59 protein-coding genes and 3 pseudogenes (1 of these 62 running past the window's edge) are annotated in these 57,671 nt (G+C 42.5%); 32 read left to right on the forward strand and 30 right to left on the reverse strand.

The window, feature by feature from the left end; all coding sequences use genetic code 11:
- The first annotated feature begins 1,023 nt into the window (after positions 1-1,023).
- The 7 genes and pseudogenes from PR675_RS12520 (at position 1,024) to PR675_RS12550 (ending at position 4,761) form a co-directional block, all read left to right on the forward strand.
- A pseudogene (locus PR675_RS12520) lies at positions 1,024-1,897 on the forward strand (GTPase family protein).
- Positions 1,898-1,988: 91 nt separating this feature from the next.
- Positions 1,989-2,412 (forward strand): annotated as a pseudogene (locus tag PR675_RS12525) (antirestriction protein).
- Between the two features lie 13 nt (positions 2,413-2,425).
- Positions 2,426-3,262: pseudogene (locus PR675_RS12530) on the forward strand (DUF932 domain-containing protein).
- A gap of 212 nt (positions 3,263-3,474) precedes the next feature.
- Positions 3,475-3,951 carry a hypothetical protein gene (locus PR675_RS12535; protein ID WP_014657556.1) on the forward strand — a complete coding sequence of 159 codons (477 nt, stop codon included), beginning with the start codon at positions 3,475-3,477 and terminating at the stop codon, positions 3,949-3,951.
- Positions 3,936-4,172 carry a WYL domain-containing protein gene (locus PR675_RS12540; protein ID WP_223854669.1) on the forward strand — a complete coding sequence of 79 codons (237 nt, stop codon included), beginning with the start codon at positions 3,936-3,938 and terminating at the stop codon, positions 4,170-4,172. Before PR675_RS12535 ends, PR675_RS12540 begins: the two co-directional genes overlap by 16 nt.
- Before the next feature lie 4 nt (positions 4,173-4,176).
- Positions 4,177-4,347, forward strand: a complete 171-nt coding sequence (locus tag PR675_RS12545; RefSeq protein ID WP_004925596.1) for a hypothetical protein — start codon at positions 4,177-4,179, stop codon at positions 4,345-4,347.
- Between the two features lie 18 nt (positions 4,348-4,365).
- On the forward strand, positions 4,366-4,761 hold the full coding sequence (locus PR675_RS12550) for a hypothetical protein (protein WP_004925592.1): 396 nt from the start codon (positions 4,366-4,368) through the stop codon (positions 4,759-4,761).
- A gap of 569 nt (positions 4,762-5,330) precedes the next feature.
- On the opposite strand, the gene fis is transcribed toward PR675_RS12550, so the two are convergent.
- The 11 genes from fis to acuI form a co-directional block, all read right to left on the reverse strand.
- Entirely contained in the window at positions 5,331-5,627 is a 297-nt protein-coding gene (gene fis, locus PR675_RS12555) for a DNA-binding transcriptional regulator Fis (RefSeq protein WP_004258438.1), read from the reverse strand.
- 24 nt (positions 5,628-5,651) lie between these two features.
- A complete protein-coding gene (gene dusB, locus PR675_RS12560; protein ID WP_014657558.1) occupies positions 5,652-6,617 on the reverse strand; it encodes a tRNA dihydrouridine synthase DusB in 966 nt (321 codons plus the stop codon).
- A gap of 317 nt (positions 6,618-6,934) precedes the next feature.
- Positions 6,935-7,819, reverse strand: a complete 885-nt coding sequence (gene prmA / locus PR675_RS12565) for a 50S ribosomal protein L11 methyltransferase (protein WP_060561381.1) — start codon at positions 7,817-7,819, stop codon at positions 6,935-6,937.
- A 17-nt stretch (positions 7,820-7,836) separates the two neighbouring features.
- On the reverse strand, positions 7,837-9,300 hold the full coding sequence (gene panF, locus PR675_RS12570) for a sodium/pantothenate symporter (protein ID WP_053109792.1): 1,464 nt from the start codon (positions 9,298-9,300) through the stop codon (positions 7,837-7,839).
- Entirely contained in the window at positions 9,290-9,532 is a 243-nt protein-coding gene (locus tag PR675_RS12575) for a YhdT family protein (protein WP_004925572.1), read from the reverse strand. Before PR675_RS12575 ends, panF begins: the two co-directional genes overlap by 11 nt.
- Positions 9,533-9,673: 141 nt before the next feature.
- Entirely contained in the window at positions 9,674-9,976 is a 303-nt protein-coding gene (locus tag PR675_RS12580; RefSeq protein WP_004925569.1) for a DUF202 domain-containing protein, read from the reverse strand.
- Between the two features lie 8 nt (positions 9,977-9,984).
- Positions 9,985-10,341: a YidH family protein gene (locus PR675_RS12585; RefSeq protein ID WP_004925566.1), complete on the reverse strand. Its 357-nt coding sequence runs from the start codon at positions 10,339-10,341 to the stop codon at positions 9,985-9,987.
- Between the two features lie 139 nt (positions 10,342-10,480).
- Positions 10,481-11,827, reverse strand: a complete 1,347-nt coding sequence (accC, locus tag PR675_RS12590; protein ID WP_004925561.1) for an acetyl-CoA carboxylase biotin carboxylase subunit — start codon at positions 11,825-11,827, stop codon at positions 10,481-10,483.
- Between the two features lie 12 nt (positions 11,828-11,839).
- A complete protein-coding gene (gene accB / locus PR675_RS12595) occupies positions 11,840-12,316 on the reverse strand; it encodes an acetyl-CoA carboxylase biotin carboxyl carrier protein (protein WP_004925558.1) in 477 nt (158 codons plus the stop codon).
- A 39-nt stretch (positions 12,317-12,355) separates the two neighbouring features.
- The gene (gene aroQ, locus PR675_RS12600; protein ID WP_004925554.1) at positions 12,356-12,799 is read right to left on the reverse strand and encodes a type II 3-dehydroquinate dehydratase; all 444 of its coding nucleotides are present in this window, start codon (positions 12,797-12,799) and stop codon (positions 12,356-12,358) included.
- A 231-nt stretch (positions 12,800-13,030) separates the two neighbouring features.
- A complete protein-coding gene (gene acuI, locus PR675_RS12605) occupies positions 13,031-14,014 on the reverse strand; it encodes an acrylyl-CoA reductase (NADPH) (RefSeq protein WP_036943050.1) in 984 nt (327 codons plus the stop codon).
- A 632-nt stretch (positions 14,015-14,646) separates the two neighbouring features.
- Between acuI and PR675_RS12610 the strand changes: the two genes are divergently transcribed.
- From PR675_RS12610 to PR675_RS12660, 11 genes are all read left to right on the forward strand, one after another.
- Positions 14,647-15,690 carry a rod shape-determining protein gene (locus PR675_RS12610; RefSeq protein ID WP_014657562.1) on the forward strand — a complete coding sequence of 348 codons (1,044 nt, stop codon included), beginning with the start codon at positions 14,647-14,649 and terminating at the stop codon, positions 15,688-15,690.
- A gap of 87 nt (positions 15,691-15,777) precedes the next feature.
- Entirely contained in the window at positions 15,778-16,746 is a 969-nt protein-coding gene (gene mreC, locus PR675_RS12615; RefSeq protein WP_004925539.1) for a rod shape-determining protein MreC, read from the forward strand.
- A 39-nt stretch (positions 16,747-16,785) separates the two neighbouring features.
- Entirely contained in the window at positions 16,786-17,274 is a 489-nt protein-coding gene (gene mreD, locus PR675_RS12620) for a rod shape-determining protein MreD (RefSeq protein ID WP_004925536.1), read from the forward strand.
- Between the two features lie 40 nt (positions 17,275-17,314).
- Entirely contained in the window at positions 17,315-17,902 is a 588-nt protein-coding gene (locus PR675_RS12625; RefSeq protein ID WP_060561382.1) for a Maf family protein, read from the forward strand.
- Entirely contained in the window at positions 17,899-19,368 is a 1,470-nt protein-coding gene (rng, locus tag PR675_RS12630; protein ID WP_004925530.1) for a ribonuclease G, read from the forward strand. Before PR675_RS12625 ends, rng begins: the two co-directional genes overlap by 4 nt.
- 22 nt (positions 19,369-19,390) lie before the next feature.
- Positions 19,391-23,185, forward strand: a complete 3,795-nt coding sequence (gene yhdP, locus PR675_RS12635) for an AsmA2 domain-containing protein YhdP (protein ID WP_072197230.1) — start codon at positions 19,391-19,393, stop codon at positions 23,183-23,185.
- Entirely contained in the window at positions 23,185-24,039 is an 855-nt protein-coding gene (nit1, locus tag PR675_RS12640) for a deaminated glutathione amidase (RefSeq protein WP_272582757.1), read from the forward strand. The genes yhdP and nit1 overlap by 1 nt, the downstream gene beginning before the upstream one ends.
- A gap of 5 nt (positions 24,040-24,044) precedes the next feature.
- On the forward strand, positions 24,045-25,490 hold the full coding sequence (tldD, locus tag PR675_RS12645; RefSeq protein WP_040132455.1) for a metalloprotease TldD: 1,446 nt from the start codon (positions 24,045-24,047) through the stop codon (positions 25,488-25,490).
- A 14-nt stretch (positions 25,491-25,504) separates the two neighbouring features.
- Positions 25,505-25,990: a ribonuclease domain-containing protein gene (locus PR675_RS12650; protein WP_060561384.1), complete on the forward strand. Its 486-nt coding sequence runs from the start codon at positions 25,505-25,507 to the stop codon at positions 25,988-25,990.
- 12 nt (positions 25,991-26,002) lie between these two features.
- Positions 26,003-26,290 (forward strand): barstar family protein, encoded by a 288-nt coding sequence (locus PR675_RS12655; RefSeq protein WP_060561385.1) that lies wholly within the window; start codon positions 26,003-26,005, stop codon positions 26,288-26,290.
- A gap of 59 nt (positions 26,291-26,349) precedes the next feature.
- Entirely contained in the window at positions 26,350-26,952 is a 603-nt protein-coding gene (locus PR675_RS12660; protein ID WP_088498696.1) for an RBBP9/YdeN family alpha/beta hydrolase, read from the forward strand.
- Positions 26,953-26,987: 35 nt separating this feature from the next.
- Here PR675_RS12660 and PR675_RS12665 read toward each other — a convergent pair whose 3' ends face one another.
- Together PR675_RS12665 and PR675_RS12670 are read right to left on the reverse strand one after the other, a co-directional pair.
- Positions 26,988-28,571, reverse strand: coding sequence for a hypothetical protein (locus PR675_RS12665; RefSeq protein WP_239686477.1), 1,584 nt, complete (start codon positions 28,569-28,571; stop codon positions 26,988-26,990).
- Between the two features lie 173 nt (positions 28,572-28,744).
- Positions 28,745-29,077 (reverse strand): low molecular weight protein tyrosine phosphatase family protein, encoded by a 333-nt coding sequence (locus PR675_RS12670; RefSeq protein WP_004925512.1) that lies wholly within the window; start codon positions 29,075-29,077, stop codon positions 28,745-28,747.
- Positions 29,078-29,567: 490 nt separating this feature from the next.
- Between PR675_RS12670 and PR675_RS12675 the strand changes: the two genes are divergently transcribed.
- Positions 29,568-31,124, forward strand: coding sequence for a leucine-rich repeat domain-containing protein (locus tag PR675_RS12675; protein ID WP_192840899.1), 1,557 nt, complete (start codon positions 29,568-29,570; stop codon positions 31,122-31,124).
- 56 nt (positions 31,125-31,180) lie between these two features.
- On the opposite strand, the gene yjgA is transcribed toward PR675_RS12675, so the two are convergent.
- Positions 31,181-31,726 (reverse strand): ribosome biogenesis factor YjgA, encoded by a 546-nt coding sequence (yjgA, locus tag PR675_RS12680; RefSeq protein ID WP_004925504.1) that lies wholly within the window; start codon positions 31,724-31,726, stop codon positions 31,181-31,183.
- 173 nt (positions 31,727-31,899) lie between these two features.
- On the opposite strand from yjgA, the gene pmbA reads away from it, so the two are divergent.
- A complete protein-coding gene (gene pmbA / locus PR675_RS12685) occupies positions 31,900-33,240 on the forward strand; it encodes a metalloprotease PmbA (protein ID WP_060561387.1) in 1,341 nt (446 codons plus the stop codon).
- A 196-nt stretch (positions 33,241-33,436) separates the two neighbouring features.
- Here pmbA and rnk read toward each other — a convergent pair whose 3' ends face one another.
- The 11 genes from rnk to kdsD form a co-directional block, all read right to left on the reverse strand.
- Entirely contained in the window at positions 33,437-33,847 is a 411-nt protein-coding gene (gene rnk / locus PR675_RS12690; RefSeq protein ID WP_004925498.1) for a nucleoside diphosphate kinase regulator, read from the reverse strand.
- A gap of 188 nt (positions 33,848-34,035) precedes the next feature.
- Positions 34,036-34,308 carry a PTS phosphocarrier protein NPr gene (gene npr / locus PR675_RS12695; protein WP_004925495.1) on the reverse strand — a complete coding sequence of 91 codons (273 nt, stop codon included), beginning with the start codon at positions 34,306-34,308 and terminating at the stop codon, positions 34,036-34,038.
- A complete protein-coding gene (gene rapZ, locus PR675_RS12700; protein WP_004925493.1) occupies positions 34,308-35,159 on the reverse strand; it encodes an RNase adapter RapZ in 852 nt (283 codons plus the stop codon). The genes npr and rapZ overlap by 1 nt, the downstream gene beginning before the upstream one ends.
- A 168-nt stretch (positions 35,160-35,327) precedes the next feature.
- Positions 35,328-35,795: a PTS IIA-like nitrogen regulatory protein PtsN gene (gene ptsN / locus PR675_RS12705; RefSeq protein WP_004925489.1), complete on the reverse strand. Its 468-nt coding sequence runs from the start codon at positions 35,793-35,795 to the stop codon at positions 35,328-35,330.
- 260 nt (positions 35,796-36,055) lie between these two features.
- Entirely contained in the window at positions 36,056-36,343 is a 288-nt protein-coding gene (gene hpf / locus PR675_RS12710) for a ribosome hibernation promoting factor (RefSeq protein ID WP_004925485.1), read from the reverse strand.
- Between the two features lie 22 nt (positions 36,344-36,365).
- The gene (rpoN, locus tag PR675_RS12715; protein WP_004925484.1) at positions 36,366-37,811 is read right to left on the reverse strand and encodes an RNA polymerase factor sigma-54; all 1,446 of its coding nucleotides are present in this window, start codon (positions 37,809-37,811) and stop codon (positions 36,366-36,368) included.
- 45 nt (positions 37,812-37,856) lie between these two features.
- Positions 37,857-38,582: an LPS export ABC transporter ATP-binding protein gene (gene lptB / locus PR675_RS12720; protein WP_004925481.1), complete on the reverse strand. Its 726-nt coding sequence runs from the start codon at positions 38,580-38,582 to the stop codon at positions 37,857-37,859.
- 5 nt (positions 38,583-38,587) lie between these two features.
- Positions 38,588-39,136, reverse strand: a complete 549-nt coding sequence (lptA, locus tag PR675_RS12725; protein ID WP_004925478.1) for a lipopolysaccharide ABC transporter substrate-binding protein LptA — start codon at positions 39,134-39,136, stop codon at positions 38,588-38,590.
- Positions 39,120-39,713, reverse strand: coding sequence for an LPS export ABC transporter periplasmic protein LptC (gene lptC / locus PR675_RS12730; RefSeq protein WP_004925475.1), 594 nt, complete (start codon positions 39,711-39,713; stop codon positions 39,120-39,122). Before lptC ends, lptA begins: the two co-directional genes overlap by 17 nt.
- A gap of 15 nt (positions 39,714-39,728) precedes the next feature.
- A complete protein-coding gene (gene kdsC / locus PR675_RS12735; protein ID WP_014657574.1) occupies positions 39,729-40,289 on the reverse strand; it encodes a 3-deoxy-manno-octulosonate-8-phosphatase KdsC in 561 nt (186 codons plus the stop codon).
- 12 nt (positions 40,290-40,301) lie between these two features.
- Entirely contained in the window at positions 40,302-41,270 is a 969-nt protein-coding gene (gene kdsD / locus PR675_RS12740; protein ID WP_014657575.1) for an arabinose-5-phosphate isomerase KdsD, read from the reverse strand.
- 483 nt (positions 41,271-41,753) lie between these two features.
- Between kdsD and mlaF the strand changes: the two genes are divergently transcribed.
- The 7 genes from mlaF to murA all read left to right on the forward strand — a co-directional run bounded on the left by mlaF (position 41,754) and on the right by murA (position 46,630).
- Positions 41,754-42,557: a phospholipid ABC transporter ATP-binding protein MlaF gene (gene mlaF, locus PR675_RS12745; protein WP_004925466.1), complete on the forward strand. Its 804-nt coding sequence runs from the start codon at positions 41,754-41,756 to the stop codon at positions 42,555-42,557.
- Positions 42,558-42,563: 6 nt separating this feature from the next.
- Complete coding sequence (mlaE, locus tag PR675_RS12750) at positions 42,564-43,346, forward strand: lipid asymmetry maintenance ABC transporter permease subunit MlaE (protein ID WP_004925463.1); 783 nt, start codon at positions 42,564-42,566, stop codon at positions 43,344-43,346.
- A 3-nt stretch (positions 43,347-43,349) separates the two neighbouring features.
- Positions 43,350-43,859, forward strand: coding sequence for an outer membrane lipid asymmetry maintenance protein MlaD (gene mlaD / locus PR675_RS12755; RefSeq protein WP_004925461.1), 510 nt, complete (start codon positions 43,350-43,352; stop codon positions 43,857-43,859).
- A 34-nt stretch (positions 43,860-43,893) separates the two neighbouring features.
- Positions 43,894-44,520: a phospholipid-binding protein MlaC gene (mlaC, locus tag PR675_RS12760; protein WP_060561388.1), complete on the forward strand. Its 627-nt coding sequence runs from the start codon at positions 43,894-43,896 to the stop codon at positions 44,518-44,520.
- Positions 44,521-44,524: 4 nt separating this feature from the next.
- Positions 44,525-44,815: a lipid asymmetry maintenance protein MlaB gene (gene mlaB, locus PR675_RS12765; protein ID WP_004925456.1), complete on the forward strand. Its 291-nt coding sequence runs from the start codon at positions 44,525-44,527 to the stop codon at positions 44,813-44,815.
- A gap of 140 nt (positions 44,816-44,955) precedes the next feature.
- The gene (gene ibaG / locus PR675_RS12770) at positions 44,956-45,210 is read left to right on the forward strand and encodes a BolA family iron metabolism protein IbaG (RefSeq protein WP_004925453.1); all 255 of its coding nucleotides are present in this window, start codon (positions 44,956-44,958) and stop codon (positions 45,208-45,210) included.
- Positions 45,211-45,367: 157 nt separating this feature from the next.
- A complete protein-coding gene (gene murA, locus PR675_RS12775; protein WP_004925449.1) occupies positions 45,368-46,630 on the forward strand; it encodes a UDP-N-acetylglucosamine 1-carboxyvinyltransferase in 1,263 nt (420 codons plus the stop codon).
- A gap of 94 nt (positions 46,631-46,724) precedes the next feature.
- Here murA and degS read toward each other — a convergent pair whose 3' ends face one another.
- The 3 genes from degS to zapG all read right to left on the reverse strand — a co-directional run bounded on the left by degS (position 46,725) and on the right by zapG (position 50,212).
- Positions 46,725-47,789 (reverse strand): outer membrane-stress sensor serine endopeptidase DegS, encoded by a 1,065-nt coding sequence (gene degS, locus PR675_RS12780; protein WP_004925447.1) that lies wholly within the window; start codon positions 47,787-47,789, stop codon positions 46,725-46,727.
- 187 nt (positions 47,790-47,976) lie between these two features.
- Positions 47,977-49,371, reverse strand: a complete 1,395-nt coding sequence (locus tag PR675_RS12785; protein ID WP_164457004.1) for a Do family serine endopeptidase — start codon at positions 49,369-49,371, stop codon at positions 47,977-47,979.
- Positions 49,372-49,807: 436 nt separating this feature from the next.
- Complete coding sequence (gene zapG / locus PR675_RS12790) at positions 49,808-50,212, reverse strand: Z-ring associated protein ZapG (protein ID WP_004925439.1); 405 nt, start codon at positions 50,210-50,212, stop codon at positions 49,808-49,810.
- A 221-nt stretch (positions 50,213-50,433) separates the two neighbouring features.
- On the opposite strand from zapG, the gene zapE reads away from it, so the two are divergent.
- From zapE to sspB, 5 genes are all read left to right on the forward strand, one after another.
- Complete coding sequence (gene zapE / locus PR675_RS12795; RefSeq protein WP_060561389.1) at positions 50,434-51,567, forward strand: cell division protein ZapE; 1,134 nt, start codon at positions 50,434-50,436, stop codon at positions 51,565-51,567.
- A gap of 276 nt (positions 51,568-51,843) precedes the next feature.
- Entirely contained in the window at positions 51,844-52,272 is a 429-nt protein-coding gene (rplM, locus tag PR675_RS12800; RefSeq protein ID WP_004925433.1) for a 50S ribosomal protein L13, read from the forward strand.
- Between the two features lie 15 nt (positions 52,273-52,287).
- Complete coding sequence (gene rpsI / locus PR675_RS12805; RefSeq protein ID WP_004258235.1) at positions 52,288-52,680, forward strand: 30S ribosomal protein S9; 393 nt, start codon at positions 52,288-52,290, stop codon at positions 52,678-52,680.
- 634 nt (positions 52,681-53,314) lie between these two features.
- Positions 53,315-53,956, forward strand: coding sequence for a stringent starvation protein SspA (gene sspA / locus PR675_RS12810; protein WP_004925425.1), 642 nt, complete (start codon positions 53,315-53,317; stop codon positions 53,954-53,956).
- Positions 53,957-53,964: 8 nt separating this feature from the next.
- Positions 53,965-54,456, forward strand: coding sequence for a ClpXP protease specificity-enhancing factor (sspB, locus tag PR675_RS12815; protein WP_014657579.1), 492 nt, complete (start codon positions 53,965-53,967; stop codon positions 54,454-54,456).
- Positions 54,457-55,622: 1,166 nt separating this feature from the next.
- On the opposite strand, the gene PR675_RS12820 is transcribed toward sspB, so the two are convergent.
- Positions 55,623-57,038 carry an FAD-dependent oxidoreductase gene (locus PR675_RS12820; protein ID WP_036943071.1) on the reverse strand — a complete coding sequence of 472 codons (1,416 nt, stop codon included), beginning with the start codon at positions 57,036-57,038 and terminating at the stop codon, positions 55,623-55,625.
- A 10-nt stretch (positions 57,039-57,048) separates the two neighbouring features.
- Positions 57,049-57,671 carry the end of a glutamate synthase large subunit gene (gltB, locus tag PR675_RS12825; protein WP_036943074.1) on the reverse strand. Its footprint extends 3,841 nt past the window's final position, so only the last 623 of its 4,464 coding nucleotides appear in the window; the start codon falls outside the window, past its right edge — the gene reads right to left on this strand; its stop codon occupies positions 57,049-57,051.

Consider the following 57,671-nt stretch of genomic DNA (forward strand, 5'->3'; position numbering starts at 1 on the left):
CCTTCGATAGAGATATAACATGGAGTTGGCATAGCGATATCCTTTATCCAAAATGACAAGTTGAGTTAGGTAAATGTAATTATCTATTAATTTCCGTCATCTCAGCCAGTGCGCACGGTAAGATTTACATTAAGGATAATAAAATCTTATGAATGGACTGTAAACCTGTCGACCTTTTTGTATCTCTCTAGGATAAGTGACTTAGCGTAAACTGGTTGAAATTTCGCTATATAATGCTAATAAAGATGTCAAATTAAAGCAGTATCAGAATAAACCTCGAACAAAAAACACACTAATTCACGACAAGCCCAGTAAGTTCTAATGTACATAGAAATAAACTATGTTACTAAATATTTCATACAGAAAAAATTAGATAACTCATTGATTAATAAAAATAAAAAAACACTCTTAGATTAACATTTAATTCCACAGGGATTAACCGTCTTAACAACATAGTGTAATGCTCTTAAAATCCACGCTTAAAATGTATTTTATTCCAACACTTAGTGATTTATCGAATTAACATATAAAAAAACATTTTTTTATGTCCATTTTCCATTTTTTCAGAATATTTGTCACGATATTACATCGTACACTCTCTATCCTTTCCTATTGAGAAAAAGACGTCAGCTTCAATTAATCTAACTTATTGAATATAGATATTCATCGTAAGCCAATCGTTTACAAATCATCACCCTTGTAATTTGTTATAATTTATTTCTGGATTAAATAACTTTTGTTGATATCATTCGTCTACCCATTTGAAATTTGGGTATTCATAGAACAAATAATCAATATTCCAAGTATTTGCCTCGGCTTACAGAGGCGCTTTTTTACTTTACTAAAGCCCTGTCATTCATCAACTCATTTTATGTTTATTCACCTTATATGCACAATTGGTTGTCGTTAAAGCTCGGTGAGTGTTCTTTGAAAACCGTGCCACCATTCGTATCATTACAAATAATCTCAGATATATATTATCTCTTTGAATAATTGTTATTTTCTTTTATTTCAAGGAGCAATATGTCCCAAAGGAATCCATTTAAAACAGCACTATCCACCTTACCGCATTCATTTCAAACGCTCTTTTCCACCCAACTCAACCACTTAATCAACTACTCACCCACCATTGGAATCATGGGTAAGACAGGTGCAGGAAAATCCAGCCTTATCAACGCGCTATTTCAGTCCTCTCTATCCCATGTCAGTAATGTCTCTGGCTGCACACGACAGGTTCAGCGCTTCAGTATGACGATGAACAACCACACACTCACCTTTGTGGATTTACCCGGCGTAGGAGAAAGCCTTGAGCGAGATAAAGAGTACCACTCGCTATACCGTAACTTATTGCCAGAACTGGATTTTATCATCTGGGTACTCAAAGCCGATGACAGAGCATGGTCATCGGATGAACAGTGCTACCACTTTCTGACTGAACAATGTGGTTATCATCCAAACCGTTTTCTATTTGTGCTGAACCAAGCTGACAAAATAGAGCCCTGTCGCCAATGGAATGAGCTGTACCACCAGCCATCCCCTGAGCAATCGGCTAACTTAGAATTAAAGCAAAAAGCCGTAGTAACCGCCTTTAAGCCACATAACCCTGTGATGATTGTATCTGCAATCGAAAACTATCAACTGACTGAATTAGCAGAGCAATTAATACAGACGTTACCAGCACAAGCCAGCAGCGGGGTAGCTAGGCAACTGCACCGCCCTTATCGGACGCAATCTGTGGAAAATTCTGCACGTAACGATTTTGGGTAATGTGTCAGTGATGTCGTCGATACGCTGATAGACATCCTTTCCTCTACCTGTCTTGATAAAAAGCACGATTAGTATAGCCAAAAACAGCATCGTCTCCGTCGCTAAATCCCTGTGGAGCCTGTTCTTTTAGCTTCTTAACTTAACTCATTACTTATCACTCTCAGCGCCAGTCCTTAACGGGATTGGCGCTTTTTTATTTCTTTTTCCTGGAGTATCAACTGATGAATAATAAAATTGAATCTGCTATTGCAATGACACTCGTTCCCGATGAACAACGCCTTGATTTTTGGTTCAACCATTTTGGTGCAGTAAAAGGTTGGGCCACATTTGAAGTGGTGATCTTCACCACAATGGGACAATTCTGCGATGAATACCGTGGCGGTTATTGGGAGTACGGCACGCTCAGTAATGGTGGTGTTTTTCTACCCCGATATCAACGCGGACACCTTAACCCTATTCAACATGCACAACGGCAATGAAGCCACCGTGCGCCAAGAGGCGGCAGGCATTGCGGTATGCCTTATCCTGTATAGCATCTGGTCATTCCAAACAGAAAGCGAAGTGATGTGCGACCGCTTTTATCAGTTGCGTGACTACGCTTCACAACATTCCGAATCAGCTGCCATTTTCCACTTAATTGATTGATCAGGAGTCTATCATGAGTTTATTAGCTCCGCGTTTTGGTTCTGCTAACAGTATTCGTCGTGACCGTCCACTCACCATTGAAGAATTATTCCGTACTGTACCGAGCGTTTTCTCCGAAGATAAGCATGGGTCACGTAGTGAACGCTATACTTACATTCCCACCATCACCTTGTTAGACAGTCTACAAAAAGAAGGTTTTTACCCGTTCTTTGCCTGTCAAACTCGCGTGCGTGATGTCAGCCGCCGAGAATACACCAAGCATATGCTTCGATTACGTCGCCATGACCAAATTACGGGGAGCCAAGTCCCTGAAATTATCTTGCTCAATAGCCATGATGGCACCAGCAGCTACCAAATGTTGCCGGGATTATTTCGCCAAGTCTGTGCGAATGGGCTGATTTACGGCGATGTATTGGGGGAAGTGCGTGTGCCTCATAAAGGGGATGTGGTGGGCAAAGTAATTGAAGGCGCTTATGAGGTACTCGATACGTTCGAACAGGTCACTGAAAAATGCGAAAGTATGCAGTCGCTATTGTTACCGCCACCCGCCCAGCAAGCCTTTGCTGAAGCGGCTTTGACCTACCGCTTTGGTGAAGAGTTCCAGCCTGTCACACGAGAATAAGTTCTACAGCCTCGCCGTTTTGAAGATAAAAAAGAAGACTTATGGACAGTGTACCAACGCCTACAAGAAAATCTGATTAAAGGGGGATTATCAGGTCGTACCGCAAAAGGTAAGCGCGCTCGCACTCGTTCAGTGAATGGGATTGATGGCGATATCAAACTTAATAAAGCCCTGTGGGTGATGGCGGATACCTTATTTAACCAACTCGCTTCTCGCCAACCCAACTAATTTTCCCTCCCTGACAGGTTTTGTCGTCATCCCTCATTTTTCTCATTGTCTAAATAAACAACATAACCTTATTTATCAATTCATTAGAATTCACTTTTTATCACTAAATAGCTCAATGAGAATTTTTCCCAACAGACATAACCTGTCCTCTCCCTCCGTTACACTTTTCCTTTTTATAACAACATGATGTTTGTACACAAGAGCACGCGTTTATGCTTCCAACAAATCGAAAATATGACCGTATGGCTATGCGTTTATCGGCACTGATTACCCGATTAATGGCAGGAGAAAGCCTTGTGCTCTCATGTTTAGCCCAAGAGTTCAATGTTTCTGAACGCACGTTACAACGGGATTTACGTGAACGCTTGGCTTATCTGGGGGTAGAAGGTCGGCAAGGTTGTTATCGCTTACCCATCAATACGCTAAAAGCTTATCGAGACAAAGATGTTCTTACCTTTGTGAAACAGATTGGAATGACTCGATTGTTTCCGGGGCTAGACAGTCGCTTACTGGGATTACTGTTAACTCAGCAGCCCCATGCACCTTATTTGATTTGGCATCACGCCCACCAAACTTCAGCGGAGCATGCCGAGCATTTTTATCAATTAGTCTATGCCATCATAGGCTATCAGCACATTACCTTACTGACCGCTGAACGCCGTTTTCACCCGTTATGCCTTATCAATTAATTTACCGAGAAGGGCAATGGTATTTATTGGCGGAATACCACCAGAAAGTCCATGTGTTTCTTTTGGAAGATATTCAGTCCGTTAAACCACTATCCAGTACATTTATTCCCCAAAAAAATATCAACCAACTTTCGCAACAAAACAGTTTTATCGCTGCGTTACCGCATTTTCGATTGATATCGCAATTGCTGATGCCCCTCATTTCAACAACAGAAGGATAATCCCATGCTACATCATTCAATTTTGTCTACTCCTCCGTCACTCCCGACCGATTGCCCACATTGCCATTCTGATAAAGACATTATTCTGTGGGGAACTGGCTGGATGTGCCGTGATTGCGGTCATGATTGGCACATTCCGTCACAAGAGCAAACTCAAGCATTTCAGCAAGCTTAAATTAATAGGAGATATCTAATGAATACCCTTGCACACATTCGCCTAGGTCTTGAACGCATCGCATTCATTATCACCCTCATTCTGTGTTTCATACTCACCATAATACTCGTCACACATTTCAGCCTCGAGGGGCTAGTCCTAAGCCCCTTTGCCATTCCGCTGTTCTACCTCATACTTTATGTACTTGCACTGATTATCCCTCAATGTCTCGCCCAATTGCTGCTGTGGGTGATATGTGCATTTCGCAGTATCCACTACACCTTTCGCCTTAGCCCTAACCTAGTCAGCACAACACTCTCAGTTATTATCGGCCTAATTATCGTCTGTGCGCTATTAATTGCGATTGGCTGTGGATTTTTTAGCCACAAAAAAATTCACCATTACTTTTTAACGACTCAAGGTGAGCAGCCATGAGAAACGTTGCCATTCGTCAAAAAATATTGGCTAAACATATTGAGATCATTGTCTAATGTTTCCACGCAATATCGATAAAATGCTGCCGATTGGGCTCTCACTGTTAGGGATCATCAGCATTGACCTTAAGATTTCTTCTGTATTCAGTGATCGTGAATGTGTTTCTTTTCTCAACGAGCCTAAAAACCCGATCATCGTTTATGAGTATCCAAATAGCCCTTCCTTTACTTCTTTACTTCCTACCCAAAGCCTGGAACACTGAAGTATTTTTGGGTCGCTAAACGTACTGCCGATAACACATGGGTGCAGCTTTATCAGGCTGCCACTCCGTATGGCAATTTAGTAGAGTCGGATAAAATAGGCTGGATAAAAGCAGAACAGATTGAATGGCAAGAACAATTTCACTGTTTTCCTAAAGGTATAGGCTAGGTATGTCATTTTGAATAAAATGAAAATAACATTATAGACTATGTTTTCTCTGTGCAGTCAATTGTGTAGTCGTTTTAAGGGGTAGGCGCAATAGTTGTTCACTATTGCGCCTTTAAAAACAAAGCATTAACCGACTAGGATTAGTTCATGCCGTATTTTTTCAGCTTCTTACGCAGAGTACCGCGGTTGATACCCATCATCAGGGCTGCACGGGTCTGGTTTCCACGGGTATATTGCATAACCATGTCCAACAAAGGCTGCTCTACCTCAGCCAATACCAGCTCATATAAATCATTAACATCTTGATTGTTTAATTGAGCAAAATAGTTCTTCAGTGCTTGCTTAACTGAATCACGCAATGGTTTTTGAGTTACTTGATCTTGTGAATTTACAGTAGCAACGGTTAGTACGTCAGAATTTACGCGTTGTTCGAACATAGTTCTGTCAGCTCTTATCTTTATTTACGCAAAATATTCAAAAAATGCTTCCAACACCTCCAGCTGTTCGCTGGCGTCCTCAATGGCGTTGAATGAGCGCCGGAACTGGTCATCAGGTGCATGCTCTTTTAAATACCAAGAGACATGTTTGCGCGCTATACGGGCTCCTTTGCCTTGACCATAAAAGTCGTGCAACTCCTGTACGTGCGCAATCATAATGCGCTTCACCTCTGCCATAGGCATGGGGGGCAACATTTCACCTGTGTCCAGATAATGCTGGATTTCCCGAAAGATCCAGGGTCTTCCCTGAGCTGCTCGTCCTACCATTAGGGCATCAGCCCCCGTGTAATCTAAGACAGCTCTGGCTTTAAGCGGGTCAGTAATGTCACCATTGGCGATAACCGGTATGGCAACAGTCTGCTTAACTGCCCGTATGTTGTCGTACTCAGCTTCACCATTAAACAAACAGGCACGGGTCCTGCCGTGAATGGTCAGCGCTTGAATACCACAATCTTCGGCCAATTTGGCAATTTCTATGCAGTTTCGTTCTTCAGGTGACCAACCTGTGCGGATCTTCAGTGTAACAGGCACATCTACTGCTTTTACGACTGCCGACAGGATAGACTTCACCAAATCGGGATAGCGCAAGAGTGCAGAGCCTGCCAACTTACGATTCACTTTCTTAGCTGGACAGCCCATATTGATATCAATGATCTGGGCACCACTCTCAACATTAATCTGAGCCGCGGCAGCCATTTCATCGGGATCATTGCCAGCTATTTGAACGGAACGCACCCCCGGTTCATCGCGATGGATCATTCTTAGTCTCGATTTGTCAGTCTTCCAAACCTGTGGGTTAGAAGAAAGCATTTCTGATACCGTCATCCCCGCACCCATGTCATAACAGAGTGACCTAAATGGTCTATCCGTAATGCCTGCCATGGGGGCAGCAATAAGACAGTTTCTCAACTGATATTGTCCGATTCGCATAACTAAAGGGGGCCATACTGTGACTGCAAGGGCGCGTATATTACGCATTTTTTTCGAGATATGAAAGGACAAACTTTGAGCAAACCGTTATTTATCACTAACTTTTTTATCTTGATTTTTTCAAAATACAACTATTAGTCTTTTATAACAATGGGTTAGGTATGTTTGTAAAAAAGCACACGAAAACCGCTGTTAGTCCGTTCAAATCTCAAGCAGGATAGAATATCACCAGCAGTTGAACAATATTTGAGCTATAAGATAATCTATTCCTGCCCTAATTTCAAAGAAATTATTCACTGATTTTTATTATAAATTTGTCAAAAACGCTTGACACCAGTGATACGACACCATTCATCTTTTTCAGCGATAGGGTCTATCCCAAACAGTTGACGATAAGCATCGGCCACCCCTTCTGCTTGGGTAGCAAGGACACCTGAAAGCCCTAATAAACCTCCTGTACGAGGCAATACGCTTATCATAGGCGCTAACTCACGTAATGGGCCAGCTAAGATATTGGCGACCACGACATCGGCTTGTAGCTCTTTTGGCTGGTCTTTAGGCAAGTAGAGCGATAGGCGTTCTGAGACACCGTTGCGCTCTGCATTATCACGACTTGCGATAATCGCCTGTGGATCAATGTCGATCCCGATAGCTTGTGCTGCACCTAATTTTAATGCGGCGATCGCAAGAATACCGGATCCACAACCAAAATCGATGACGGTTTTACCTTCAAGATCAAGTCCATCCAGCCACTCTAGACATAACGACGTTGTTGGATGAGTACCTGTACCAAAGGCAAGGCCAGGGTCTAACATGACATTGACTGCGTTAGGATCTGGAACATCACGCCAGCTTGGGCAGATCCACAGGCGTTGCCCAAAGCGCATAGGATGAAAATTGTCCATCCACTCTCTTTCCCAGTCTTTATCTTCCAGTTGCTCGATTTTGTGAACAAAACCTTTTTCGAGCAGAGGGCTGTTTTCAAGTTGTGCCACAACCATGTTCATGTCAGTTTCAGCATCATAAAGGCCGATAACATCCGTATCGCCCCATAGTCGTGTTTCTCCCGGTAACGGTTCGAAAACAGGGGTATCATGACTATCTTGAAAGGTGACTGACACTGCGCCACTTTCAATAAGTTCATCGCCGAGAGCTTCGGCTTGTTGGCCTGTTGAGTTGAGTCTGAGTTGTATCCAAGGCATAGTTATTCTCTTTTAACTTAATTTTTTGCGGGCGTAGCCTGCTCATTGGGCGCCGATTGTACTGGATTTTTACCGAAAAGATTACCAATTATAAAAGCAATCAAGCTAAATAGTAGTGAAGGCACGATGGCGTGGAACCCCATGATTTCGATTTTAAATGATGCCAGTAGAGCATAAGAGACGCCGCCTACAATCATACCGCTAATCGCTCCTTTGCTGTTGGCTTTTTGCCAATATAGGCCTAAAACCAGTGGCCATAAAAACACTGCCTCCAGTCCACCAAAGGCCAGCAAGTTGAGCCAAATGATCATTTTGGGGGGATCCCATGCTGCGAACAGCAGCAAGATACCGAGTATTAAGGTTGAAAAACTCGAAATGCGGGAGAGCTTTTTCTCATTCTTAATTTGTTCGGGGGCGGCGCTTAAATAGATATCTTTTACAATCGTAGCTGATGACTGCAATAGCTGTGCGTTGATGGTTGACATGATTGCTGCCATTGGTGCGGCTAAGAAAATACCCGCCGCAAAAGGTGGTAGCACTTGCACCATCAATGTTGGAATAACCTGATCTGGAATAGTGAGATCAGGTAAGACGGCGCGGCCTAAGGCTCCGGCAAAGTGCATACCAAACATGAGTATTGCCATCACGATTGTGCCTATTACGATACCACGGTGAACGGCTTTACTGTCTTTGTAGGAAATACAGCGTACAGCCGTGTGTGGCAAACCAATCACCCCAAAACAGACTAAAATCCAAAAAGAGGCAAGGAAAGGGCCACTAAGAATATTATCGGCACCTTCTACGGAAACCAGTTTAGGGTCAATGGCCTGAATTTTTTCGACTGCCGCGCCAAGCCCACCTGCATGGTAAATGATCGCAACAAGCAAAATAACCGTACCTAACAACATAACGAGGCCTTGTAAGGCATCATTGAGCACACTAGCTCGAAAGCCACCGATAGCGGTATAGAGTGCGATAGAGATACCAAAAATCATTAAGCCATAGGTATAAGGGATACCCGCAGCGGTTTCGAGTAGTCGTGCACCGCCAATAAATTGCACGGTCATTGCGCCGAAAAAGGCGACGAGCAAACTGATACTTGCAAACCCAACTAAAAAGCGGCTTTGGTAACGTGCATAAAGCATATCATTGAGTGTTACTGCATTGTATCGGCGAGCTAAGATGGCAAATTTTTTCCCTAGTACACCCAGTGATAGCCAGATAGCAGGAAGCTGGATCATGGCAAGTAGTACCCAACCTAGCCCATATTTATAGGCTGCTCCTGGTCCACCGATAAATGAACTGGCGCTGACATAGGTTGCTGTGATCGTCATGGCGAGTACAAAACCCCCCATAGAGCGATTCCCTAAAAAATACTCATTGAGGAATTCTCCCTTTGTGCGTTTGCGATAAGCGTACACAGATAGCAAGAATACGAGTGCAAGATAACCAATTAGAGGTAGTAGAACTTCAGTCTGCATCCCTATCCTCCAGCGGAATATCTTTAAAAATAATTTTGACCATCATAATACACAGTAAAATGAAAATGACCGGTAGGATGAGACATGACCATTCAAACCATAAAGGTAAACCTGTCAAGCCAATCGCATTACTCGGAAGATAGGCACAAATAACCCAACCAACTAAATAGGCGAGCGTCAGATAGAGTGACCAGCGAGCTTCCCTGTTTGATTGAAGAAAACGTTTATCCATACGTATTTCCCCCTCATAGAAATAAAAATAATCAGGGATTGTACGATAAACCTAGGAATGTGTGTAAAAAAACAGACCAAGGAAAGCCAAGGTGCTTAGTTTACAACCAAAGATAATTTTGAGTATGTAGGATAGTAAGTATTATTTATCTACCAGCAGGTGCACAATCAATAGGATGGACATAGTAAAAATAGCAAAAGCCGTAATATAAAGAAAAAGTGAGCTATCTATCTTAAGTCCACTATTTTGATACGCTGTTGAAATACTCCTTTTGAAGCTAATTAAGCACAGTAGGGCGATCGCAATGACAGCTCCTAATAACGCTAGCCATGACGACTGTATTAGCCCTAGTCGTAAGAACAATAACCCATTGATTGCTAACAGGAGCAAAGTACGGCTCCAGGCTTGTTGTGTTCTTTCCGGCTGTAAACCAGGATCACGCATGATAGTGCCTATAGCAGAACGTAGAAGAGTGAAATGACGGCAATGACGGTAATGAATAGCGTCATCATAGTAAGAAAGGAGGTGTATTGTAACGGCTCCTCTTTGCGCATAGCGATTTCGTTTTGTCGCCAGCGATAAAGAGCCATAATGGCGGTAATCCCCCCCGCAGATGCAAGAAAAACCGCTAATAAGGTTCTTAGCCAAGGGGCGGCAGCCTCATGTAGGAGCTGTTCAATGGCAATAGCACCCGCTAATAGTGCTAACGCGGTTCTGATCCATGCTAGAAATGTTCTTTCATTCGCCAATGAGAATCGATAGTCTGGCGTTTTTCCAATGTTTTTCCACTTATTACGTTTAAAAGACATGGTTTTTTCACTATGTTGATTGTCGTGGTGGTGTTTGGGGTATGTGACTCATGATAGCTTGATTATGAGATAAAAAAATACCGGAAAGGTGACTTTCCGGTATTTGATGAATGAGAGGTGAATCTCAGTGTTTCAGTCATTACTCCTGAATACCGAGTTTTTTCTCCAGATAGTGGATGTTAGTGCCACCTTTTTGGAAGTTTTCATCATTCATGATCATTTGGTGCAGTTCAATATTGGTTTTGATGCCATCGATGATCAGCTCATTAAGCGCATTCTTCATACGCATAATGGCGATTTCACGTGTTTCACCGTAGGTGATCAATTTACCAATCATTGAGTCATAGTATGGCGGTACGCTATAGCCTGCATAAATGTGAGATTCCCAACGAACACCAAAGCCGCCTGGCGAATGGAAACGGGTGATCTTACCTGGGCTAGGCATAAAGGTATTCGGATCTTCAGCATTGATACGACATTCAATCGCATGACCACGAACGATAACATCTTCCTGTTTTACTGATAATGGTAAACCAGATGCGATGCGTAACTGTTCTTTGATCAAGTCAACGCCAGTGACCATCTCTGTTACTGGATGCTCAACCTGAATACGGGTGTTCATCTCAATAAAGTAGAATTCACCATTCTCATAGAGGAATTCGAAAGTACCTGCACCACGATAGCCAATTTCGATACAAGCATTAGCACAACGCTCACCGATATTGCGGCGAACTTCAGGAGTAATACCTGGTGCTGGGGCTTCTTCAACGACTTTTTGGTGGCGACGTTGCATTGAGCAGTCACGCTCTGCCAAGTAAATGGCATTGCCTTGACCATCAGCCATAACTTGAATTTCAACATGACGAGGGTTTTCAAGGTATTTTTCCATGTAAACCATATCATTATTGAAGGCCGCTTTAGCTTCTGCACGCGTCAGATTGATGGAAGATTCCAAATCTTTTTCGTTACGCACAACACGCATACCACGACCGCCGCCGCCGCCAGAGGCTTTGATGATAACAGGATAGCCGATACGTTGTGCGATAGCTTTGTTTTTATCAGTATCGCTGCCTAGTGGACCATCAGAACCAGGTACACAAGGAACACCGGCAATTTTCATCGCTTCGATAGCGGAAACTTTATCGCCCATTAGGCGGATGGTTTCAGCTTTTGGTCCGATAAAAATAAAGCCTGAACGTTCAACTTGTTCAGCAAAATCAGCATTTTCAGACAGGAAACCATATCCTGGGTGAATAGCTTGAGCCCCTGAAATCTCTGCCGCTGAAATGATAGCGGGAATGTTCAAGTAGCTTTTTGCGGAGGCTGCTGGGCCGATACAAATAGTCTCGTCTGCCAACAGCACATGTTTTAAATCACTATCTGCCGCGGAGTGCACAGCTACGGTCTTAATGCCTAACTCTTTACAGGCACGAAGAATACGCAGTGCGATTTCGCCACGGTTAGCAATGACAATTTTTTCCAGCATGGAAACGCCTCGTTATTCGATAACCACCAACGGCTGGTCATATTCAATTGGCTCGCCGTTCTCTGCCAGGATTGCTTTCACAACACCTGCTTTTTCTGCTTCGATTTGGTTCATCATTTTCATTGCTTCGATGATGAAAAGTGGATCACCGACGTTGACAGTTTGGCCAACTTCAATAAATGGTTTTGCTTCAGGGCTTGGTGAACGGTAGAAAGTTCCCACCATAGGTGAGCGAACTTGGTGGCCCGCAACAGCAGCCGCTGCTGGAGCTGGGGCTGCTGCTGCCGCTTCTTGAGCAGGTGCAACAGCGGTAGCTAATGCTGGCTGAGCTGCTGGCGCTGAATAAAATTGTTGAGGAGCCGTCATGACCTGAGAAGTAGCTGAAACGCGACTGATGCGTACTGATTCTTCACCTTCAGAAATTTCCAGTTCAGAAATACCAGACTCTTCGACCAGTTCGATCAGCTTTTTAATTTTACGAATATCCATGGATATGATTCCGTACTCTTATATTTGGATTTAATTGATTTATGACAGACGGTTAACCGCTGCCTGTAACGCGAAACTGTAACCGTCAGCACCAAGACCACAAATCACACCGACAGCTTTATCGGAAAGATAGGAGTGATGGCGAAACGGTTCTCTGGCATGCACATTAGACAGATGGATCTCGATAAACGGGAGTGCAACTGCTAATAATGCATCACGTAGGGCAACACTTGTATGTGTGAATGCCGCCGGGTTAATCAGAATAAAATCTACGTTATCTTTTGCAGCATGAATTTTTTCAATCAACTCATGTTCTGCATTAGACTGAAAATGACTCAATTTTACACCTAGCTGTTCCGCTTCTGCGGTTAACTTGGAGACAATATCTACCAGAGTTTGATTACCATATTTCTCTGGCTCCCTTGTACCAAGTAGGTTTAGATTCGGTCCATTGAGGAGTAAAATGTGAATATCTTCTGTCATTGTGGTGCTAACTCCGACGATATGTCAATAACCTGACAACATAACCTGATGTTGGCGGTTTGTCATCTTTTATCATAAAAATAAATGAAATCTTTATCGATAAAAAACGCTATTATAATTATTTCGTGGCATATGACAGCAAAATACTGGTCTTATCAGAGAAATTACCCGAATTTATTTTTTGAATTGTGCGGTAATCCAAATTTCTGAATATCTCCGCACAAATTCAAATTATGAACGCGAAATGTTCACCAGTGTACGCCCTGTTATCTGATTTTTTAAGATCTTTTGTGCGTACTCAATGGACTGCGTTAAGGTAATTTCTGAGGTAACCTGTGTATAAAATGACTCAGGAAGTAATTGTGTGAGGCGTTGCCAAACGGCGGAGCGCTTCGCGGCAGGGTAGTAAACAGAATCGACGCCTTGCAGGCGAATATTGCGCAAAATAAATGGCATGACAGTCGTCGGTAATGAAAATCCTCCGGCTAGGCCACAAGCCGCGACAGCACCATTATATTGTGTTTGGGCTAATATATTCGCGAGTACCTCTGCGCCTACCGTATCAACTGCACCAGCCCAATGTTGCTTATCAAGTGGTTTGGCCGGGGAGGTAAATTGGCTTCGTGGTAGCACTCTTTTTGCCCCTATTTGCTGCAAATAGTCACTGTTTTCGGCGCGTCCTGAGATGGCAACGACATCATAGCCTAACGATGATAAAAGCTGTATTGCGGTAGAGCCGACACCGCCGCTAGCGCCACTGACAATAATTTCCCCTCTCTCTGGCGTGATCCCAGCATCTTCTAATGCGTTGACACAGAGCATAGCGGTGAAGCCTGCCGTACCGATAATCATCGCTTGGCGTAGTGATAGATCTTCAGGAAGCGGTGTGAGGTAATCTGCGGGAACACGAGCTTGTGTCGCCAGTCCACCCCAGTGCGTTTCGCCTACACCCCAGCCTGTGAGTAAAACATGTTGGCCGACACTAAAGCGAGGATCTTCGCTGTGGTGTACGACACCCGAGAAATCAATGCCGGGTACCATGGGGTATTGACGTACAATCCCTGCCTTACCACTGATAGCGAGGGCATCTTTATAATTTAATGTGGACCAATAAATATCCACGATAACATCGCCAGCAGGAAGTTGTTCAGTGGGAATGGATTGGATATCGGATGTGAGTTGGTCATCGTGTTTCTGTAGGACGAGGGCTTTCATACTTCGCTCCTAATTTTGAGGGGATTTTTTAGTCAATTTAAGAATAATGAATGATATCTATCATGGCAACTTTATCGCAACCGAGTGAGTTGTGACGCTCGTATCATTACTATTGTAATTAATTTGTAAAAATGTAATTTTTTCTGGCATAAACACTGTTTTATCGTGCAAAATATCACGTTACGAAGATTTCTGTTTGTGAATAAGTACCATTACCTAGTTTCTTTAGTGAGTAATGGAACTAACATACAGAAAATGCACGTGTTTAGCTGTGAAGCTAGTCGATGTGCAACAATAAAAAAAATAACAAAATATTATTTGAACTTGTAGCTATAAAAACTTGTCAACACAGGGTGGAAGAGAAGACGGCGTATATAACAACCAAAGTGCTATTGTCTGTTGATAAATTTATGCATAAATAAGTTAAATTTACTCACCAATAAATGGCTCTTTTTAAAGGTTGTTATCTGCTTCGTTTTCTAAAGAGGCATGTACAGTCATTTGTGCTGTAACAACAGATGGATTAACCATATTTTTCGAAGCGGCTCATTAACGCCTTGAGACAGCTTCAAGTGGTTGGTAGAGTAGACGGGTTTTTATTCGTCCCCAGCTTGCAGGATAACCCTTTCGTTATGTTTAAAAAATTTCGTGGCATGTTTTCTAATGACTTGTCAATTGACTTGGGTACGGCCAATACCCTTATTTATGTCAAAGGACAAGGCGTAAAATTAAATGAACCTTCTGTTGTCGCTATTCGCCAAGACCGCTCAGGTACGCCAAAAAGCGTCGCGGCTGTTGGTGGTGAAGCTAAGCAAATGCTGGGGCGTACACCAGGTAACATTTCAGCGATAAGACCAATGAAAGATGGTGTTATTGCAGACTTTTTCTTAACTGAAAAAATGCTTCAGCATTTTATCAAACAGGTTCATAGCAATAGTTTCCTTCGCCCAAGCCCTCGCGTGCTGGTCTGCGTTCCTGTTGGCGCAACTCAAGTTGAACGTAAAGCAATTCGTGAATCTGCGTTAAGTGCGGGTGCACGTGAAGTCTTTTTAATTGAAGAACCTATGGCTGCGGCAATTGGTGCTGGGTTGCCGGTTTCTGAAGCGACAGGTTCAATGGTTGTTGATATCGGTGGTGGTACTACCGAGGTAGCGGTTATTTCGTTGAATGGTGTTGTCTATTCTTCTTCTGTTCGCATTGGGGGTGACCGTTTTGATGAGGCGATCATTAACTATGTTCGTCGCAACTATGGCTCTTTAATTGGTGAAGCAACCGCTGAGCGTATTAAGCATGGTATCGGTTCTGCTTACCCAACTGATGAAGTTTATGAAATAGAAGTTCGTGGTCGTAACCTCGCTGAAGGTGTGCCGCGCGGCTTCAAAATGAATTCAAATGAAATTTTAGAGGCATTGCAAGAGCCACTAACCGGTATTGTTAGTGCTGTCATGTTAGCATTAGAACAGTGCCCTCCTGAATTAGCTTCTGATATTTCAGAACGCGGTATGGTATTAACTGGCGGCGGTGCTCTGCTACGTAACCTCGATCGCTTACTAATGGAAGAGACAGGTATACCTGTTATCGTTGCTGAAGATCCTTTGACCTGTGTTGCTCGTGGTGGCGGTAAAGCACTAGAGATGATTGATATGCACGGTGGCGATCTGTTTAGCGATGACTAAATAACGCTATAGGCAAGCTGGGGCTTTGGCTCCGGCTGCTGATTTGCCTATTTTTGTTCCTCCGAACTTAGTGAAACACAGCCATACATGAAGCCGATTTTTAGGCGAGGTCCATCGCTCCAGCTGCGTATTTTTATTGCTGTTATTGCCGCAATCGCACTGGTCGTGATCGATCATCGCTTTGAGCCTTTCAATAAAATCCGTAACTATCTAGACACGGCGGTTAGCCCATTTTACTTTTTGGCTAATGGCCCACGTCAATTTCTTGATAATATTTCGGAAAATTTCTCCTCGCGTGAACAACTCCAGTTTGAAAATAAGGCATTGCGTCAGGAATTGTTGTTGAAAAAAGCAGATAGTCTTTTGCTCGAACAATTAAAGCAAGAGAACGCTCGCCTGAGAGAATTACTTGGCTCACCGCTCCGTCAAGATGAACACATGATGGTCACACAAGTGATCTCGGGAGCGAACACGCCTTATCGAGACCAAGTCGTTATCGATAAAGGTGAAAATGATAATGTGTACGAAGGGCAGCCCGTCATTAGTGATAAAGGGGTTGTAGGGCAAGTCGTTGGTGTTAGCCAATTTAATAGTCGCGTCTTGCTGATTTGTGACACGACCCATGCGCTACCGGTACAGGTATTACGTAATGATATCCGAGTGATCGCCGCGGGGTCGGGGTGTGCCGATGACTTACAGTTAGAGCCACTGCCTGAAAATACGGATATTCGCGTTGGGGATGTTTTGGTCACATCCGGTTTAGGTGGTCGTTTCCCTGAAGGCTACCCTGTGGCCGTTGTCTCTAATGTTAAGCACGATACTCAGCGGGCTTATACGATTATTAGCGCAAGGCCAAGTGCTGAGTTGCAGCGCTTACGCTATTTGTTACTATTATGGGGTAATGATAACGATGCCGTTACACCATTACAGCCTTCAGAGGTCTATCGCGCTGCCAATGAGCGTCTGATGAAGGTGCTCCCACAAGTATTACCAAACCCGAGTGAAATTCAGGGTCCACCGTTACCTCCATCAATGTCTCAAGAAGCCCAACCATAAAGGAAGGTATAATGGCTATGGGTAAAGAGGGTTAGTTAAATGGATGAATATCGCGGTAATGGTCGCAGTATTATTTGGATTTCTTTTTTCATTGCATTGATTTTGCAATTGGTCCCATGGCCGGAACAATTTACGTTTTATCGGCCATCATGGTTACTTTTGATCCTTATCTACTGGGTTATGGCGTTACCGCACCGTGTAAGTGTGGGAACGAGCTTTATTCTTGGCATTATTGTTGACTCTATTCAAGGTTCGGCATTGGGGGTTCACGCCCTTTCATACAGTATTATTTGTTATCTTGTCTCCTATAAATACCAATTACTGAGAAATATGGCGCTGTGGCAGCAAGCCTTAATCATTGTGTTGCTGACAATCATACTGGATATGACTGTTTTTTGGGCTGAATTTGTCTCTTCTCAGGTATTATTCCACCCTCAAGTATTCTGGAATAGTCTCGTAAATGGTATTCTGTGGCCATGGCTGTTTTTGCTATTACGGAAAATTCGTCGTCAGTTTTCAGTGTGTTAAGATTTTTACCGGCTGGCAATTATCTCTGGAATATCGTTTTATGAGTTATATTTATTTGGCTTCTGGTTCGCCGAGAAGAAGAGAGCTTGTGCAACTATTAGGATATCATTTTGATATCTTGCTTCCCAACGTTGAGGAACAATGGCAACCGGGTGAAACTCCTGAAGCGTATGTTCAACGTTTGGCGCGGGAGAAATCACAGGCGGGGGTTAAAATAGCGCCTAAAAAATGCCCGGTAATTGGGGCAGACACCATTGTTGTTCTTAATAATCAAATCCTAGAGAAACCTCGCCATGAACAGCATGCTCAAGAAATGCTGTCAGCCCTTTCGGGAAATACGCACCAAGTGATGACGGCTGTCGCAATCTCGGATATGGATCGCACACTCAGCGCATTGATTGTGACAGATGTGACGTTCCGCGAGTTATCTTTAACTGAAATACAGGATTATATAAAGTCAGGGGAGCCTATGGATAAAGCTGGAGCCTATGGGATCCAAGGTAAGGGTGGCTGTTATGTAAGGCGTATAAATGGCAGCTATCATGCAGTTGTTGGTTTACCGTTAGTAGAAACAGATGAATTAATACAACGATTTTTAGCGTTAAGTGATGGTAAGGGGATGTCATGACGGCTGAGTTACTAGTAAATGTTACACCATCTGAAACGCGCGTTGCTTATATTGATGGTGGGATTTTGCAAGAAATCCACGTAGAGCGAGAAGCAAAAAGAGGAATTGTAGGGAATATCTACAAAGGTCGTGTGAGCCGTGTGTTGCCCGGTATGCAGGCGGCCTTTGTTGATATTGGTCTGGATAAAGCTGCCTTCTTACATGCCTCCGATATTATGCCTCATACCGAGTGCATTGCTGGGGATGAGCAAAAGAATTTCCATGTTAGAGATATCGCTGAACTTGTTAAACAAGGGCAAGACTTGATTGTTCAAGTTGTGAAGGATCCCTTAGGCACGAAAGGTGCAAGGCTCACGACAGATATTACATTGCCTTCCCGCTATCTGGTATTTATGCCGGGAGCTTCACATGTTGGTGTGTCACAGCGCATTGAAAGTGAAAGTGAACGCGAGCGTTTAAAAGAGTGCGTGTCTCAATATTGCGATGAAAATGGTGGCTTTATCATACGCACCGCTGCTGAAGGGGTGGGTGAAGATGAAGTGAAGCAAGATGCGGCATTTCTCAAACGTTTGTGGGCTAAAGTCATTGAACGGAAGAAACGTAATGTCACTCGCACCAAAATTTATGGCGAATTATCACTCGCTTACCGGATAATTCGTGATTTTGCGGGGGCTTCATTAGATAGAATTCGTGTGGATTCTCGTCTAACCTATAAGGAGTTACAGGAGTTTATTGAAGAATATGTTCCTGAAATGACAGCTAAGCTTGAATTGTATCAAGGTAACCAGCCGATTTTTGATTTGTTTGACGTAGAGAACGAGATCCAACGCGCGATGGATCGGAAAGTCGAATTGAAATCAGGTGGTTATTTGATTATCGATCAAACTGAAGCGATGACGACAATCGATATCAATACAGGGGCGTTTGTAGGGCATCGCAATCTTGAGGAGACCATCTTTAACACCAATATAGAGGCGACCCAAGCGATTGCTCGTCAGTTACGGCTGAGAAATTTGGGCGGTATTATTATTATCGATTTTATTGATATGAGTGATATCGAGCACCGTCGCCGTGTTTTAGCCTCTTTGGAGCAGGCGCTTAGTAAAGATAAAGTAAAAACCACGATCAATGGCTTTTCTCAGCTAGGGCTAGTGGAAATGACGCGTAAGCGTACCCGGGAGAGCCTTGAACATGTTTTGTGTGATGTGTGCCCAACTTGCCAAGGGCGTGGCACAGTAAAATCGGTTGAAACCGTGTGTTATGAAATTTTACGAGAAATTGTTCGTGTTCATCGCACAATCGATGCAGATAGGTTCTTAGTTTATGCTTCCCAATCAGTGGTTGATGCACTGACTGGTGACGAGTCTCATGCCCTTGCGGAAGTGGAAATTTTTGTCGGTAAGCAGGTTAAAGTTCAGACTGAATCGTTATACAGTCAGGAACAGTTTGATGTCATCATGATGTAGTTTTTACGTGAAGGAGAAACGGGTGAAACGACTGCCACGGGTAGTATGGATGACGACGGCTATCGTGCTGCTGCTTGGTGCATTGCTGCTCACTGGGCTACGTTTCTTCTTACCGAATATCAACTATTACCGGCAAGATATCATTGGCTATATTGAAAAAAACACGGATATCACCTTACAAATAGGTGAAATTGAGGGGGCATGGCAATCGTTTGGGCCGATTCTGACCTTAACCGATGTGGTTGTTCGCAATGAAGAAGTCGATGCAAAAGCCAGCAAAATCGCCGTTGAACTCGATATTTGGAGCTCGTTACTTTCCTTAACATGGCGTTTTCGTGACATCACTTTCTACCAGCTCAATGTCGATTATAAAGTGCCTTTTAGTTTTGAAGGCCGCGCACAACCCATTGATAGTGATAGTATTGAAGGGCTATTTCTAAAGCAATTTAACCATTTTACTCTCAAAAATAGCCAACTGACCTTTCTGACGCCATCAGAGCAAAAAACAACCCTGATTTTACCTGAATTAACTTGGTTGAATGAGCAACGCCGCCACCGTGCCCAAGGGTTTGTTAGCTTAGAAACGATCAACAAGCAGCATGGTTTTTTGCAAGTCAAAATTGATATTAAAGATAAAAACGGCATCTTGAGCGACGGCACCATTTATCTACAAGCTGACAATATAGATATGCAGCCATGGTTAAGTCGCTGGTTACGTGAAAATACTGGGCTGCGCGATGCCAATTTTAGCTTATCCTCTTGGGTTACCATCAAAAATAATCGTATTGATAGCGGCCTCTTGCAGTTACGACAAGGCGAAGCGAATTGGGGGGAAGCCCCTTTAGCGCAAAACCTACAAGTTAATGACTTACTCATCCGCATGAGAAGGCAAGGGGAAGGCTGGTTATTTAATATTCCTGAGTTAGATACATTAAAAACCAATGAATATATTTGGCCGAATGGGAGTGTTTCGGTACTTTATCTGCCTTCATCGATGAAATACCACCAAAAAGATCACTGGCGGATCCGAGCTAAAAATATTGAGTTAGAGCGCCTTAGTGAAATCTTACCTACTTTTTCATTTGTGACGCCAGAAACGGTGCAAGAATGGCAGCATCGCCAACCTAAAGGTTTATTATCCGTTTTTGCTCTAGATATTACTCCCGATCAACTTGAGCACACGCAAATTGATATGGACTGGCAGGATGTCAGTTGGAAAAAATGGAAACAACTCCCTTCGGTTGATCACTTCACGGGTGTCTTGGTCGGGAATGCGCAGCGAGGGGTTCTCTCTGCGACATTAGATAAGAGTTATGTTGACTATGAGCCTCAATTTAAAGCCCCTTTTCAAATTGATAAAGCACGCGGACAACTGTATTGGCAAAATGATGACAATCAATTCAAGTTGTGGAGCGACCAACTGGATATACAGGCCTCTTCATTATGGGCGAATGGGCAGTTTAGTTTTTATCAGTCGAAAAAAAGTGATGATACTGACCTGAGCATCTTAGCGGGCGTCAATATTGATAATGCGGGAGAAGCGTGGCGCTATTTCCCGCAACAGTTGATGGGGGAAAGCCTCGCGGACTACCTATCAAACGCTATCATCGCAGGGCAAGCGAAAGATGCGACAGTCGTCTTCAAGGGTGACCCTAAACATTTCCCATTTAATCAGAACGATGGCCAGTTCCAAGTCTTTGTGCCCTTACGCAAAGCGACCTTTGAGTATGATAAAGGTTGGCCTGCTTTATCTAATTTAGACATTAACCTTGATTTTAAACGTTCAGGTCTGGCAATGCGTGCAGACAGTGTCAAATTAGGTGAAGCAACAGCCACACAGCTAACCGCTGATATCCCGAATTATCAAAATGAAATGCTATTTATTAAGGCTGATTTAGCGGGTACAGGCTCACAAATACAGCAGTATTTTAGTATGACACCACTGAAAAGCTCGATTGGCAATACGTTAGATGAGTTGCAAATTGGAGGCATGGTAACAGGTGATCTCGCTTTATCTATTCCGTTAGCACACGGCAAGGAAGTTAACGCGAAAGGGAATATCAATCTGAATAAAAATGATTTATTGATTAAGCCTATCGACAGTAAGCTCACGGAGTTGACGGGGCAGTTTAAATTTAACAACGGCGATTTGGTCGGTGATAAATTAAAAGCACAATGGCTGGGGCAACCTGTCGACGTCAATTTTTCAACGGTTGATAACCCTAAAGATTACCAAGTGAAGGTGGATCTAGGGGGAAATTGGGATATAGCAAAAATTGCTCAATTGCCTGATTCATTAAAGCAAAAAGTGGCGGGAACCAGCGATTGGAACAGTCATATTGAAATTACACTTCCACATTCGCCGTCCGATGATATGGCTCTTGCCGTGGAATTCTCTGCTGGTTTAAAAAAACTGAAAAGCCGCCTCCCTGCATTGGACGATCGCTTACTTAAAGAGTTAGGGACGGTCAATGCAACAGCTAAAGGCTCATCGACGCATTTAAATATAGGCGGTGATATTGGTCGGCGTATTGGTTTCAACACGCGTTGGGATCTGAGAGCACCACAATTACGTTTAGAAAAAGGCACTCTGGCAAAATGGAATGGCAAGCCACCAGAGTTACCGCAGTCATCAATGCTACTTGCTGATTTGCCAGTGATTACTAACCCACAATGGTTAAAAACAGTCGATACATTTTTTTCAGCAGATCAAGGGGGTAAATCGATAAATATTGGCTTACCTGAAACAGTGAGAGTGAAGACACCATCCCTGTCTTTAGGTGGACAAGCATGGCAAAATTTAGACCTCTCATTTAATTTGTTGGCTAAAGAGCAGCAAATTAAGGTATCAAGCGAAAATCTTAAAGGGGAATTACAGATTTTTGCTCAACAGCCTTGGGTGCTGAATATCGATTACCTGTATTACAACCCAATGGCATTCCCTGGGGAACAAACAACCAGTAGCAATGACTCTTCCTCATTCAATTTTAGCCATTGGCCTGAAATGACGGTTAATTGCCAAGATTGCTGGGCAGGTGGACAAAAGTTAGGAAAATTGAGTGCCCACTTGAAGCCGCAAGGAAATACATTGCAACTAAGTGGTGGAACATTAAGTAATAGCGCCACTCAATTAAAATTAGATGCTTTATGGCAAAGCGGTAAACAAAACCGTACACAAATTGCAGGCTCCTTAAGTGGGAAGCAATTTGATGAAACAGCCGCTTACTATGGTATTTTAGTTCCTATCATCGGTTCACCTTATACGCTTGATTTCGAACTCAATTGGCAAGATGTGCCTTGGTCGCCAGATATTGCAACCCTTAATGGCGCGTTATCAAGTAAGCTTGGTAAAGGCGCGATCGCTAAAATGGGCGGAGGGCGAGCGGGCCAACTGTTACGGCTAGTGAGTTTTGATGCACTATTACGCAAACTTCAATTTGATTTTCGCGATACCTTTAGTAATGACTTTGACTTTGACTCAATTAAAGGTAATGCCAAGATCCGTAATGGTGTTCTATCAGCAAAAGATGTGTACATTGATGGGTTAGTTGCCGATATTACGTTAAGTGGGGAAATTGATTTGGTGAAACGCCAAATTAACGGTGAAGCGGTCGTGACGCCCGAAATATCTGCTACAGTAGGAGTAGCAACGGCATTTGCAGTTAACCCGATTGCGGGTGCAGCAGTTTTTGCTGCATCAAAAGTATTAGGTCCGCTATGGAGCAAAATTTCTGTGATACGTTACCGTGTGACAGGAAGCTTGGATGAACCCAAAATTGATGAAGTATTGCGTCAGCTAAAGGAGACTCAAGAGTAATGAAAAATGGCAATGTTGCACTTTTGCAGTTATGCAGCGGTAAAAATACGAAACATAATTTGGCACAGATTGAGCAGCAAATTAAGCAGTTGCCAGAGACTGTTGAGCTAGTATTGACACCTGAAAATGCCTTGTTGTTCGCAGATGCGGCGACTTACCGTAAACAGGCCGAAAAAGAAGGGCAAGGCCCTTTACAAGAAGCTATTGCCAATATGGCGAAGCGCTACAATGTCTGGATTTTAATTGGCTCAATGCCATTGATCAGCCGTGAGGATCCTGAACGCATTACGAGCAGCAGTATTTTAATTGATTCGCAAGGGCAGATTCAGGCGCGCTATGACAAGATCCACATGTTTGATGTGAATATTGAAGATGAGCAGGGAACCTATAATGAATCGGTTATTTATCAGCGTGGTGAACATATCACGGTGGTTGATACGCCTGTAGGTCGATTAGGTATGACAATCTGTTATGATCTCCGCTTCCCTGGTTTATTCCAAGCCTTGCGTGAGCAGGGGGCTGAGATTATCTCTGTACCTGCCGCTTTCACGCGTTATACCGGTAAAGCACATTGGGAGCCACTGCTGCGTGCAAGGGCGATAGAGAACCAATGTTTTATATTAGCGCCCGCTCAAGTTGGTGTACATGGTACGCGCAGAACGTGGGGCCACACCTTAGCCGTCGATGGTTGGGGTAAAGTTATGAAAAAGAACGTTGATGCTGTAGCATCGACGGTTTTAAATATTCAAACTGAAAATTTAAGTGGGATGCGGGAACAAATCCGAGTGGTGAAACATAACCGCTTTAGGCCGCAACTGACTTCATTGATTAAAAAAGGCACAATAAAAGAGTAACCAATATGAGTTTAGCTTCTGTCAGCGAACATTTGCTGGCCGCCAATGGTCTTGACCATCAAAAACTGTACGACACACTAGGCTTGTTATCTGAGCGTAAAATTGATTATGCGGATCTCTATTTTCAATCAAGCTACCACGAAGCGTGGGTATTAGAAGATCGCATCATCAAGGACGGCTCTTATAACATTGACCAAGGCGTCGGTGTTAGAGCGATAAGTGGCGAAAAAACGGGATTTGCCTATGCCGATCAGGTTTCGTTGATGGCGTTACAGCAAAGCGCGACTGCGGCACGTAGCATCGTCAGCGAGCAAGGTAACGGTAAATCACAAATTTTGACTGAAGTGGGCTATAAGAAGCTATACTCAGAAACGGATCCACTGCAAAGCTTGTCACGAGAGGACAAAATTGCGTTATTGCACCGTATTGATCAGGTTGCAAGAGCAGAAGATCCGCGAGTGATCGAAGTCAATGCAAGCCTAACGGGTGTTTATGAGCAAGTATTAGTAGCAGCAACGGACGGTACGTTAGCGGCTGATATTCGCCCATTAGTTCGTTTATCTGTCAGTGTGCTGGTGGAGCATGAAGGTAAGCGTGAGCGCGGTGCTAGCGGCGGCGGCGGGCGCTATGGCTACGAATATTTTCTTGAAATTCATCAAGGACAAGTGCTTGCAGAGCAGTATGCGAAAGAAGCGGTACGTATGGCACTGGTTAATCTGTCAGCGATTGCAGCGCCAGCTGGTATGATGCCTGTTGTATTGGGGGCAGGCTGGCCGGGCGTATTGCTTCACGAAGCGGTAGGACATGGCTTAGAAGGTGATTTTAACCGTCGCGGCACGTCTGTTTTCTCAGGGCAAATTGGTGAGCTGGTCGCATCTCCTCTTTGTACTGTCGTTGATGATGGCACAATTGCAGGCCGTCGAGGCTCTTTAGCCATCGATGATGAAGGTGTACCGGGTCAGTATAATGTCTTGATTGAAAATGGTATTTTGAAAAATTACATGCAGGATAAATTGAATGCACGTTTAATGGGGGTCGCACCAACCGGAAATGCGCGTCGTGAATCTTATGCGCACCTACCAATGCCTCGTATGACCAATACCTATATGTTGTCAGGTACGTCAACGCCTGAAGAGATTATCTCTAGCGTGGATAAAGGCATCTACGCACCTAATTTTGGTGGTGGTCAGGTTGATATTACTTCCGGTAAGTTTGTTTTTTCAACTTCTGAAGCTTATCTAATTGAAAATGGCAAAATTACCTCTCCGGTTAAAGGCGCAACGCTCATTGGTTCTGGCGTTGAAGCAATGCAGCAAATCTCCATGGTAGGTAACGATCTTGCGCTCGACAAGGGAGTGGGTGTGTGCGGAAAAGAAGGGCAAAGTGTGCCTGTTGGTGTTGGGCAACCGACACTGAAATTGGATAAAATGACTGTTGGCGGCACCGCATAAATTGGAATTAAGCAATGAATAAACGGATTATTTCAATGCTGTTGATGGCGGTCTTGATCGCGCTTAGCTTATATTTTAATGCGGGTGAACAACAAGACAAAAAACAGGTCGAAAGGCCTGTTTCAGTGCCAGTGCAAACAACAGAACAACAGCCGCATCCCCAGAAAATTGATGAACTAACCAAACAGGCAAATGTGGTGAGCTATATGCAAAAACATCAGCAATTGCCGAGTTTTTACATCACGAAAAAAGTGGCTCGTCAGGCTGGTTGGGAGCCGAAACAGGGGAACCTGTGTGATATACTACCTGGGAAAGCGATTGGGGGAGATAGGTTCTCTAATCGAGAGAAGCGGTTACCCATCGCTCCGAATCGTCAATGGTATGAGGCTGATATCAATTACAACTGTGGGCACCGCGGTGCAGACCGTTTGCTATACTCCTCCGATGGCATGATTTATGTCACCACAGATCACTATAAAAGCTTCCAGCAGGTAAACTAAGAGATAGCAGCGATGAACCAAAAAATAGTTTTTGACTTTCGGCAGATCAAAACAGTTGAAGACTTTTATTTGCAATTTTCACAACGGTTCTCGCTGCCAAATTGGTTTGGTCACAATCTTGATGCCCTTTGGGATATAGTCTCTGCGGGGCTAGAGCTGCCTATTACCATTGTTTTTAGCCACATGACATCAACTCAGCGGATAGAATTCTCGGATATTATTGATGTAATGAATGATGCACAAGATATGTGGGAAGATGAGTTTATTTTCGCCCTAGATATAACGAAAAATTCTAAATAACCATTAAACTATGCGTGGTATAGTATATGCCAACTGATTAAGGTTATGGAGAAATAAAAATGGCAAATGACGTTTCTCAAAATGAGTCATTGAAAGGTAAGAAGTTTGTCATTGTGCATGGTTATACCGCTTCACCAGAAAAAAACTGGTTTCCATGGTTAAAGGCTGAGTTGGCGTCGTTAGGCGCGTTAGTGTATGTACCTGAAATGCCTGAACCGCTATCACCCGAGCCATTAAAGTGGCAACAACATCTCAAAAACTTAGCAATTGAGATTGATGAAAATACCCTATTTATTGGGCATAGCCTGGGGTGTGTGACCGTATTGCGCTTTTTAGAGCAGCAGGTCGCAAAAGGCAATAAAGTCGGTGGCTATATTTTAGTAGCGGGTTTTGATCAGGAGCAAAGCACACTACCTGAATTAAAGCCTCACACGTTGAGCCGATTAGATTACCCATATTTAATTGATATAGCAGATAAAAGGATTTCAATTATCTCTACCAATGATTGGGTCGTTTCACCACAATCATCACAAACACTCGCCAAGGCATTACAAACCGAAGTGATTATTGAGGAAGAAGCTGGGCATTTCCTTGATAGAGAAGGGTATACAGAATTCCCAACATTACTTCACTCAATAAAAACTCAATTTAACGGAATATAAAATCAGGCTGTTTGAAGTCAACCAGCCTGATTTTATTAATCTTCAAGTGGCTCGCCCCGTAAGAGGGCTGCAAATCTTGCCTTGGTTTCGTTATCCGGCTCAATGGCATGACATTGAGTCAGCAATGGCTCTAAGTCTTGAGGCCAATCTTCTCTTTTCCAATTCGCTAATGCCCTAAGAGCCATATTACGGTTACGCACTACAGGGCTTTGCAACCCACAGAGGATCATAGATAAACCGACACCAGGAAAACGCGGTAATTCTTGTAAAATAAAATCAAGTTTTCCATGTTGTGCATAGCCAGCACCAAGACCAAGGCTATCACTCGGCCCTGTCGATATTGCTTCTAATGGTAGCTGCTGCTCTGCTAAGGCTATCACTTGTTTGACTTGGTCTATATCGTTCGTTTTCATTAACTCAAACCACAAATCATTCTCAGGATGATTTAACTGTTTTTCGTATAGATAAGGGAAGATATCTTGACCACGGGCTCTGGCTATACTGGTGCTATTACGGAATAAGATATCATCATCACTATTTAAACCTTGAGCGATTAATTTATCCCATATAGGGTTATCCAATATAGTTTGTGCTAATGAAGTGATGGCTGTGCTATTTTCAAATTTCTCGCTATTTTCTTGAAAATAATCATTAATGCCGAGTACAGTAAAATAATAGTCTAATAAATAATCTTGTTCTAAAATGCGGCTCAAGTAATTGAAGCAACAACGAAAAGCATCATCATAGTCATTGATATCACGTGCCGGCCCACCGCCTAGCAACGCTTGAATAATATCGGATGAGGCTACTAATAATTGGCTATCATTTTGTGTTTCTAATGCATCTGCCAAGTGGCAATAGGTTGCACAGTGCCAAGCGGTATATTCAACCATAACACTATTTTGATAGCCTGTAGTCAGTATCCATTGCTTGGTTTCCTCACTTATTTCATCGGGTAGATGTTCAATAAGATGTACGCGCCCCCAGCCTTCAACACGTTTTGCTAACTTTAGCCACATTGCATCATAGTCAGATGTGGATGTGAGCATCGCATGGATTGGGATAATAGTGTAAAGCGTGAATTCATCATGGCAAGCAAGACAATAAAGTGTCTTAAGGCGTTCATCACTTGGAAAAAACACAGTAAAGGAAATGGCCAATTTAACCACATTAGTATCGGGGCTATTGTGGAGTAACCAGTCGGTAAAGGCTTCCAATTTTGGCGCATGGATCTCTTGTTTATCGACGATTAAATGGATTAGATCGTCGATATAAGATAACGGGCTTTGTTCGGCGACTTGCTGATAGAAATGATAAACCGATTCTTTGTCGTTTTTCTCCAGCGCTCTTTTTAGTGAAGTGTAAATTTCGCTAGCAGTGATTTCAGAAGCCCCCATTCCGTGGTGGCTGAATACACCATCTTCAGCGCCATTAGCCCAACGAATTGTATTTTCATCGACTTCAGTTGTATCTGGGAGCTCAGACAGTGATTCAGGGAGTGGGGATAATTCGTTTATCCAAGGCAATAAATGCTGATAGATTGGCGTGATATTCGTATTCCAAACGACAGGATAATTTTCTTGTCCTTTTTTAAAAAGAGAGGCTAACCATTTTTTCATTTTTGATAACATCCTATTGTGTTTGAATTATGGGTTTTTATATTGAATAAGCCAATAAAATGTTTTTTTAATCATAAAATAGATAACACGGTAGGTTCGATGTTGGCTCAATCAATTTTGTGATAAAACCTTCTTTAAGGGTAATTAAAAAAGGTTTCACTTATCGTCATTTCTTACGGGATAAACTCGCTGAGATAACTTGGAACAATATCTTTAAGTATCTCAATTAATTGCGGGTCCATGTATTGATACTCATCAGGAATATCGAGTACATAAAGTGATTTGTGTTCGAGTAGGCGAGTAAAATTGGCTTTTAGCCGATCTTTATGTTTTTGTTCCATGACAAAAATAACATCAGCCCAACGGAGCAAATCTGCGGTAATTCGGCGTCTTGCATTGCTACTGGTGCCAGCAGAGCGTACCGACCAGCTTGGATGGTGGCGCCAAATTTGCTCTGCGGTTGGGCTACGCCATTGGTTACGACTACAAATAAATAAAATATTCATTTACTGTTATGTATTTCCTCCAAACCTTTCAGAGCAAGCTGTCTGTTACTGATTTGGGGGTATGCCATACCTAGCTGTGTCGCGCGAATAATTTTTTCCTACGCCCATACATCTGTTTCCAGTTTTTCTTAGCGGGAAAGCGATCTCGTTTTTTTCGCGGCGAGTGGATTCTATTTTTGGCTCTACGCCATGCTCGATTTCTTGAATTATCCATATCTTCCACATAAGGTTATCGGGGATAGCAGCCGCGATAATACGGGTAAGAATATGATTAACGTCAGTATCATACGGAGACATTGTATGACTATCAAGCAAATGCAAGATAGCTAACGTTTTTTAGGATTATTACGTTATTTATATCCTAATAATGATTATTCTACTGTTATTGGGTTTAATCATTTTACATTTATCGCAAGGTTAATGATAATTGAATATTTATGACTAAAGCTAGATTTATTATAATAAAATAATGCTAAATAAGGTAAGGGAAATGAATTTTTTTGAAAGAATAAACATCAGTTTTTCCGATTGTGTTAAAAAATACCATCTCGAGTTTCTACCTAGTTATCTTGAGGATTATTATAACGGTCGACTTTTACGGGTCAAAGAAAGTGTCACATTGGACTCTTTAGAAATTGATGATATAGACGAGATGGGAGGGACTATTATTCTTTTTGAAAAAGACCTTATTATCGAAAATGCGTTAACTCAAAGTAATGTAGATTATGGTCCAACCGTTATTGTAAAAGGGAATGTATCAGCTAAGAACATAGCATTTGGGGGAGCTTGTATTATCATCAAGGGGGATGTGACCGTTGAGCAAACCATGATAGGAATTTATAATCATGGAGTGATAAATATAACAGGTAAAGTCACAGCGGAATATATTATTTCGGATGACCACTGTTTTTCAATCTATGATAAGGGGAGTAAAGGTATCTTTTTAGGTTTCCAAGATTTAAGGTATCATGCAAAAGACGTATTATCTGGAAAGTATTATGATGACGCCGAAGAAAATATCAAAATAGATAAAATCATTGAGGCGATAAAAAAAGGTAATTCGATTAAGAAAAATGGTAATATAGTAAGTCAAGTTCAGAAGGCAATAGATAAGTTTAAAGCATCAAAAAATGCTAAACTTAATTTGTCTAACCTAAATCTTACAGAAATACCCGAAGAAATATTTCAGCTTGAAAATATTAAAGAGCTAGATTTATCAAATAATCCGCTAAAAGAATTATCGTTGAAGGGCATGCAGACTGACCATTTAAAATCCATTAATTTAGCATGCTGCTCGTTGACTGAATTTCCAATAGATATATTAAATATCAATCAGATAGAATCCATTGATTTAAGTTTTAACACTATTTCAAGTTTACCCGAAGAACTACCTGTACTCAATCAATTGAAAAAACTATTGTTAAGCCATTGTAATTTTACCGAGTTCCCTTGTATTTTATATCAGGTAGTCAATTTAGAATATTTAGATCTTGGTTTTCAAGATGAAGAAACCTTATTTCTTATCGACAAAGCACTTCAAAGTTTAAAGGTGTTACTGCTATCGGGTAATGCAAATATCAATATTACTGCACCACAACCCAAATTATATGAACTAAATATCAGCCATTGTCTAATGGATACTTTTCCAATTGCATTAACCAAATCAACACATCTTACACACTTGGATATGAGTTATAATCATAAAATGAGATGGTTACCTGATGAGTTTTCTGAGTTAAAAAAATTAAAAAAACTCTCTTTTTCAATTCTCTATATGGAAGAAAGTCATATCAAGATTTTACAAAAACTTCCTAAGCTACAATATATCGCTAATTTTCTAAAGAGTGATAATCCGTTCTATGGTAATCAGGTGGCTCAAGCACTATTAGCCGTCAAAAATTGGAATACATTGGTTATTGATAGTGTCTTAGAAGATCAAACAATTATTGATGCAATCGTACTCAGAGAGAACCTTAAAAAATTCATTATGGGTGAATATGAAGTTGATATAAAAGAAGCAAGGCAATGTTTAGGGGTTAGTTTTTAATCTATTTTTGACATCATCCCCTATAGCATATTGTGAGTGGTATAGGGGATGGTGATTTAAGCGCTTTCGGACAGCTCTTTTAAATATTGAAAAACTTGGCGGAAGGCTTTTGGTGGCTTATTGCCTTCACGCTCTTTTTTAGCGTTACGTACCAATGCCCTAAGTTGTTGTCTATCTGTATGGGGAAACAGAGCAACGACTTCTTCGATAACATCATCACCATTTTCAATAAGGCGTGTACGCAGGTCTTCAAGCTTATGCAGAATGACAACTTGCTGATTATGGCGATTTTTCAGTTTATCTAAAGCCTCTGTGATGGGGTCAACGTCTCGAGAGCGTAGCAACTTACCAATATATTGTAGTTGGCGACGACGACCTTCACGCTTGATTTTTTGTGCCAGTTCAATGGCATCGAGTAACTGAGCATCAAGTGGAATGCGCTCAAGTTCATTTTTGCTTAATTCAACAAGTTCGGCCCCCAGTTTTTTGAGAACTTCAGCATCGCGTTTAATTTCGCTTTTACTGACCCAAATGATCTCATCATCGTCTTCATCTTGCGGCGCTGGGACATCATCCAGCCAGTCTTCAGGCTGTTTGGCCATATATCGATTTCCTTTTTACAGAACGCAGCGTGTAATTGCATGACCTGCCGCGTTGTGGATGTTAACATTCATATATTATGTATTGTAACTGGGAAAAAGCCCTGATGACACCCGACATTTGTGAGTTGGTGTAAAAAAAGCCGGGTTTCCCCCATTTTATGTGGATTGAATCGATGAATTTAACTGAACAAGTCAGCGAACAACGTAAAAATTTAGAAGAGGCGGTTGCACGGGCGCTTCATTTTGCAAAAAGTCGTTGTGATGCCGCTGAAGTTGCTGTGAACAAAAGCACTGGAATTAGTGTCAGTACCCGTCAAGGAGAAGTCGAAAATGTTGAATTCAATAGTGATGGCGCACTTGGGATCACCGTTTATCACAACCAACGTAAAGGGAGCGCCTCTTCAACAGATTTAAGCCCCGAAGCGATTGAGCGTACAGTGCAAGCTGCGGTAGACATTGCCCGTTACACATCGGAAGACCCATGTGCAGGCCCTGCTGAGAAGTCACTATTAGCCTTTGATGCCCCTGATTTACAACTATTCCAAGCCAGTAATATCACTCCTGAAGAAGCAATTAAATTGGCGTCACAAGCGGAAATGTCGGCACTTAAGGTTGACCCGCGTATTGTGAATACGGAAGGGGGAAGCTTTAATGGTCATTATGGCGTGCGGGTTTTTGGTAACTCTCACGGTATGCTACAAAGCTATTGCTCAAGCCGTTATTCGATGTCAAGTTGTGTGATCGCAGAGCAAAATGGTGAAATGGAACGTGATTATGCTTATACCATCGGGCGCAGCTTAAGTGCTTTGAAATCGCCTGAATGGGTGGGGCAAGAGTGCGCTCGTCGTACATTGGCACGCCTCTCACCGAGAAAGCTGCCAACGATGAAGGCACCTGTTATTTTTGCTGCTGAAGTGGCGACAGGGTTGTTTGGTCATCTTGTTGGGGCAATTAGTGGAAGTAGTATTTACCGCAAATCTTCTTTTCTACTCGATAGCTTAGGTAAGCAAATTTTACCTGATTGGTTAACCATCACTGAACAGCCGCATTTAATCGGTGGATTAGCGTCATCGCCATTCGACAGTGAAGGGGTTCGCACCACTGAGCGCAATATTATTGAAAATGGTGTGTTGCAAACGTGGCTAATGACCTCTTATTCAGCCAGAAAGTTAGGCTTACAAAGTACAGGGCATGCTGGAGGGATCCATAACTGGCGTATTGCTGGTCAGGGGCTGTCATTCGAAGCATTGCTAAAACAAATGGGAGCAGGACTGGTTGTTACTGAACTGATGGGGCAAGGGGTCAGTGGGATCACCGGAGATTATTCACGTGGTGCTTCCGGTTTTTGGGTGGAAAATGGTGAGATCCAATATCCTGTCAGCGAGATCACAATAGCAGGTAATTTAAAAGATATGTGGGCAAATATCGTCACGATTGCCGATGATATTGAAACTCGCAGTAATATTCAGTGTGGCTCTGTATTGTTACCTGAAATGAGTATTGCGGGAGAGTAATTTGCTCAAATGAATAAGGCACTCCTTTTGAAGTGCCTTATCAATAAACAGAATAGATTTATTTTTTGCCTGATAAAGTGGCTTCAAGCACTTTGCCTGCAAAGCTTATCGTGGAAAACCCATTTTTTATTCTGTTAACGTCAGCCTGCTTATTTAATACATTGATGTTATTGCTAAGTTAGGCGATTTTATACCATTAACGATGGTATTCACCCGCGGCTTCTGGCTGATAAATAATTTCGAGTACTCTTACGCGTGTTTCAACACCATTAGGCAATGCCCAACTGATCTCATCATTAACATGCAGACCAAGCAAAGCCGCACCGATTGGCGCCATAACAGAGAGCTGCTCAGCACTATCTTTTAAAGAGGCTGGGTAAACTAAAGTGCGTGTGCGTTCTTCATTGCTAATCAAATCAAGAAAACGCACCGTACTGTTCATTGTGACGACGTCAGCAGGAATTTCCTGTGGTGACAGGATGTCTGCACGATCAAGTTCATCATTCAGTGCGTCAGCAACTGGGGTACCCGCATAAGCTGCTTGTTCCAACAGTGCATCTAGGCGTTCTGCATCTAAATCATTGATAATAATTGTTGGCTTTGTCATACCACACTCCAATAGAGACGTACAAAGCAAACACCCCCCACCCAATAAGGTAGGGGGTGTCGCTGTGATAAAATTGTATAAAATATTAGGCTCTTCAAGCTCCAAAAGGAAGAGATCATGATCACGATCTTTGAGCCAATACTTGTAAAATTATTGATATTTAGTTCATAAATAAATGGTGGATTATACTAGCTTTCATCAAATCCACTTTCGAACAGGTTAATAATCGCGGATAAAGCCTGATCCTCATCAGGGCCGCTAACCTCAATATCAATGGTACTTCCTTGCTCTGAGTCTAACATCAACATCGCAATAACGCTATCGGCCTCAGCCTCAATCTGATTATTATTGCGTAAAATAACCTTAGAGTTAAATTTTTTAACTAATTCATAAAGTAACATTGCCGGCCTAGCATGCATACCAAGCCGGTTTTTTAATGTGATTGTCGCTTTTAAGGTCATTACTTGCGTTTTTCTAGGGTTCTGTGGCGAGATTGTACATTCTTACCACGAGAACGGAAGTAATCAGCTAATTGCTCAGCGACATAGACCGAACGGTGTTTCCCTCCGGTACAGCCGATTGCCACCGTGAGGTAACTACGGTTATTGGTCTCAAGCATAGGCAGCCATAATTCAAGGTAGCTACGTGTTTGATAAATAAAGTTGTGTACCTCTGTGTGCCTATCGAGGAATGCGGCAACAGGGCGATCGAGGCCTGTCATTGGGCGCAATTTCGGATCCCAATGTGGGTTCGGTAAAAAGCGCACATCGAAAACATAGTCTGCATCGATAGGAATACCATGTTTGAAACCAAAAGATTCGAATACCATGGTTAGCTCTCGTTCACGTTTACCCATCAAACGCGTTCTGAGCATCTCGGCTAATTCATGGACTGACATTTCTGAGGTATCAATCACTAAATCAGCGCGTGACCGTAAAGGCTCTAAAAGCTCATTTTCTTCATCGATAGCACTTTCAAGTGACAAGTTTTTGCTCGAAAGTGGATGTAATCTACGAGTATCACTATAGCGGCGAATTAATGTGTTGCGATCGGCATCCAGAAATAGCAATTGCGGCGAAAAGCTAGAAGGTAATCTACCTAAAGCCTCTTCAAAGATTTCTGGGTTGTCAGGCATATTACGCACATCAATGCTCACAGCAGCTGAAATATTACGATCTGCGAGTGAATTGGCCAGTTCTGGAAGCAGCACAACCGGCAGGTTATCCACACAATAGAAACCCATATCTTCCAGCGCACGTAAGGCAACGGATTTTCCCGAACCGGAACGGCCGCTGACAATCATCAGCACCATGAGCTAACTCCCTTTTGTTTCTTTTCGGTGATCATAGGACCCCGATAGTTGAATAGATCGTTTGCTTACTTATCAGAACATCACAGTCTATGTCAGTACAGCTATATAGAAAATATCAAAATTTCATAGACATGTAACCCTGTGATGACGAAGTTATTTAATTATAGGCTACTCAGTAATAATACTATATAACTCTGCATCGCTTTGTGCCGATCTCAGACGCTTACAAAGAGATTTGTCGGCTAATTTTTTCGCGATTAATGATAAAGTGTGTAGATGCGTTTTACACTGATCTGCGGGCACTAATAGCGCAAAAAGCAGATCAACAGGTTGGTTATCAATGGCATCGAAGGCGATTGGCTCTTCCAGATGCAAAAAAACACCAACAGCTTGTGTATGTTCACCTTCTGCTAGCTTGCCGTGAGGGATGGCGATTCCTCCGCCAATACCTGTTGTTCCTACTTTTTCTCTGGTGAGTAAAGCTTCAAATACCGTGTTTTCCGGTAATCCCAACTCTGCGGCAGCCAGTTCACTAATAATCTCAAGTGCTCTTTTTTTACTAGTACAAGTAAGGTTATTGCGTGTACAAGCTGAAGATAATACGGCGCTTAATTGGATTTCTATATCACTGTTCATTTTATTGTTCACTTAGGACTACAAAACCAGATGGTGTATGCCACCATCTGGTTTAAGCCATTTATTAGTTATACACCACAGTATGATTTGGGATTGTTGTTAACAAACTGAGAACGCATACTGTTGTTCGCGTTGTTTCATACGTTGAAAACCAACCGTTTGGCTTTCGACGCTTATTTTTACAATCCCTAATGACCGCCACTAAACATTGAAGGTCTGGTGAAGGCCTGAAATCAACCTGTGATTTCACCATAAATGTATTAGTGTTGTCTCAGTTTTTCTTTATGTTTAGTTAATTGGCGTGACAGTTTGTCTACCAGTTGGTCAATTGCAGCGTACATATCACTTTCTTCCGCTGACGCATGGAGTTCAGCACCATTAACCTGCACAGTTGCTTCAGCAATTTGCTGAACTTTTTCAACTTTCAGAATGACTTGAATACCGTTAATGCGATCAAACAATTGTTCCAATTTTCTGATCTTTTTCTCAACAGTTTCACGTAATGCAGGGGTGACTTCAATATTGTGTCCAGTAATCTGAAATTCCATACAACCTTCCTTATTTTATCAATTAAACCAACTGTTTGCGTTGGTTTGAGGGCGGAATAGATAACGATTCACGGTACTTAGCGACAGTTCGACGTGCAACCTGAATGCCCTGTTCGGCTAGCATGCTTGTCAATTTACTGTCACTTAATGGTTTTGCTGGGTTTTCAGCAGCAACCAGTTTTTTCACTAACGCACGTATTGCCGTTGAAGAGGCTTCACCTCCTGTATCGGTACTGACGTGGCTAGAGAAAAAATACTTCAACTCGAAAATTCCTCGCGGGCTATGGAGAAACTTTTGAGTTGTCACTCTCGAAATCGTTGATTCGTGCATATCCACTTGATAAGCAATATCTGCCAATATCATGGGTTTCATGTACTCTTCACCGAACTCAAAGAATTCTTGTTGTTGCTCTACAATACAAGTCGCCACTTTTAACAAAGTTTCATTACGGCTTTCTAAGCTTTTTATCAGCCATTTGGCATCTTGTAAGTGACTACGAATATATTGTGAATCACTTTCGTTCACGGAATCTTTTATCAAAGAAGCATAGTGATTATTGATACCTAATTTAGGGATGCTATCTGTATTTAATTCAACTTGCCAGTGCCCGTTGATTTTTTTCACCAAAACATCGGGAATAACATATTCCGACTCTCCGGTATTGATAGATTGGCCCGGTTTAGGGTTCAACGTCAATATCAGGTCAATAGCGGTTTTTAAAGCATCCTCTTTTAGACGGGTGAGTTTACTGAGCTGGCGAAAATCACGATTAGCCAGTAAATCAATATGTTGACTAATAATCAACCGAGCCTCATCTAGCCCGTCAGTATCTTTTGGGTAAAGGGATAGCTGGATCAATAAGCACTCTTTTAGATCTTGTGCTGCCACACCAAGCGGATCAAAATGCTGAATGCGTTTTAAAACAGCGACCACTTCTTCAAGTGTGATATCTGGGTTATTGATACCTTCGTGGATCTCTTTTATTGGCGTTGTCAGATAGCCAGAATCATCAATTGAGTCAATAATCGCGGTAGCAATCGCTCTGTCTGTGTCTGTAAAAGGCGTTAATTCAGATTGCCATAACAAATAGTCTTGCAGCGTTTGTGTGGTTTCCCCTTGATAGACGGGTAACTCATCAAAGCTATAGTCATTATTTGTACCCGATGGCGTACCCGCAGTATAAATTTCATCCCAATTCGCATCCAAAGGAAGCTCATCTGGCATATCACTTTTTTCAAGGGCATCTTTAGTATCGATTTCACTGCTGTCAGTATGAATATCGAGACTATCAAGGGAGTCTAAGTCAGAGGTGTTTTCTTCTTGTTCCAGAAGCGGGTTAGTTTCTAGGGCGAGTTGGATCTCTTGTTGTAGCTCAAGCGTAGAAAGTTGCAACAGACGGATAGCCTGTTGCAATTGAGGAGTCATTGCAAGTTGTTGACTGATTCTGAGCTGCAAACTTTGCTTCATGAATGTGCTTTTATCTCCACCTCAATTGAATGCTTAACCAATGACTTACAACCGGAAACCTTCCCCTAAATATACCCGTTTTACTTGTTCGTTTTCTAGGATCATTTCAGGTGTGCCATGAGCAATTAAGTGCCCTTGACTGACAATATAGGCTCTTTCACAAACATCGAGCGTTTCACGTACGTTATGGTCAGTGATGAGTACTCCTAAGCCATAATCACGTAAATGTTGGATAATTTTTTTAATATCTAATACCGAAATCGGGTCAACACCTGCAAACGGTTCATCTAATAGAATAAATTTCGGGTTTGCTGCTAATGCACGAGCAATCTCTACGCGGCGACGTTCCCCACCAGACAACGATTGGCCAATGCTATCACGCAAATGGGTAATGCTAAATTCTTCCATTAACTCTTCTGCACGCTCTTTGCGTTGCTCAGTGTTGAGGTCATGGCGTATTTCTAGCACTGCCATTAGATTATCATAAACACTCAAACGACGGAAAATCGACGCCTCTTGAGGAAGATAGCCAATACCACGGCGCGCACGTTCATGAAGCGGAAGGAGACTAATATCTTCACCATCAATGGTAATTTTGCCTGCATCCCGCTGGACGATGCCGACGACCATATAAAAGGTGGTCGTTTTTCCCGCACCATTAGGGCCTAAAAGACCAACAATTTCGCCAGATTTCACCTCAAGGCTAACATCTTCAACGACCTTGCGTTTTTTATAGGCTTTTGCCAGATTCTCTGCGGTTAATGTCGCCATAACGATTATTTACTCTTTCCGTTGTTTGCCGCTGGGCCTTTTTCTTGTAGCTGTGATGGCAATAATACTGTCGTGACACGTTTCCCTTTGTCACTAAACGCTTCCATTTGCTGCGTTGGCACGATATAGGTGATCTTATCACCTTTAATATTACTGTCTAACTGCTCAAGATAAGCATTGCCAGTTAATGTAAGGAGCTCTTTATCCACCTCATAGCGTGCTTTTGACGCTCGGCCTTTAATTGGCTTACCATCATCTTGTAATTGATAGAAGGTCACTGGGTTACCAAACGCTTCTATCGTAATTTTATCTGAATTACTGCTAGGGCGCGTCACAACCACCTTATTTGCTCGGATATCAATAGAGCCTTGCTTAATAACGACATCATCAGTAAATGTGGTGACATTTTTTTCTAAATCAAGGGATTGCTTGACTGAATTAATCGTCATTGGCTGTTGCGTGTCAGTTTTTAATGCAGAAGCTGGTACGCTAAGAGCAAAAATTGCGCTGGCAACGGCTCCTTGAATAAAACGCTTTTTATTTACTTGATTCATTTTTTTGCTCTTCTTTTTGTAGCACGTAATGTGTTTTTACATCTTCAATTAACTCTGCGGTTCTTGAGCGCAGGTTACCGCGCATTTTTAGACCGGTAGAATTAAGGCCTTGCCCGATAATAGTGACTTTGTCATCTGATGAAACATCTTGTGTTATCAGGTTAACGACGGCACTTTGGGTTGAAATCCGTTGGATTTGGGAATCCGGGCTTAAACTATCGGCCTGTACATCGTTATACAGATAGAGCACTCTATCATTTGTTAACTTGGCTTTTAGCGCCCGTACAGTCCAAGTGGGTACACCGACTTCGTTGTATGTTGTTAAAACAGGGTTAGCAAACCAAGTGATTTTTTCAGCCGTATAATTATCAATTTTATCTGATACTAATTTATAGGCCAAATCACCCGCTGGATTATAGACAAATGTCACTGAATCATCGGTTTGATAATTAGGTTGGCTGTTATCAAGGACACTGTTTGTGGGCGTGTCTGTGTCAAGACCGGCAAGGTTCCAGCCGATCAGACCAAGTGCTATCAATGATAACAGGATAATTAACCACTTTTTAGCGTTACTCATGGGTGTCTTTATTCTTTAAATCGATAAGCCTTTAGCTTCTTCCAGTTTATTTTGCGCTAGAAGGATGAGGTCGCAAAGTTCACGTACCGCCCCTTTACCCCCACCAAGACGTGTGACGTAATCTGCCTTTGGTAGTAATAATGGATGTGCATCAGCAACCGCTGCCGATAGCCCAACTTTTGCCATAACAGGCCAATCAATAAGGTCATCCCCAATATAGGCCGCTTCTTCTTCTGTTATCTTCAGTGTATCTAACAGTTCATGATACGCCAAAAGCTTATCGCTTTGACCTTGGTAAAGATATGTAATCCCTAATGTCTTCGCGCGATCTTCAAGCAATTTGGCTTTTCGACCGGTGATAATCGCCACTTCGATACCAGAGGTGAGTAAGCAGCGAATACCGTATCCATCACGGACATTGAAGGCTTTGAGTTCTTCGCCGTTATTACCCATATAAATCAGTCCGTCAGACATAACACCATCGACATCACAGATTAATAATTTAACTTTAGCGGCTTTCTGCAATACTGTCTCGGCGACTGGGCCATAACAGGTATCCTGATAGTGCGGATCCATAATCATTCCTTTTTATACCACGCCTGCTTGTAAGAGGTCGTGCATATGCAAGACACCCACTAATTTATTACCTTCAGCAACCATTAACGAAGTAATATGTTTAGACTGCATTAGGTTGAGTGCTTCTACTGCTAGCATATTCTGTGACACTCTAATTCCACCACGGGTCATTACATCGGCGATTTTGGCATTATTAAGATCGATGCCCATGTCGAAAATACGACGCAAATCACCGTCGGTAAAAATACCAGCAATATTCATTTCGTCATCACAAATAACCGTCATACCCAATTTTTTGCGAGTAATCTCAATTAAAGCTTCACGTAACGTTGCTGTTTGAGGAATATGCGGAATATCATCGCCAACGTTCATTAAATCACGAACTAGTAGTAAAAGTTTGCGCCCTAGTGCGCCACCTGGGTGGGAAAGGGCGAAATCTTCTGGCGTAAAGCCTCTTGCCGTCAGTAGCGCAATAGCTAAAGCATCCCCCATTACCAGCGTTGCTGTTGTACTGGTGGTTGGTGCAAGTCCCAGTGGGCAAGCTTCTTTTGGTACTTTGATGCATAGATGGATATCTGCATATTTGCCCATACTGCTATTGGGATTATTGGTCATACAGATCAGCGGAACTTTAATTCGCTTTAAAACAGGCAGCAGCGCAAGGATCTCACTTGACTCTCCTGAATTAGAAATCGCCAATACAATATCTTTATTAGTGATCATCCCTAAGTCACCATGGCTGGCTTCTCCGGGGTGAACAAAGAAAGAAGGGGTACCTGTGCTGGCTAATGTTGCTGCAATTTTTCGCCCAATATGTCCCGATTTCCCCATGCCCATCACAACAACCTTCCCTTGGCAGGCAAAAATGCGCTGGCAAGCGTGAGTAAAGTCATCGTTGATATATTGTTCTAAGTTTTTTAGGCCTTCACTTTCGATATGGAGAACTTCTTTGCCTACTTGCTGAAAATCGATGTTTGACATTTTCTGTTCCATGCGTAGCTTTTCAGTTAATCGGATTAGCGAGCGCGAATTGTATAACGAATACTTACTATCAGTAAGTGCTTTGTCAAATTAGTCGAATATTCATTGTACTTTAATGAATACTAACGGTGTTGTGATTAACAAAAACTTAAGTCAAAGAGCGCTTTGCATTTATTAGCATCATAAACCAAATAAAAGATGATAAACTTTAGTATTCTCAAACGATAACAAATTTTTAAAGTCTAAGAGCTATCTGCTTTAATTGCGTAAAAATCTGGTTAACTATAAGTCGTTGAACTGTTTTATGTTCCTTTTAGTTATATAAATACACATTTTGAACATCAACAGACATATTTCGAACGTTATAATACTATAAATACAATCAGATGCGATATTAGACGATTTTCGGTTTATCTTTCTGTAAGATCGTGCTCTTGGTGCGTCTAAAAGACAAAATTCATGGTGTAATGAGCTATCAAACAAATGCAAGCACAGACAGACAACTTAATTGAAGTACGTAACATGTCTTTTACCCGTGGTAGTCGGAAAATATTCGAGGATATTAACCTAACCGTACCACGCGGTAAGATAACGGCAATTATGGGGCCTTCAGGGATTGGTAAAACCACCTTATTACGTCTCATTGGTGGTCAGTTACGCCCAGAACAAGGTGAAATTTGGTTTGATGGTGATAATATTCCAGCGTTATCACGTTCAAAATTGTACCAGTCGCGTAAAAAGATGAGCATGCTTTTCCAGTCTGGTGCACTGTTTACGGATATGAATGTGTTCAATAACGTCGCATTTCCGCTGCGTGAACATACCAACTTACCTGAGTCATTGATCCACACAACGGTGATGATGAAACTAGAGGCGGTTGGTTTGCGTGGTGCTGCGAAATTGATGCCTTCAGAGTTATCAGGCGGGATGGCAAGACGAGCTGCATTAGCTCGAGCGATTGCACTTGATCCTGAACTGATCATGTTTGATGAGCCTTTCGTTGGGCAAGACCCCATTACGATGGGAGTTTTGGTCAAATTGATTGATGAGCTTAATCAGGCGTTAGGCGTGACTTGTGTTGTGGTTTCTCATGATGTTCCTGAAGTACTGAGCATTGCGGATAAAGCCTATATTGTGGCTCAGCAGCATGTGATTGCGAAAGGAACGGGGGATGAACTACGTAACAACCAAGACCCGCGTGTTAGGCAGTTTTTAGATGGTATTGCTGACGGGCCTGTACCATTCCGTTTCCCCGCCAATGATTATCTGGCTGATTTATTAGGGTAAAATAAGATGATAGTAGAGGCAATTGCTGCCCTCGGACGTCGGTGGATTGAAATTTTTTCGGCCTTTGGGCGAGCGGGTTATATGCTATTTCGCTCATTAATTGGGAAACCTGAGTTTTCCAAGCAGTGGCCATTATTAATTAAGCAGTTATATGCTGTTGGTGTGCAATCACTCTTGATTGTCGCTGTCTCAGGGCTATTTATTGGTATGGTGCTTGGGTTACAGGGCTATTTAGTTCTGACAACGTTTAGCGCAGAAGCCAGCCTTGGTATGATGGTGGCACTATCGTTGTTGCGTGAACTTGGTCCGGTTGTGACAGCCCTTTTGTTTGCAGGGCGGGCAGGCTCTGCATTGACGGCTGAAATTGGCTTAATGAAAGCAACAGAACAAATTTCTAGCCTTGAAATGATGGCGGTGGATCCTCTTCGTCGAGTGATAGCACCGCGTTTTTGGGCTGGTTTTATTAGCATGCCATTGCTATCACTGATATTTGTTGCAGTAGGTATCCTAGGTGGTGCATTGGTTGGCGTTGATTGGAAAGGGATTGATGAAGGGTTCTTTTGGGCCTCAATGCAATCCTCCGTTGATTGGCGGATGGACATTGTAAATTGCTTTATCAAGAGCTTAGTGTTTGCCATAACGGTGACTTGGATTGCGTTGTTCAACGGCTATGACGCTATCCCAACATCGGAAGGGATTAGCCAAGCGACAACACGAACCGTGGTCCATGCATCGTTAGCGGTTCTTGGTCTAGATTTTGTACTTACAGCACTGATGTTTGGGAACTAAGTCATGCAAAGTAAAAAAAGTGAAGTATGGGTAGGTTGTTTTATATTGCTAGCGATTGCGGCAATTATTTTTCTGTGCCTAAAAGTGGCGGATATAAAATCGCTCGGCAGCCAATCGACTTATCAGATTTCGGCCTCTTTTGAAAATATTGGTGGCTTAAAAGAAGGTTCCCCAGTGAAAGTGGGGGGCGTTGTGATTGGGCGCGTTGCTAGCATTACGCTTAACAAAGAGACCTATGTGCCTGATGTTAAAATTGACCTACTAAGTGAATATAATAATATTCCTGATACCAGCTCATTATCTATTCGTACTTCCGGCTTACTCGGTGAGCAATATATTGCGATGAATATCGGGCCCTATGGTGAAGGTCTCGATGCAGAATTATTGAAAGATGGTGGACGTATTGAAGATACCAAACCTGCGATGGTTTTAGAGGATTTGATAGGTCAATTCTTGTATAAGAGCGGCGATAGCCAAGGCGCTGAATCTCAACCTGCTCCTGCTGCTAATTGATTCGATGTTAAGACGAATTTAGAAGGAATAACTTATGTTTAAGCGCTTAGTGATGATAGCAATGTTAGCGATTGCACCATTTGCAATGGCGATAGATCAAACCAACCCGTATAAGCTGATGGATGAAGCGGCTGAAAAAACCTTTACCCGTTTAAAGAATGAGCAGCCGCAAATTCGTAAAGACCCTAACTACCTGAGAACTATTGTTCGTGAAGAATTATTGCCATATGTACAAATTAAATATGCAGGGGCTTTAGTCTTAGGCACTTACTACAAGAACGCGACGCCTGCACAGCGTGACGCTTACTTTACTGCTTTCGAAGCGTATCTTGAGCAAGTTTATGGTCAAGCACTCGCGATGTACCATGGTCAAACTTATCAGATAGCACCAGAGCAACCTATTGGGAATAAAAACATTGTTGCTATTCGAGTCACCATCATAGATCCAAATGGCCGTCCACCAGTACGCCTTGATTTCCAATGGCGCAAAAACAGTAAAACAGGTAACTGGCAGGCCTATGATATGATTGCAGAGGGCGTCAGTATGATCACGACCAAACAAAACGAATGGGGTGATATCCTGCGTAAACAAGGCATTGATGGCTTAACAAAACAGTTAGAAATCAGTGCGAAAGCACCTATTACGCTGGAAGAGAAATAGTCAAATGAGTCATGATCTTACGTGGGAAAAGTCATCATCGGCATTGTTACTGTCCGGCACATTAGGCCGAGACTCTTTGCTGGTGTTCTGGGAAAAGCGAAAATCATTACTTGCTGAGGTTGAGCAAATCGATGTTTCGGGCTTGGAACACGTTGATTCAACAGGGCTAGCAATGCTAGTGCGCCTAAAAGGCGAATTGGCAACAGAAAAACGCTCACTGAAGATAGTCGGTATGAGTGATAATCTCACAACCTTGATGGAGCTTTATGGTGTTAAGTCATTATTGCTAAGTTAAGGTCAGTTTGTGTAAAGAAAGGCGCCTCTGCGTGTTTTTGTGCACCAGAGGCGTTTTCTTTGGTTTAAGAATTGTGACGGATCCTTTAGGATAGACGTCTATTTATACCCGTAACCAATGATTATAAAATTGAGTCATATATGGAACCCAACGAAATAAAACAAGTATTGATGGATAAGCTATCTCTGGATGAGGTAATTGTTAATGGTGATGGCAGCCACTTTCAGGTTATTGCCGTCGGTGCCATGTTTGAAAATATGAGCAGAGTCAAACAGCAACAAGCTGTTTATGCCCCTTTAATGGAGTATATCGCGGATAACCGTATTCATGCGCTTTCAATAAAAGCATATACCCCAGCAGAGTGGGCTCGCGACCGCAAGCTAAACGGTTTTTGATAAAAAATCCGCGAACAGTATTTAAAATCTATACTCCAAATATTTCACGTTGCCTGTCGTCGCTCAATGAAAGGAAGTTCTAGCAAGCCACTGGACCAAGGAAGTCGATTACATCCGCAACTTGAAGTATGGCGAGTGTGAATACGAGAGTAACCGAATGGATAAATTTTTAGTTAAAGGGCCTACCCGCTTAGAAGGTGAGGTAACAATTTCTGGTGCGAAAAATGCCGCATTACCAATTCTGTTCGCTGCGCTGTTGGCTGAAGAGCCGGTAGAGATCCAAAATGTACCTAAGCTTAGGGATATCGATACAACGATTAAGCTGCTGAATCAACTCGGAACGAAAGTTGAACGTAATGGTTCCATTTATGTTGATGCCAGAAATGTCACTGAATACTGTGCACCTTATGATCTGGTCAAAACCATGCGTGCTTCCATTTGGGCTCTCGCACCGCTAGTCGCTCGTTTTGGTCACGGGGAAGTTTCTTTACCGGGAGGCTGCGCGATTGGCGCTCGTCCTGTTGACCTACATATCTCAGGCTTAGAGCAGCTCGGCGCGCACATTATCCTAGAAGACGGCTATGTGAAAGCGACGGTTGATGGGCGTTTAAAAGGCGCTTGTATTGTCATGGATAAAGTGAGTGTTGGCGCTACGGTGACTATTATGACCGCGGCAACATTAGCTGAGGGCACGACAACTATTGAGAATGCCGCTCGCGAGCCAGAAATTGAAGATACGGCTAATTTCTTAAATACATTAGGTGCCAAAATTACCGGTGCTGGTACTGACCGCATTGTTATTGAAGGGGTTGAGCGCCTAGGTGGTGGTACCTATCGTGTACTGCCTGATCGTATTGAAACAGGTACTTTCCTTATTGCAGCAGCAGTTTCAAAAGGGAAAGTGGTTTGCCGTAACGCTCGTCCAGATACACTAGATGCCGTTTTGGCGAAGCTGCGCGAAGCAGGTGCTAAAATTGAGGTAGGCGAAGATTGGATCAGTCTTGATATGCAAGGCAAACGCCCTAAAGCGGTTACTTTGCGTACTGCACCGCATCCTGGCTTCCCAACAGATATGCAGGCTCAATTTAGCCTATTGAATTTAGTGGCTGAGGGTGCAGGGATGATCACAGAAACAATTTTTGAAAATCGTTTCATGCATATTCCTGAATTAATTCGTATGGGCGCGCATGCTGAAATCGAAAGTAATACTGTGTTATGCCATGGTGTGGAAAAGCTAACTGGAGCACAAGTCATGGCGACAGATTTGCGTGCATCAGCAAGCTTAGTCATTGCAGGTTGTATCGCGGAAGGTACTACAACGGTTGATCGTATCTATCATATCGACCGCGGATATGAGCATATTGAAGATAAGCTGCGTGGTTTAGGCGCGAATATCGAACGGATCAAATCTGACGATTAATTCGTGGATGAGAGCGATAAGATAAACATAAAAAGTTGTTCAAATTGAACAACTTTTTTTTGTATTGCTGTGGGGGAGACTCTCAGAAAATAGCCTAGCCCGCTTGCCCTTCAGGTATCTCTTCGATGATCACATCGACATCTTTTACTTCACCATCACGTAAGATTTTTACTGGTACTTTGCTACCGGGGCGGATCTCTGCCACTAAGTCCATCGTTTCAGCGGCTGATATTGCAGGCTTATTATCGACGGATAAAATAATATCCCCTTGGAGAATGCCGGATTTAGCCGCTGGGCCATTGGGAGCAACTTGGAAAACGCGCAAACCTTTAATCTGATCGATATTGTTGTTGTTGGTTCTAATTTGCGGTAATTCACGTGCGGTGATCCCAATATAACCTCGGATCACACGCCCATCACGGATCAGTTTTTCCATAATTTTTGTAGCCAGTGCTGTTGGGATAGCAAAACTTAGGCCTTCTGAACTAACCCCTTGGCCTGCACTGAACGAAAGCGTGTTAATACCGACAAGCTCTCCTTCGCTATTAATCAAAGCTCCCCCTGAATTACCTGAATTAATCGATGCATCGGTTTGTAAAAAGTTTTGCCTCCGAGTGGAGCTTAACCCTACACGACCTGTTGCACTGATAATCCCTTGGGTGACGGTTTGACCAATATTATATGGGTTGCCGATAGCGAGCACGACATCGCCTACATGGGTGACGCGGAATTTATTAATTGGGATAACGGGAAGATTTTCTGCATCAATTTTTAGTACAGCTAAATCAGTCAGAGCATCCGAGCCAACTAATAGCGCATCAAAAATAGAGCCATCCTGTAAGGCGACTAAGATTTGATCAGGGTTATCAACCACATGCTTATTGGTGATGATATAGCCATTTGAACTCATGATCACACCCGAGCCAAGTGATTTCAATTCGCGGCCTGATTGAGAAAAACTGCCTTTTGAGCTGCTATAAACATAAACAACGGCTGGAGCGGCTTTACGCACAGCCTTATTATAACTGACAGGTTCGCTATCTATTTTACCATAAAGCAAATCTGCTAAGCCTTGAGGACGTAGGGAAGGAACCGCAACGATAATAATCATAGCGATTAATAGGCCTAGCATTGCTGCCCAGATAAGCTTTTTCACCATAAGATATCGAATTATTCAGGTTGTTGATGTTAATAAAGGGAACTTGAGCATAACATAAAAAAACAGGCACAGCAGTTTGTCCTGTACCTGTTTTGATCTTTTACAACAATTTTGTGTAACGCTCTAAATATTTCGAGTTAAAGGAAGCCATATGTAACCGACAGTCACTCGAAGTACAGAGGGCTAATTAGTTTTTCATCAACAGATATAAGGTTTCACCACCACGCAGAACCTTCATAGCAAGTACTGGTGGTTTAGCATCAATGACTTTACGGAACTGTTCGATGGTTTCGACACGAACATCGTTTACACCGTAAATGAGGTCACCTTTCACTAAACCGACAGCCGCTGCTGGTGATTTAGGTGTTACGTTATCGATCTGTACACCTTTGGTGTTATTAACTGTTGCGTTAGATAATGTTGCACCAAGTAATGATTCACTCAGTTTTTCCGCTTTAGTGGCTTCGCCTTCATTGTTTTCTAAAACCACTTTAACATCCATTGGTTTTCCTGAACGGATCAAACCAATCGTGATCTCTTTACCAATCTGGCTAGTACCAATTTTGGCTCTCAGCTCAGCAAAGCTGTTGATACGTTTACCATCAACAGACACGAGGACGTCGCCTGATTTAATGCCTGCTTTTGCGGCAGAAGATTTAGGCAGAACTTCACTGACGAATGCGCCGCGTTGAGCATCGATATTAAAGGCTTTAGCAATATCTGAATTCATTTCGGTGCCTTTAATACCCAAAATACCGCGTCTTACTTCACCGTGCTTAATTAACTGCTCACTGAGGTTTTTCGCCATATTACTTGGGATAGCGAAGCCGATACCGATGTTACCACCGCCCGGAGCTAAGATTGCGGTATTGATACCAATCAATTCACCGTTTAAGTTAACCAGAGCACCACCGGAGTTACCGCGGTTGATAGAAGCATCGGTTTGGATAAAGTTTTCTAACCCTTCAAGGTTTAAACCACTACGACCCAGTGCCGAAATGATACCTGAAGTCGCTGTTTGCCCTAAACCAAATGGGTTACCAACGGCAACGGCAAAGTCACCAACACGGAGTTTATCTGAATCTGCCATGCTAACGGCGGTAAGGTTTTTGATATCTTTCGCATTGGTGATTTTCAGTAACGCAATATCGGTTTGCGCGTCTTTACCAATGAGTTTGACATCAATTTCACGCCCATCATTCAGTTGGATTTGGATCTTATCCGCGCCATCAATCACGTGATTATTCGTTAAAATGTAGCCTTGTTGTGCGTCAATAATAACGCCAGAGCCTAAGCCCTCAAATGGCCTAACACTTTGTTGTTGTGAAGGGATATTTGGGCCAAAGAAGAATTTTAATTCTTCTGGGATCTGCTGATTTTGAACGCGCGTACCAGAAACATGGATATTCACCACCGCTGGCAGTACTTTTTCAAGCATAGGTGCCAAGCTTGGCATATTTTGGCTTTGTGCCGTTGCTGGTAATGTCGCAGGCAAAGCAGCACTGCTAATTGAAGGTAAAATTGAAAGGGATAACCCTAGGCTCATTGCGACTGCAGTGAGAAAGAAATTTTTTCTTTTCATCATTCCGTAGATTCTCTCAAGAATAAAATTTATCAGGTTGTAGCCTTGCTACACCAATCAGGATATTTTTCTCATATCAGATTTGATTTTACTGATAACTATGACCATGGATTATGCGCAAAAGTTCATACAACGGGTAGCGGTTATCCATTATTTTACATCTATTTACATGTATTGTAGATGAGGACTTAATTTCTATACAGTTTTGAAATAAAAAGAAATATTTAATATGAAACGATATATTGTGAAATAGAGTTAACTGATTAATTTACAGCAGCAAACTCGTTGGTTTAGTGTAAATAGAAAATGATATTTGGTATCCACCAGCAAATTGCTTTGCTGGTGGTTCGACTCGTTATATTTTAAGTTGCAGCTTGCTGGATGAAGCTATTGTTCGCGCGCTGCCCCTCAAATACTTTAGAGCATAAATGAATAATTACTTCTCTTTTTCGTCAATAGGACGGAATAACCCTGATGCCCCATCGGAATAATCTCTTGGTGGCATTTTGACGGGTGCTTGGTCATTATCCGCTTCTGATTCTGTTAAGCGATAATTGAACGGGTTATCTTGCGCTGGCATATCTGGCATTAACTCAGATGAGCTTTGAGCCATATGCTGATATAGCTGACGATAATCACGAGCCATATTATCAAGTAATTCTGCACTGCGAGCAAAATGACCGACTAGCTCCTTACGGTACTCTTCTAGCTCAGTGTTTTTCTTGTCTAATTCAGCTTGTGCTGTTTTTTGTTGACGAAGTTTTGGGTTCCCATAACGGACAACTAATGCGCCGATGATGAAACCAATAACTAATCCAATTAGTGCATACTCCCAGGTCATGCTGACTCCTTCGTTTACTTCACTGTTCGCAGAAATTAAGCTTGGCTACCTATAACTATACCTGTTAATCACTAAAGAGTGGAATACTAAGGTGAAATTCCTTACTCTATTTAGCATTCGTTAACTAGACGTTAAATAATAAATGAATCTGGTTATAATAAGGGCAGTGTATACCATATAACGGTAAAAAAACCGAAAATTTTTTAAGGATTATTCAGTTAATGTCGCCGATGTCTCCTACTATGCGTTATCAGCAGGCTCTTGCTGAAGGTCACTACCAGCCTGATGACGTACAAAAACGTGCTGTAGAGCGTTTAGATGAAATTTATCAGCAACTGATCGCGTCATCCTCTTCAAATGAACAAAAGGAAAAGCCTTCTGGGTTGAAAATGCGCTTAGAACGTCTACTAGGCAAAAAGCATGCTGCTGTGACTGAACCTGTACAAGGGTTATACATGTGGGGGGGAGTTGGCCGAGGTAAAACTTGGCTTATGGATATGTTTTATGAAAGTTTACCGGGAAACCGGAAACTTCGTTTGCATTTTCATCGGTTTATGAAAAAAGTCCAAGAAGACTTGATGGCTCTGCAAGGTCAAGAAAACCCGCTAGATATTATTGCTGATGAGTTTAAAAAACAGACGGATGTCCTTTGTTTTGACGAGTTTTTTGTCTCTGATATCACGGATGCGATGATTTTAGGCACATTGCTTGAGGGGCTATTTGCCCGAGGCATCACGCTTATTGCGACATCCAATATTATCCCTGATGAGCTGTATCGTAATGGTCTGCAACGCGCTCGTTTTCTACCTGCAATTGAACAAATTAAAAAATATTGCGAAGTGATGAATGTTGATGCTGGGGTTGATTATCGGCTAAGAACATTAACTCAGGCTCATCTTTTCCTCTCTCCAATAAATGAAGAAAATCGCCAGCATCTCAATGAAATTTTCGTGAAGCTGGCAGGTAAGCGAGGCGAACAACAACCTGTATTAGAAGTGAATCATCGCAAAATGCAGGCTATCAGCAGCGCAGAAGGGGTACTTGCGATTGGTTTTAAAGCATTGTGTGATGAGCCTCGTAGCCAAAATGACTATATTTATCTAGCCAATTGTTATAACACTGTCATTTTATATGATGTGCCAGCGTTAGATTCCAAACAAGAAAATGCAGCACGGCGGTTTTTGGCGTTAGTGGATGAGTTTTATGAGCGTAAGGTTAAGTTGATCATTAACGCACAGGTGCCGATGGAATCGCTGTACCAAGGTAATTTATTAGCCTTTGAATACCAGCGCTGCCTTTCTCGTTTACAGGAAATGCAAAGCGAAGAGTATTTAAAGATCCCGCATTTGGCTTAAGTCGATTAAATGCCGGCATGCTATTCGCACAAAAAAGACGCAGTTCACCGCGTGGTGAAAAAAAATGTGTTTTGGGGTCGATTTTTATTGCTGACTTCTCTATAATCTTGCGACCCCACGTTACAGCGATATTTTCTTATTTCCCAAGAAATATCGCATAATGCCGGCTAGGCTGCTCGAAGGGGTAGGTTTGCTGGACAAGAGTCGTGTGAACCTCACAAAGCTTATGAACATGAGTGTTCACCAACGTGTAACTTCAATATTGGGTAAGTTTTAATGAAAACTTTTACAGCTAAACCAGAGACCGTAAAACGCGACTGGTACGTTGTTGATGCAGATGGCAAAACTTTAGGTCGTCTTGCAACTGAATTGGCTCGCCGTCTGCGCGGTAAGCATAAAGCGGAATATACTCCGCACGTGGATACTGGTGATTATATCATCGTTCTGAATGCAGAAAAAATTGCTGTTACCGGCAATAAGCGCGAAGACAAAATCTACTATCGCCACACAGGCCATGTAGGTGGAATTAAGCAAGCGACTTTCGAAGAAATGATTGCTCGCAGTCCTGAGCGTGTGATTGAAATCGCGGTTAAAGGCATGTTGCCAAAAGGGCCTCTGGGTCGTGCAATGTACCGTAAACTGAAAGTTTACGCAGGTAACGAGCACAACCACGCGGCACAACAACCGCAAGTTCTTGACATTTAATCGGGATTATAGGCAATGGCTGAAAATCAATACTACGGCACTGGTCGCCGCAAAAGCTCTTCCGCTCGTGTCTTCATTAAGCCAGGTAGCGGTAACATCACAATCAATCAGCGTACACTGGAACAGTACTTTGGCCGCGAAACTGCGCGCATGGTCGTTCGTCAGCCGCTAGAGTTGGTTGAAATGTTGGAAAAACTGGATCTGTACATCACTGTTAAAGGTGGTGGTATTTCAGGTCAGGCAGGCGCAATCCGTCACGGTATCACTCGTGCACTGATGGCTTATGATGAGACTCTTCGTTCTGATCTGCGTAAAGCTGGTTTCGTTACCCGTGATGCGCGTTCTGTTGAACGTAAAAAAGTTGGTCTACGCAAAGCACGTCGTCGTCCACAGTTCTCCAAACGTTAATTTGTTGCCCTTTGGGCATAAAATTGATGACAAAACCCGTCTTTATGGCGGGTTTTTTATTGTCTTGAATTTATCGTTGTGGGGGAGCGGATCTTTTAGGGGAATGGTATCCAATATGTTGTAACGCTTTATCTTTTTAGGCTGGAAGAGATTGAATATTATTTATTGTGGTGAAAAAGGGTAAGTGATTCGCTAATATAAATCTATTGCATATAAAAATTATGCAAACAGTATATTGTTAGTCTCAATTACTGATCTTTAGGTAATTTACTCACTTTTGAGAAAAACCATTTTCTTTCTGAAAGTGATAACTTTAGAGTTAACTTCAAGGTTTATATGCTAGTAAGTTTTCATTAAGTATGTTAATGCTCTATTTTTTATGTTTTTATTTGTCTTAAAAGACATTTAGTTATGATTTTTTCATCAACATCCCCCTAAGTTGCACAAAATCTGCTAGAATATGCGACTGCTTTTTATTTTCTTATTTCTCGCAGCATTATTGCGAGAGGGTTGTGCTGGCTTTCAATATGGATAAATGAGAGTTTTAGCACAGGGGATTTTAAAATGAGCGGGCTCGTAATTATTAAAAAACTTATTACAGTTTAGTTCATTTTTATGCAACTTGGAGGTTTTAATGGCTGTCGCTCCTAACAAACGTTCGGTAATGACATTATTTTCAGGGCCAACCGACATCTTTAGTCATCAAGTCCGTATCGTTTTGGCTGAGAAAGGGGTTAGCGTTGAGATTGAACATGTCGAACAAGGTCATCTGCCTCAAGATCTGATTGATCTAAACCCATACCAGAGTGTTCCTACTCTTGTTGACCGTGATCTGACCCTATATGACCCACATATCATCATGGAATACCTTGATGAGCGTTTCCCTCATCCTCCATTAATGCCTGTTTATCCAGTTGCGCGTGGTACTAGCCGTCAACTGATGCATCGCATTGAAAAAGACTGGTATTCTCTGATGTACAAAATTGAGAAGGGAAGTGCACAGGAAGCCGATAACGCGCGTCGCCAATTAGCTGAAGAGCTGATTGCGGTGTCACCCGTTTTTGCTGAAATGCCTTTCTTTATGAGCGAAGAGTTCAGTCTCGTTGATTGCTATTTAGCACCGCTATTATGGCGTTTACCTGTATTGGGTATTGAACTGAAGCCTTCAAGCAGCAAGCACCTGCAAATGTATATGCAACGTGTTTTTGAACGTGACGCATTTTTGGCTTCACTGACTGAATTAGAGCGCGAAATGCGTCTTTCGGCACGAGGCTAAGTGTCATGATGGAAATGGCACCAATGACACCTCGACGCCCGTATCTGTTACGCGCGCATTACGAGTGGCTGCTCGATAACGATATGACGCCGCATTTGGTAGTTGATGTCTCCGTTCCTAATACCAACGTACCAATGGAATTTGTTCGTGATGGGCAAATTGTCTTGAACGTGGCGCCGCGTGCGGTTGGTAATTTTGAGATCACAAATGATGAAGTACGTTTTAATGCACGATTTGGTGGCGTACCTCGTCAGGTGTATGTTCCGATGGCTGCGATTATCGCTATCTACTCTCGTGAAAATGGGGCTGGCATGATGTTCGAACCTGAAACAGCCTATGAAGAGCAATTATCAGGTGAGCCAGAAGTGGTTGAAGATAACCCAGCGGATAACATCATGTTAGTTCACGAATCAGAGCCGACAAGTGATGAATCTACAGCATCGGATGATGAACCAACGCCACCCCCTAAAGGTAGGCCATCTCTCAGAGTTATCAAATAGTTGGTAAGTTATCTAGGTTAAAAAATAGAGGGAAGAGCATCTTCGACGCTGATCAATAAAGAAAAAATTGGCGAAATGGCAGATGACCCTTTGAATATACAAAATCCGATATTAAGGAATATAATATCGGATTTTTTTATGGTGTTGCTGATTGAGTCTACTTACTTCTAGCATCGGTGATGCTGTCCACTCCTTATTAATTGAGATACACCAATTTATATTAACCAGTTAATCAGTAAGCTGCTTGCTATCGCGTTCAAGAAGAACTACAGCATCAATTTTCCAGCCAGATAAACCTTTTAATAATTCAACTAGCGATGCTGGATGATACGTATAATTACTGAAAGCTACTTTTACTTTGGCTTTATCTAGCCTCTTCTACAGTTATATTTCTTAGTCAAAAATCACATATATCTTGGGCATCAATATAATAATCCCAACTGATATCACGAGAGTGGATCTGATCTTTTATTCGTTGAGTGAGATAAATATCAATAATATTGTCACTTATTTCAACATAATCGGTATAGATAGCGATTAAATCATGCCGATAAACACTCTCAGTGACCTATTTAGGCGATCACTTCGAGATAGCCATTTGTATATTGATATTATCTTTATACAAATGGTTTTATTCGTAATTACGCATAATTGAAAAATATTATCGAGAAAGAAAGCGTCTGATGAATTGTAGACTTTATTATCCCTTATCAGTGAGTGAGACGAGTTACCCTCTATAGCCATTTAACGAAGCTTAAGGCTTAGATAAAATAGTATCGTGCTGTAGCACTTTAGATGGGACAAACACATATAGCTAAAATTACTAATAAGTAGTCGAAGCCGCTCATCAATATTTGTTATGAACGTTATATAACCATTCCTAATATAATTAAATAGCGGCTCTCATGACTATTGATAAATCGAACCGCACTATTTTTTTATGGGTTTGTATTTGTGTGATGAGATTGATTCGCGAGATAGATGATCTTTAGGTTGAAAACGAAACAAACTAGAAAACGCGAAAATCGGTGTTTTGCAATACATGGATAAGCCATAAATCTAAATCCGATCAATATCCTGACAAGAAAATGCCAGTCAGTTTAGCTGACTGGCATTAGGAGGGGGTATCACTACGGCCTATCGGTCGCTTACTAAGGCGTTAGCAATTAGACTCCCATAAAACATAAAATACCATCGGCAGCTTTACGCCCTTCAGCGATTGCGGTGACAACCAAATCAGAGCCTCGGACAATATCCCCCCCTGCAAATATTTTGGGGTTTGAAGTCTGGTAGGCCAAAAGCGCATCATGACTCGCGATAATACGCCCTTGATTATCGAGTTGCACATCGTGATCTGCGAGCCAAGGCATAACATGTGGACGAAAACCAAAGGCGGTGATCACGGCATCTGCGGGGAGCAAATGCTCAGACCCTTCAATGATTTCAGCTTGAGCACGACCATTTTTAGATGTGCTCATACTGGTTTTCACCACCTTAACACCACATACTTTTCCTTGTTGATCGACTTCAATACTGACTGGCTGCACATTAAATAAAAATTCAGCGCCTTCTTCACGCGCATTTTTTACCTCTCTAGGCGACCCTGGCATACTCGCTTCATCTCGACGATAAGCGCAGCTAACTCTTTTTGCACCTTGCCGAATAGCAGTACGGACACAATCCATTGCAGTATCACCACCACCAAGCACGACAACATGCTTATTGTTGAGGTCGATATAAGGTGCATCCTGTAACTCCTCAAACCCCATTAAATGACGCGTATTGGCAATCAGATACGGCAAGGCATCATGGACGCCATGGGCATTTTCATTGGCTAGCTGCCCTTTCGTTGATTGATAAGTTCCTGTACCTATAAATACGGCGTCATATTCATTGAGCAAATCACTTAAAGGCAGATCTTTGCCAATTTCCGTATTCAGTTTGAACTCAATTCCCATAGCGGTGAAAATCTCTCTACGGCGAGACATAATCTCTTTTTCGAGCTTGAAGGCAGGGATACCAAAAGTGAGTAATCCCCCAATTTCAGGGTGGCGATCATACACGGTTGCTTGAACACCATTGCGCGCTAAAACATCGGCACAGGCGAGACCAGCAGGGCCAGCCCCGATAATTGCAACACGTTTATTGACTGGCACAACATGGGAAAGATCGGGACGCCAGCCCATTGCAAAGGCTGTGTCATTAATATAGCGCTCAATATTACCGATAGTGACAGCACCAAACTCATCGTTTAGGGTACATGCGCCTTCACATAGGCGATCTTGAGGACACACTCGACCACATACCTCAGGCAAGCTGTTGGTTTGATGAGAAAGCTCAGCGGCTTCAATAATACGCCCTTCATTCGCTAGTTTTAACCAATTAGGGATATAGTTGTGTACAGGGCATTTCCATTCACAGTATGGGTTGCCGCATGAAAGGCAGCGATCTGCCTGTGTTTGTGCTTGGATCGCGCTAAAAGGTTCATAGATTTCCACAAATTCAATCTTACGAACATTTAATGTTTTCTTCGGCGGGTCAACACGCTGTAAGTCGATAAATTGATAAACATTCTGGCTCATTTTTCTCTCCTTACTGTGCTTGGACGCGTAATTCGGCTGCTGAACGGCTACGATGGCCTAAGAGCGCATTGATGTCACTGGATTTGGGCTTCACCAATGCAAAACGGCTTACCCAGTACTCCCAATCAGCTAAGATAGCTTCGCCACGGGATGAATGTGTTAAGCGGACATGTTCAGTGATGAGCCCACGTAAATGCTCTGCGTGGATAGGCAACTCATTGACGGATAGCAACTCAACCATTTCATTGTTAACTCGACGTGAAAAGTTATCTTCTTCGTCAATAACATAAGCGAATCCGCCTGTCATACCAGCCCCAAAATTGATCCCTGTATTACCAAGCACACAGACGATCCCACCTGTCATATATTCGCAACCATTATCACCAATCCCCTCAATGACGGCGGTTGCACCTGAATTACGTACCGCAAAACGTTCACCAGCTAGACCCGCTGCATAGAGTTTACCGCCTGTGGCGCCATATAAACAGGTGTTACCCGCGATGGTGGTTTTATGTGTTGCAAAGGAAGAGCCTACCGGTGGACGGATCGCGATAATCCCTCCCGTCATGCCTTTGCCAACATAATCATTAGCATCACCCGTTAAAATCAACTCGACACCACCTGCATTCCACA

The sequence above is a fragment of the Providencia sp. PROV261 genome, assembly GCF_028477945.1.
Classification (GTDB): Bacteria; Pseudomonadota; Gammaproteobacteria; order Enterobacterales; family Enterobacteriaceae; genus Providencia; species Providencia stuartii.

Excerpts from the sequence above, each read along its gene's own strand:
- PR675_RS12535 (WP_014657556.1), top strand. The coding sequence starts at position 3,475 with ATGCTTCCAACAAATCGAAAATATGACCGTATGGCTATGCGTTTATCG.
- PR675_RS12540 (WP_223854669.1), top strand. The coding sequence starts at position 3,936 with ATGCCTTATCAATTAATTTACCGAGAAGGGCAATGGTATTTATTGGCG.
- PR675_RS12545 (WP_004925596.1), top strand. The coding sequence starts at position 4,177 with ATGCTACATCATTCAATTTTGTCTACTCCTCCGTCACTCCCGACCGAT.
- PR675_RS12550 (WP_004925592.1), top strand. The coding sequence starts at position 4,366 with ATGAATACCCTTGCACACATTCGCCTAGGTCTTGAACGCATCGCATTC.
- fis (WP_004258438.1), bottom strand. The coding sequence starts at position 5,627 with ATGTTCGAACAACGCGTAAATTCTGACGTACTAACCGTTGCTACTGTA.
- dusB (WP_014657558.1), bottom strand. The coding sequence starts at position 6,617 with ATGCGAATCGGACAATATCAGTTGAGAAACTGTCTTATTGCTGCCCCC.
- prmA (WP_060561381.1), bottom strand. The coding sequence starts at position 7,819 with ATGCCTTGGATACAACTCAGACTCAACTCAACAGGCCAACAAGCCGAA.
- panF (WP_053109792.1), bottom strand. The coding sequence starts at position 9,300 with ATGCAGACTGAAGTTCTACTACCTCTAATTGGTTATCTTGCACTCGTA.
- PR675_RS12575 (WP_004925572.1), bottom strand. The coding sequence starts at position 9,532 with ATGGATAAACGTTTTCTTCAATCAAACAGGGAAGCTCGCTGGTCACTC.
- PR675_RS12580 (WP_004925569.1), bottom strand. The coding sequence starts at position 9,976 with ATGCGTGATCCTGGTTTACAGCCGGAAAGAACACAACAAGCCTGGAGC.
- PR675_RS12585 (WP_004925566.1), bottom strand. The coding sequence starts at position 10,341 with ATGTCTTTTAAACGTAATAAGTGGAAAAACATTGGAAAAACGCCAGAC.
- accC (WP_004925561.1), bottom strand. The coding sequence starts at position 11,827 with ATGCTGGAAAAAATTGTCATTGCTAACCGTGGCGAAATCGCACTGCGT.
- accB (WP_004925558.1), bottom strand. The coding sequence starts at position 12,316 with ATGGATATTCGTAAAATTAAAAAGCTGATCGAACTGGTCGAAGAGTCT.
- aroQ (WP_004925554.1), bottom strand. The coding sequence starts at position 12,799 with ATGACAGAAGATATTCACATTTTACTCCTCAATGGACCGAATCTAAAC.
- acuI (WP_036943050.1), bottom strand. The coding sequence starts at position 14,014 with ATGAAAGCCCTCGTCCTACAGAAACACGATGACCAACTCACATCCGAT.
- PR675_RS12610 (WP_014657562.1), top strand. The coding sequence starts at position 14,647 with ATGTTTAAAAAATTTCGTGGCATGTTTTCTAATGACTTGTCAATTGAC.
- mreC (WP_004925539.1), top strand. The coding sequence starts at position 15,778 with ATGAAGCCGATTTTTAGGCGAGGTCCATCGCTCCAGCTGCGTATTTTT.
- mreD (WP_004925536.1), top strand. The coding sequence starts at position 16,786 with ATGGATGAATATCGCGGTAATGGTCGCAGTATTATTTGGATTTCTTTT.
- PR675_RS12625 (WP_060561382.1), top strand. The coding sequence starts at position 17,315 with ATGAGTTATATTTATTTGGCTTCTGGTTCGCCGAGAAGAAGAGAGCTT.
- rng (WP_004925530.1), top strand. The coding sequence starts at position 17,899 with ATGACGGCTGAGTTACTAGTAAATGTTACACCATCTGAAACGCGCGTT.
- nit1 (WP_272582757.1), top strand. The coding sequence starts at position 23,185 with ATGAAAAATGGCAATGTTGCACTTTTGCAGTTATGCAGCGGTAAAAAT.
- tldD (WP_040132455.1), top strand. The coding sequence starts at position 24,045 with ATGAGTTTAGCTTCTGTCAGCGAACATTTGCTGGCCGCCAATGGTCTT.
- PR675_RS12650 (WP_060561384.1), top strand. The coding sequence starts at position 25,505 with ATGAATAAACGGATTATTTCAATGCTGTTGATGGCGGTCTTGATCGCG.
- PR675_RS12655 (WP_060561385.1), top strand. The coding sequence starts at position 26,003 with ATGAACCAAAAAATAGTTTTTGACTTTCGGCAGATCAAAACAGTTGAA.
- PR675_RS12660 (WP_088498696.1), top strand. The coding sequence starts at position 26,350 with ATGGCAAATGACGTTTCTCAAAATGAGTCATTGAAAGGTAAGAAGTTT.
- PR675_RS12665 (WP_239686477.1), bottom strand. The coding sequence starts at position 28,571 with ATGAAAAAATGGTTAGCCTCTCTTTTTAAAAAAGGACAAGAAAATTAT.
- PR675_RS12670 (WP_004925512.1), bottom strand. The coding sequence starts at position 29,077 with ATGAATATTTTATTTATTTGTAGTCGTAACCAATGGCGTAGCCCAACC.
- PR675_RS12675 (WP_192840899.1), top strand. The coding sequence starts at position 29,568 with ATGAATTTTTTTGAAAGAATAAACATCAGTTTTTCCGATTGTGTTAAA.
- yjgA (WP_004925504.1), bottom strand. The coding sequence starts at position 31,726 with ATGGCCAAACAGCCTGAAGACTGGCTGGATGATGTCCCAGCGCCGCAA.
- pmbA (WP_060561387.1), top strand. The coding sequence starts at position 31,900 with ATGAATTTAACTGAACAAGTCAGCGAACAACGTAAAAATTTAGAAGAG.
- rnk (WP_004925498.1), bottom strand. The coding sequence starts at position 33,847 with ATGACAAAGCCAACAATTATTATCAATGATTTAGATGCAGAACGCCTA.
- npr (WP_004925495.1), bottom strand. The coding sequence starts at position 34,308 with ATGACCTTAAAAGCGACAATCACATTAAAAAACCGGCTTGGTATGCAT.
- rapZ (WP_004925493.1), bottom strand. The coding sequence starts at position 35,159 with ATGGTGCTGATGATTGTCAGCGGCCGTTCCGGTTCGGGAAAATCCGTT.
- ptsN (WP_004925489.1), bottom strand. The coding sequence starts at position 35,795 with ATGAACAGTGATATAGAAATCCAATTAAGCGCCGTATTATCTTCAGCT.
- hpf (WP_004925485.1), bottom strand. The coding sequence starts at position 36,343 with ATGGAATTTCAGATTACTGGACACAATATTGAAGTCACCCCTGCATTA.
- rpoN (WP_004925484.1), bottom strand. The coding sequence starts at position 37,811 with ATGAAGCAAAGTTTGCAGCTCAGAATCAGTCAACAACTTGCAATGACT.
- lptB (WP_004925481.1), bottom strand. The coding sequence starts at position 38,582 with ATGGCGACATTAACCGCAGAGAATCTGGCAAAAGCCTATAAAAAACGC.
- lptA (WP_004925478.1), bottom strand. The coding sequence starts at position 39,136 with ATGAATCAAGTAAATAAAAAGCGTTTTATTCAAGGAGCCGTTGCCAGC.
- lptC (WP_004925475.1), bottom strand. The coding sequence starts at position 39,713 with ATGAGTAACGCTAAAAAGTGGTTAATTATCCTGTTATCATTGATAGCA.
- kdsC (WP_014657574.1), bottom strand. The coding sequence starts at position 40,289 with ATGGATCCGCACTATCAGGATACCTGTTATGGCCCAGTCGCCGAGACA.
- kdsD (WP_014657575.1), bottom strand. The coding sequence starts at position 41,270 with ATGTCAAACATCGATTTTCAGCAAGTAGGCAAAGAAGTTCTCCATATC.
- mlaF (WP_004925466.1), top strand. The coding sequence starts at position 41,754 with ATGCAAGCACAGACAGACAACTTAATTGAAGTACGTAACATGTCTTTT.
- mlaE (WP_004925463.1), top strand. The coding sequence starts at position 42,564 with ATGATAGTAGAGGCAATTGCTGCCCTCGGACGTCGGTGGATTGAAATT.
- mlaD (WP_004925461.1), top strand. The coding sequence starts at position 43,350 with ATGCAAAGTAAAAAAAGTGAAGTATGGGTAGGTTGTTTTATATTGCTA.
- mlaC (WP_060561388.1), top strand. The coding sequence starts at position 43,894 with ATGTTTAAGCGCTTAGTGATGATAGCAATGTTAGCGATTGCACCATTT.
- mlaB (WP_004925456.1), top strand. The coding sequence starts at position 44,525 with ATGAGTCATGATCTTACGTGGGAAAAGTCATCATCGGCATTGTTACTG.
- ibaG (WP_004925453.1), top strand. The coding sequence starts at position 44,956 with ATGGAACCCAACGAAATAAAACAAGTATTGATGGATAAGCTATCTCTG.
- murA (WP_004925449.1), top strand. The coding sequence starts at position 45,368 with ATGGATAAATTTTTAGTTAAAGGGCCTACCCGCTTAGAAGGTGAGGTA.
- degS (WP_004925447.1), bottom strand. The coding sequence starts at position 47,789 with ATGGTGAAAAAGCTTATCTGGGCAGCAATGCTAGGCCTATTAATCGCT.
- PR675_RS12785 (WP_164457004.1), bottom strand. The coding sequence starts at position 49,371 with ATGAAAAGAAAAAATTTCTTTCTCACTGCAGTCGCAATGAGCCTAGGG.
- zapG (WP_004925439.1), bottom strand. The coding sequence starts at position 50,212 with ATGACCTGGGAGTATGCACTAATTGGATTAGTTATTGGTTTCATCATC.
- zapE (WP_060561389.1), top strand. The coding sequence starts at position 50,434 with ATGTCGCCGATGTCTCCTACTATGCGTTATCAGCAGGCTCTTGCTGAA.
- rplM (WP_004925433.1), top strand. The coding sequence starts at position 51,844 with ATGAAAACTTTTACAGCTAAACCAGAGACCGTAAAACGCGACTGGTAC.
- rpsI (WP_004258235.1), top strand. The coding sequence starts at position 52,288 with ATGGCTGAAAATCAATACTACGGCACTGGTCGCCGCAAAAGCTCTTCC.
- sspA (WP_004925425.1), top strand. The coding sequence starts at position 53,315 with ATGGCTGTCGCTCCTAACAAACGTTCGGTAATGACATTATTTTCAGGG.
- sspB (WP_014657579.1), top strand. The coding sequence starts at position 53,965 with ATGGAAATGGCACCAATGACACCTCGACGCCCGTATCTGTTACGCGCG.
- PR675_RS12820 (WP_036943071.1), bottom strand. The coding sequence starts at position 57,038 with ATGAGCCAGAATGTTTATCAATTTATCGACTTACAGCGTGTTGACCCG.